The organism is Embleya sp. NBC_00888, assembly GCF_045207655.1.
Lineage (GTDB): Bacteria > Actinomycetota > Actinomycetes > Streptomycetales > Streptomycetaceae > Embleya.
Map to the genome: position 1 here is coordinate 173,014 of NZ_CP108784.1, position 57,671 is coordinate 230,684.

Annotated in this window: 44 protein-coding genes and 7 pseudogenes (2 of these 51 only partly in view); 19 read left to right on the forward strand and 32 right to left on the reverse strand. The window is 67.9% G+C overall.

Annotated features, from left to right (window positions below):
• Nucleotides 1–76, forward strand: the end of a protein-coding gene (locus OG948_RS00710) for a hypothetical protein (protein WP_406292892.1). The gene continues 131 nt to the left of window position 1, outside the view; the window shows 76 of its 207 coding nt (coding positions 132–207); its start codon lies beyond the left edge, outside the window; the stop codon is at nt 74–76.
• Between the two features lie 9 nt (nt 77–85).
• Here the strand turns inward: OG948_RS00710 and OG948_RS00715 are convergent, their stop codons facing one another.
• Both OG948_RS00715 and OG948_RS00720 read right to left on the reverse strand, forming a co-directional pair.
• Nucleotides 86–505, reverse strand: a complete 420-nt coding sequence (locus OG948_RS00715) for a VOC family protein (protein ID WP_406292894.1) — start codon at nt 503–505, stop codon at nt 86–88.
• Between the two features lie 259 nt (nt 506–764).
• Nucleotides 765–2,153 (reverse strand): transposase family protein, encoded by a 1,389-nt coding sequence (locus OG948_RS00720; RefSeq protein ID WP_406292896.1) that lies wholly within the window; start codon nt 2,151–2,153, stop codon nt 765–767.
• Nucleotides 2,154–2,168: 15 nt separating this feature from the next.
• Here OG948_RS00720 and OG948_RS00725 point away from each other — a divergent pair, with 15 nt between their 5' ends.
• Nucleotides 2,169–2,444, forward strand: a complete 276-nt coding sequence (locus tag OG948_RS00725) for a hypothetical protein (protein WP_406292898.1) — start codon at nt 2,169–2,171, stop codon at nt 2,442–2,444.
• Nucleotides 2,441–2,836 carry a hypothetical protein gene (locus OG948_RS00730; protein ID WP_406292899.1) on the forward strand — a complete coding sequence of 132 codons (396 nt, stop codon included), beginning with the start codon at nt 2,441–2,443 and terminating at the stop codon, nt 2,834–2,836. Before OG948_RS00725 ends, OG948_RS00730 begins: the two co-directional genes overlap by 4 nt.
• Nucleotides 2,837–3,362: 526 nt before the next feature.
• Here the strand turns inward: OG948_RS00730 and OG948_RS00735 are convergent.
• Nucleotides 3,363–3,857, reverse strand: coding sequence for a hypothetical protein (locus tag OG948_RS00735; protein ID WP_406292900.1), 495 nt, complete (start codon nt 3,855–3,857; stop codon nt 3,363–3,365).
• Between the two features lie 700 nt (nt 3,858–4,557).
• On the opposite strand from OG948_RS00735, the gene OG948_RS00740 reads away from it, so the two are divergent.
• Both OG948_RS00740 and OG948_RS00745 read left to right on the forward strand, forming a co-directional pair.
• Complete coding sequence (locus tag OG948_RS00740) at nt 4,558–5,046, forward strand: hypothetical protein (protein WP_406292902.1); 489 nt, start codon at nt 4,558–4,560, stop codon at nt 5,044–5,046.
• Between the two features lie 25 nt (nt 5,047–5,071).
• The gene (locus tag OG948_RS00745) at nt 5,072–8,392 is read left to right on the forward strand and encodes a CHAT domain-containing protein (RefSeq protein ID WP_406292903.1); all 3,321 of its coding nucleotides are present in this window, start codon (nt 5,072–5,074) and stop codon (nt 8,390–8,392) included.
• 21 nt (nt 8,393–8,413) lie between these two features.
• Here OG948_RS00745 and OG948_RS00750 read toward each other — a convergent pair whose 3' ends face one another.
• Nucleotides 8,414–10,051: a protein kinase domain-containing protein gene (locus tag OG948_RS00750; RefSeq protein WP_406292905.1), complete on the reverse strand. Its 1,638-nt coding sequence runs from the start codon at nt 10,049–10,051 to the stop codon at nt 8,414–8,416.
• A gap of 208 nt (nt 10,052–10,259) precedes the next feature.
• Here OG948_RS00750 and OG948_RS00755 point away from each other — a divergent pair, with 208 nt between their 5' ends.
• Together OG948_RS00755 and OG948_RS00760 are read left to right on the forward strand one after the other, a co-directional pair.
• Entirely contained in the window at nt 10,260–10,517 is a 258-nt protein-coding gene (locus OG948_RS00755) for a hypothetical protein (RefSeq protein ID WP_406292907.1), read from the forward strand.
• A complete protein-coding gene (locus OG948_RS00760; protein ID WP_406292908.1) occupies nt 10,514–10,759 on the forward strand; it encodes a hypothetical protein in 246 nt (81 codons plus the stop codon). Before OG948_RS00755 ends, OG948_RS00760 begins: the two co-directional genes overlap by 4 nt.
• A 67-nt stretch (nt 10,760–10,826) precedes the next feature.
• Here the strand turns inward: OG948_RS00760 and tpg are convergent, their stop codons facing one another.
• The 11 genes and pseudogenes from tpg to OG948_RS00815 form a co-directional block, all read right to left on the reverse strand.
• Nucleotides 10,827–11,393: a telomere-protecting terminal protein Tpg gene (tpg, locus tag OG948_RS00765; protein WP_406292910.1), complete on the reverse strand. Its 567-nt coding sequence runs from the start codon at nt 11,391–11,393 to the stop codon at nt 10,827–10,829.
• Between the two features lie 8 nt (nt 11,394–11,401).
• A pseudogene (locus tag OG948_RS00770) lies at nt 11,402–12,414 on the reverse strand (transcriptional regulator); the annotation flags it as partial.
• 222 nt (nt 12,415–12,636) lie between these two features.
• Entirely contained in the window at nt 12,637–13,425 is a 789-nt protein-coding gene (locus OG948_RS00775) for a class I SAM-dependent methyltransferase (protein WP_406292911.1), read from the reverse strand.
• A gap of 257 nt (nt 13,426–13,682) precedes the next feature.
• The gene (locus OG948_RS00780; RefSeq protein ID WP_406292912.1) at nt 13,683–15,365 is read right to left on the reverse strand and encodes an ISAzo13 family transposase; all 1,683 of its coding nucleotides are present in this window, start codon (nt 15,363–15,365) and stop codon (nt 13,683–13,685) included.
• Nucleotides 15,366–15,927: 562 nt separating this feature from the next.
• Nucleotides 15,928–17,487 carry an amino acid adenylation domain-containing protein gene (locus tag OG948_RS00785; RefSeq protein ID WP_406292914.1) on the reverse strand — a complete coding sequence of 520 codons (1,560 nt, stop codon included), beginning with the start codon at nt 17,485–17,487 and terminating at the stop codon, nt 15,928–15,930.
• A 56-nt stretch (nt 17,488–17,543) separates the two neighbouring features.
• Complete coding sequence (locus OG948_RS00790) at nt 17,544–17,876, reverse strand: hypothetical protein (protein WP_406292915.1); 333 nt, start codon at nt 17,874–17,876, stop codon at nt 17,544–17,546.
• A 348-nt stretch (nt 17,877–18,224) separates the two neighbouring features.
• Nucleotides 18,225–20,015, reverse strand: coding sequence for a 2-isopropylmalate synthase (locus tag OG948_RS00795; RefSeq protein ID WP_406300158.1), 1,791 nt, complete (start codon nt 20,013–20,015; stop codon nt 18,225–18,227).
• Between the two features lie 120 nt (nt 20,016–20,135).
• Nucleotides 20,136–20,456, reverse strand: a complete 321-nt coding sequence (locus OG948_RS00800; RefSeq protein WP_406292916.1) for a hypothetical protein — start codon at nt 20,454–20,456, stop codon at nt 20,136–20,138.
• Between the two features lie 303 nt (nt 20,457–20,759).
• A complete protein-coding gene (locus OG948_RS00805) occupies nt 20,760–21,473 on the reverse strand; it encodes a thioesterase II family protein (protein WP_406292917.1) in 714 nt (237 codons plus the stop codon).
• A gap of 17 nt (nt 21,474–21,490) precedes the next feature.
• Nucleotides 21,491–21,796: a phosphopantetheine-binding protein gene (locus tag OG948_RS00810; RefSeq protein WP_406292919.1), complete on the reverse strand. Its 306-nt coding sequence runs from the start codon at nt 21,794–21,796 to the stop codon at nt 21,491–21,493.
• Entirely contained in the window at nt 21,793–24,807 is a 3,015-nt protein-coding gene (locus OG948_RS00815; RefSeq protein WP_406292920.1) for an AMP-binding protein, read from the reverse strand. The genes OG948_RS00810 and OG948_RS00815 overlap by 4 nt, the downstream gene beginning before the upstream one ends.
• Nucleotides 24,808–25,128: 321 nt before the next feature.
• On the opposite strand from OG948_RS00815, the gene OG948_RS00820 reads away from it, so the two are divergent.
• The 4 genes and pseudogenes from OG948_RS00820 (at nt 25,129) to OG948_RS00835 (ending at nt 30,054) form a co-directional block, all read left to right on the forward strand.
• Nucleotides 25,129–26,322, forward strand: coding sequence for a hypothetical protein (locus OG948_RS00820; RefSeq protein WP_406292922.1), 1,194 nt, complete (start codon nt 25,129–25,131; stop codon nt 26,320–26,322).
• Nucleotides 26,323–26,349: 27 nt separating this feature from the next.
• Nucleotides 26,350–27,624, forward strand: coding sequence for a condensation domain-containing protein (locus OG948_RS00825; protein ID WP_406292924.1), 1,275 nt, complete (start codon nt 26,350–26,352; stop codon nt 27,622–27,624).
• 298 nt (nt 27,625–27,922) lie between these two features.
• A pseudogene (locus OG948_RS00830) lies at nt 27,923–28,081 on the forward strand (acyl carrier protein); the annotation flags it as partial.
• A gap of 35 nt (nt 28,082–28,116) precedes the next feature.
• On the forward strand, nt 28,117–30,054 hold the full coding sequence (locus OG948_RS00835) for a RiPP maturation radical SAM C-methyltransferase (RefSeq protein WP_406292925.1): 1,938 nt from the start codon (nt 28,117–28,119) through the stop codon (nt 30,052–30,054).
• Here the strand turns inward: OG948_RS00835 and OG948_RS00840 are convergent.
• Nucleotides 30,029–30,811 carry a condensation domain-containing protein gene (locus tag OG948_RS00840; protein ID WP_406292927.1) on the reverse strand — a complete coding sequence of 261 codons (783 nt, stop codon included), beginning with the start codon at nt 30,809–30,811 and terminating at the stop codon, nt 30,029–30,031. The two genes, OG948_RS00835 and OG948_RS00840, sit on opposite strands and share 26 nt — an antisense overlap.
• Nucleotides 30,812–30,823: 12 nt before the next feature.
• Between OG948_RS00840 and OG948_RS00845 the strand changes: the two are divergent.
• The 4 genes and pseudogenes from OG948_RS00845 to OG948_RS00860 all read left to right on the forward strand — a co-directional run.
• Nucleotides 30,824–31,907: pseudogene (locus OG948_RS00845) on the forward strand (IS256 family transposase); the annotation flags it as partial.
• Between the two features lie 286 nt (nt 31,908–32,193).
• Complete coding sequence (locus OG948_RS00850) at nt 32,194–32,460, forward strand: phosphopantetheine-binding protein (RefSeq protein WP_406292928.1); 267 nt, start codon at nt 32,194–32,196, stop codon at nt 32,458–32,460.
• Between the two features lie 1,143 nt (nt 32,461–33,603).
• Nucleotides 33,604–33,735, forward strand: a pseudogene (locus OG948_RS00855) (hypothetical protein); the annotation flags it as partial.
• A gap of 58 nt (nt 33,736–33,793) precedes the next feature.
• Nucleotides 33,794–34,356, forward strand: a pseudogene (locus OG948_RS00860) (transposase); the annotation flags it as partial.
• Between the two features lie 130 nt (nt 34,357–34,486).
• Here OG948_RS00860 and ltrA read toward each other — a convergent pair.
• The 6 genes from ltrA to OG948_RS00890 form a co-directional block, all read right to left on the reverse strand.
• Entirely contained in the window at nt 34,487–35,827 is a 1,341-nt protein-coding gene (ltrA, locus tag OG948_RS00865; protein WP_406292930.1) for a group II intron reverse transcriptase/maturase, read from the reverse strand.
• Nucleotides 35,828–35,907: 80 nt separating this feature from the next.
• The gene (locus OG948_RS00870; protein WP_331772768.1) at nt 35,908–37,659 is read right to left on the reverse strand and encodes a reverse transcriptase domain-containing protein; all 1,752 of its coding nucleotides are present in this window, start codon (nt 37,657–37,659) and stop codon (nt 35,908–35,910) included.
• 495 nt (nt 37,660–38,154) lie between these two features.
• Entirely contained in the window at nt 38,155–38,319 is a 165-nt protein-coding gene (locus OG948_RS00875) for a hypothetical protein (protein ID WP_331772767.1), read from the reverse strand.
• 1,227 nt (nt 38,320–39,546) lie between these two features.
• Nucleotides 39,547–40,383, reverse strand: coding sequence for a fumarylacetoacetate hydrolase family protein (locus tag OG948_RS00880; RefSeq protein ID WP_406292932.1), 837 nt, complete (start codon nt 40,381–40,383; stop codon nt 39,547–39,549).
• Between the two features lie 33 nt (nt 40,384–40,416).
• The gene (locus tag OG948_RS00885) at nt 40,417–40,956 is read right to left on the reverse strand and encodes a YbhB/YbcL family Raf kinase inhibitor-like protein (RefSeq protein ID WP_406292934.1); all 540 of its coding nucleotides are present in this window, start codon (nt 40,954–40,956) and stop codon (nt 40,417–40,419) included.
• A 68-nt stretch (nt 40,957–41,024) separates the two neighbouring features.
• On the reverse strand, nt 41,025–42,053 hold the full coding sequence (locus OG948_RS00890; RefSeq protein WP_406292935.1) for an NAD(P)-dependent alcohol dehydrogenase: 1,029 nt from the start codon (nt 42,051–42,053) through the stop codon (nt 41,025–41,027).
• A gap of 236 nt (nt 42,054–42,289) precedes the next feature.
• Between OG948_RS00890 and OG948_RS00895 the strand changes: the two are divergent.
• Nucleotides 42,290–43,000, forward strand: a pseudogene (locus tag OG948_RS00895) (IS110 family transposase).
• A 127-nt stretch (nt 43,001–43,127) separates the two neighbouring features.
• On the opposite strand, the gene OG948_RS00900 reads toward OG948_RS00895, so the two are convergent.
• The 5 genes from OG948_RS00900 to OG948_RS00920 all read right to left on the reverse strand — a co-directional run bounded on the left by OG948_RS00900 (nt 43,128) and on the right by OG948_RS00920 (nt 47,225).
• A complete protein-coding gene (locus tag OG948_RS00900) occupies nt 43,128–43,532 on the reverse strand; it encodes a RidA family protein (protein WP_406292936.1) in 405 nt (134 codons plus the stop codon).
• Nucleotides 43,533–43,999: 467 nt separating this feature from the next.
• Nucleotides 44,000–44,404, reverse strand: coding sequence for a cupin domain-containing protein (locus tag OG948_RS00905; protein ID WP_406292938.1), 405 nt, complete (start codon nt 44,402–44,404; stop codon nt 44,000–44,002).
• A gap of 255 nt (nt 44,405–44,659) precedes the next feature.
• Complete coding sequence (locus OG948_RS00910) at nt 44,660–45,574, reverse strand: alpha/beta fold hydrolase (RefSeq protein WP_406292940.1); 915 nt, start codon at nt 45,572–45,574, stop codon at nt 44,660–44,662.
• A gap of 80 nt (nt 45,575–45,654) precedes the next feature.
• A complete protein-coding gene (locus tag OG948_RS00915) occupies nt 45,655–45,969 on the reverse strand; it encodes a hypothetical protein (protein ID WP_406292942.1) in 315 nt (104 codons plus the stop codon).
• 173 nt (nt 45,970–46,142) lie between these two features.
• Complete coding sequence (locus OG948_RS00920; protein ID WP_406292943.1) at nt 46,143–47,225, reverse strand: ABC transporter permease; 1,083 nt, start codon at nt 47,223–47,225, stop codon at nt 46,143–46,145.
• A gap of 43 nt (nt 47,226–47,268) precedes the next feature.
• Here OG948_RS00920 and OG948_RS00925 point away from each other — a divergent pair, with 43 nt between their 5' ends.
• Nucleotides 47,269–47,934: a hypothetical protein gene (locus OG948_RS00925; protein WP_406300159.1), complete on the forward strand. Its 666-nt coding sequence runs from the start codon at nt 47,269–47,271 to the stop codon at nt 47,932–47,934.
• 121 nt (nt 47,935–48,055) lie between these two features.
• On the opposite strand, the gene OG948_RS00930 is transcribed toward OG948_RS00925, so the two are convergent.
• The 5 genes and pseudogenes from OG948_RS00930 to OG948_RS00950 all read right to left on the reverse strand — a co-directional run bounded on the left by OG948_RS00930 (nt 48,056) and on the right by OG948_RS00950 (nt 54,212).
• Nucleotides 48,056–49,066, reverse strand: a complete 1,011-nt coding sequence (locus tag OG948_RS00930; RefSeq protein ID WP_406292944.1) for an LLM class flavin-dependent oxidoreductase — start codon at nt 49,064–49,066, stop codon at nt 48,056–48,058.
• Between the two features lie 90 nt (nt 49,067–49,156).
• Nucleotides 49,157–50,626 carry an MFS transporter gene (locus OG948_RS00935; RefSeq protein ID WP_406292945.1) on the reverse strand — a complete coding sequence of 490 codons (1,470 nt, stop codon included), beginning with the start codon at nt 50,624–50,626 and terminating at the stop codon, nt 49,157–49,159.
• A gap of 1,151 nt (nt 50,627–51,777) precedes the next feature.
• Nucleotides 51,778–51,945: a hypothetical protein gene (locus tag OG948_RS00940; RefSeq protein WP_406292946.1), complete on the reverse strand. Its 168-nt coding sequence runs from the start codon at nt 51,943–51,945 to the stop codon at nt 51,778–51,780.
• Nucleotides 51,946–52,093: 148 nt separating this feature from the next.
• Nucleotides 52,094–52,705 carry a TetR/AcrR family transcriptional regulator gene (locus OG948_RS00945; protein ID WP_406292948.1) on the reverse strand — a complete coding sequence of 204 codons (612 nt, stop codon included), beginning with the start codon at nt 52,703–52,705 and terminating at the stop codon, nt 52,094–52,096.
• A gap of 425 nt (nt 52,706–53,130) precedes the next feature.
• Nucleotides 53,131–54,212: pseudogene (locus tag OG948_RS00950) on the reverse strand (integrase core domain-containing protein).
• Nucleotides 54,213–54,597: 385 nt separating this feature from the next.
• Between OG948_RS00950 and OG948_RS00955 the strand changes: the two are divergent.
• Both OG948_RS00955 and OG948_RS00960 read left to right on the forward strand, forming a co-directional pair.
• The gene (locus OG948_RS00955; RefSeq protein WP_406292949.1) at nt 54,598–56,952 is read left to right on the forward strand and encodes a hypothetical protein; all 2,355 of its coding nucleotides are present in this window, start codon (nt 54,598–54,600) and stop codon (nt 56,950–56,952) included.
• A protein-coding gene (locus tag OG948_RS00960) for a hypothetical protein (protein WP_406292951.1) crosses the window boundary here: on the forward strand, nt 56,952–57,671 show its beginning. The gene runs 1,053 nt beyond the window's last position; 720 of the gene's 1,773 nt are visible here — the first part of the coding sequence; its start codon is at nt 56,952–56,954; its stop codon lies off the right edge, out of view. The genes OG948_RS00955 and OG948_RS00960 overlap by 1 nt, the downstream gene beginning before the upstream one ends.

Here is a 57,671-nt window from a genome sequence, read left to right on the forward strand (position 1 = left end):
TCAATCGCCTGAAAAGGCACCAGACCGTGGCCACGAGGCGACGGTGCTGATCGCCGTCATCAACGAATGGCTTTGACCGTCGGCATCACATTGCCGGCTCGCGCACCTGCGCCACGATGATCACGTTTCCGTACAGGTCGGCCAGGTGCAGCGAGCGGCTGTCGCCGTCTTCCCGTTCGTTCCATACCCGCACCCCATGCCCGCGCAGGTGTTCGCGGACCGCATCCAGGTCGGCGGTGTAAAGCACGAGCAGGGGCTGACCGCCGCACTGCCCGCCGACCAGTTCACGTTCCCGGTCGCCGGTGGCCGTCATGAGCCAGAGACCGACCGCCTCCTGGCCGGGCACTCCGATATGCAAGTAGCGATATCCATCCGCCGTCTGGTCGTGCAGGACACGGAAGCCGAGAACTCCGCGGTAGAAGGCCAGGGCCGCATCAGGGTCGTCAACAAGGACGACCATACGGCCGAGCCCCGAGAACACGCTTTTCTCAGCACGAGGAGGCATGATCAACACCTTAGACCGTGCCGCCGACAACGAGCGAAGCGCTCGGGACGACTACAGCCGAAACAGGCCAAGGTCGATGTCCGCGTGGATGTTCGTGGCGTTCCGCTCGGTAGAGCGAGACGTTCGCCGTCCCCGACCCTCAGGATGTCGACCAGAATCTCGCCGCCCTCGTCGAAGCGCAGGGCGAAGACCGGATCGAGAGCCATCAGGACGTCGAAGGCCTCGCGATGATCGTCCGTCGGCGCGTTTCGTGCGGGACTTACCCTTCCTCTCTTCCCCACCGGAGGCAAACGCCTTGGCGCCTTGCACGTGCTCGAAAGTACGCTGACGGCCCATGGAACAGATCCCCGAGGGCGTTGACCGTGACATCCCGGAGCACCGGATCATCCCCGCGCTCAAGGCGATCCGAGAAGCGTCGGGCTGCACGCTTCACGAGGCACTCGACATCTTCGTTCGGCGGTACGAGGAACTTCGCCGTGACCGTCCGGACGACTTCCACCTCGTCCGGGAGAACTACGGTCAAGGTTTCCACTCCTGATCCCACGGCACCGCAGCGCAGGCCGACGCCCGGAAGGCGCGGCGACGTTCGCCGCGCCATCGCCCGCCGGCGTCCGGGATCCGGCACCGGTCGAAGTGCGATGTCGGTGTGCAGCGCGGGGCCTGTGGGTGTGCGGTCGGGTCGTCGGCGGGGGTGTTTGGGGGTGTGGCCGGGCAGGGCGGCGAACAGCATCCGCTCCACGCAGTGGTTGAGGTTCTCGATGCCGCCCTTCAGGTGTGGGCTGTAGGGCGGGAGCACGGTGATGTCCGCGTCCAGGGCCGTGAGCGCGATGGACACGGTGCGGGAGAGGAAGTTTCTGCCGCGGTCGAAGCGCACGTGTTCGGGCAGACCGCCGAAGGGCCCGTAGGGGGCGGTGCGCACGATCGCGGAGCGCAACGCGGCCAGGACCGAGGCCCGCGTCGGGTAGCCGGGGGTGACGGCTGCGCCGGTGATGGCCTTGGTCGCGCAGTCGATGAACCACGTGACGTACGGGTGAACGAGGTCGCCGCCGGCGGTCACACGCAGGGAAGCCTGGACGTGGTCGGCCTCCCAGGTGTGGTTGCGCCAGGTCCGGGGGCGCTTGGCGAACACGTCCAGCGCGCGGGCGGCTTCGGGGCCCTTGCGGTGGCCGACCCGCTCCCCCGCGGTCAGGTCCCGGCGGAGCGCGCGCAGGAACGTCGACAACGACGGCAGCGGATCCAGCAACGGCACGGCGGCCCGCGGCGCACCACCCGGGAACGGCGCGCCGCCCGGAAGTGGGTTGTCCGTTGGCGGTGTTGGTGTCGGTGCGGCGGCGTCGCCGGCGGTGACTACGGCGGCCGTGGCGGTGGTGGTGGCTCGGGCGACGAGTTCGCGGTGGACCGCGGAGGCGTTGCCGTGCCAGTACGCGAGCAGCACCCGGATGGGTGGGGTGATCTCGAAGCGGTCGCTGCGGCGGGCGCCTGGGTGTGTGGCGGTGTCGGGTGTGGTGGTGGCATCGGCCAGCCGGCGCCACACCGTGCGGTCGGAGACGTTCAGACACTGCGCCGTGGTGTGGACGTGGCCGGTGGTGAGCCTTGGCGCCCGCCCGCATCGGAGATGTCGGAAGTCGTGGAATCGCCTCTGTAGCATGTCTATAGTGGTGCTATGACGTCGACGACGATCCAGGTGCCGAGAGAGACCCGCGACCATCTCGCCGAACTCGCCAAGGAGCGTGGGCTGAGCATCGGCCAACTGGTCGAGGCGTTGGCCGCCGAGCAGCCCACCGCCGCGCAGCGGGCCGAGCGCCTGGCCGCGGACCGGGAGACGGTGCGTTCGGTGATCGGCGTCCCGATCACCGACGAGGAGTTCGACGACGCGCCCGACATCCTCGCCAACATCCACCGCATCGCCGCCGACAAGGCCCGGCAGACCCACGCGTGATCGTCCTGGACACCGGCGCCGTCAAGGCACTCGCCGCCGGCCACAAGACCCTGGGCCTCCTCGCGGGCAACATGGCCCGCACCCCCGGCGACCACCTGGTCGTCCCCGCGCTGTGCCTGGTGCAGGCCGAGGCCGACGCGCAGGGCGTCGCCCATCGAGTCCTGGCGCTGTCGAGCGTGAACGTCGACCCCCTCGAGACCGTGGCGTCCGTCGCGGTCGGCACGATGATCCGCGACGGCCTCGGCGGCCCGGACACCTGCCACGCGCTGTACTGCGCCCTTCCCCGGGCCGAGTTCACCGGCATGTCGATCCTGCTCACCACCCGCGAGGACGCCTACCCGCCCGGAATCGTCACCGTCGACATCGACTCCCCCGGCATGCTCGGGTTCTGACGGCGGGAGAACCACGACGGGAAACCGTCCCGGCACCTCGATCGAGGCGCCACGGCACCACCACACACACCGCACCCCTCGAGCACGAGGCGCGCCCCGGGACCGGTCACCCACCGGTGACCGGCCGCGCACCCGGGCACGAAGCCCGGCGACCGAGTCCCGCGTTCCCGATCCCCCCGCGCGTTCGCACCACGACGTGCCGGCTCCCGACGAACCGGATGTGGAGCAGTCGCCCCACGGCTTCGGCCTCGACATGCAGGCGGCGGGCACGCCGGGCGCGGGCGCGGTGGGGCGACTTGTTCGGAGGCGGCCTGCTCGGCCCGGGTGGTGGGGATGTCCGCCAGGGGCACGGGTGTGGTGGGTTCGGGGGCAGCGATGCGTCGGAGCGTCGCCGATCACGAACATGCCGCGGGGTTCGAGGGCGTCCAGGAGTGCGCGGTCGGCCGCGCGGGGCGGTTCGTCGAGTAAGCGGCCGGCGGGCCGAACGCGGTGAGCAGCGCAGCCCGCAACCGGGGCGGAGCCGGCTTCACCACGAGCGCGCGGTGTACCGGGACGCGGCGCGGGACAGACGCAGCGCCTGGTGAAGCGCGATCGTCTTGCCGTGGCCGGGGTCGCCGTACACGCACACGATCCGGCGGGCGGCGACCGTGCGGACGAGGGCTTCGGCCACCGCGCCGAGTTGGCGCGTCGACACCGGGTGCGCGCCGGGTGTGTACAGGCGCGCGCCGTGGGCGAACGGTGACGGCCGGGTCGCGGTGGGGTCGGTCCCGGCCGCGGCCGGGGTGTGCTCGCCGGTGGGCGGCAGGGTGATCCGGCCTGCCTCGCAGGCCGTGCCCGGGAGGGCGAGTTCGGCCAGGGCGCGGTCGTAGCGGTCGGGGTCGCGTCGGGCGTGCGTGGGTCGGGAGATCTCCAGGACACGGCCCGCGTGTTGCTCTTGCTGTACGGCGCGGTAGAGCGTCGTCAGGGACGGCAGGGTGTTCGTGGTCGGCGACGGGTGGGCCTGGTCCGGGTGTTCCCGCATCCAGTGGTGCAGGGCTTCACGTTCGGGCCCAGGTCCGACAGGCGCGCCCACAACGCGTCCGTGAGGGTGAAGGAGTGCCGCCGCGTGGCCGGTTCCGCCCGTCCGGACTCGCGGGCGATCGCCGGCCACCTCCACACGGTGCGCGGCGCCACCCCGGCCGCGGTCGCGGCGATCCGCACGTGCACCGTCTCCACCGTCCCGGCCTCGTCCAGCGCGAGAAGACGGCCCACCACCAACCGGCGTGTCAAGGCCCGGTCTTGTGACACGGACGCGGGTGACGACGCTTGCGCGGCGGCAGCGGACGGTGGCGGGGTGCGGGACGTGCCCGGGACCGAAGACACCGGCGGTGGAGACGACTTCGCGCTCATACCCGCAAGCACACCCCGCCCTCGAGCCGGCCGACACAGGAATGTGCATCCCCACGACAGCCACACCACGCATGTGCCAGCGCCCTTGGGCAGGCCACGACAACAGATCGGTCACCCCGTGACAGCCAAGAATCCCGCGATCAGCCGGACAAAGCCCAGCTCAACGAGGGGAAACCGAAACCGGAAGCGCTGTCACCAACCCGCCGACACCACACCACACATTCACACAAGCGCCTATACGATCGTCCGCGTACCGAAGGCGCCGCCACTTCCCTGTCCTCAGCTCCTGCGTTCCTGCCCGAACATGCCTTGCGAGAGACAGAATTGCGGGCATGTCGAGTCAAGGTGATCTGGAGCAGTCCATCCGCGCGCTCTCCGACGACGAGGCCATCCGTGCGCTGACGGTGCTGGCGGAGGAGCGCGGGCTGCTCCCCGCCGCGCACCGGCTTTCTCCGGACGGCGGCGGGCTGAGAGCCGTGGTGGATGCCGTGGAGCTGGAGCGGTACCTGGGTTCGGGACAACCCGAGTCGTCCGACGGGGAGTTGGCGCGCCGTGTACTGGAGTACGCGGTGGCCCTGCGCGAGGACTTGGCGGATACGGTCGGCGAGGCCGTCGCGTACGCGCGGTCGCCCATGGACCGGTTCGACCCCGTCACGCTCTCGATCGCCGCGCTCGCCATCACGCTGCTGCAGACCGAGGTCGTCGTGAAGCGGGATCCGCGCGGGAGATGGAGCCTGACCATCCACAAGCGGGCTTTGCGGGACTCCACTCTCGGGCGGGTCCTGACGGCCCTGCTCTCGCAGATCACCAACGGCAAGTAGCCGGCGGATCGGGACGGGGAACGGGATGACGGTCTCGGCGAGGGTGCCGTACGCGTGGCGCTGCGAGAAATGTGTTCAGGAGCGCAGCGCTCCGGTATGGCGGGTCATCGACGCGCGTGAACGGACCGACGTCCTGACGGCCCCCGCCCCGGGCGTTTCCTGGGTGGACTGCCCCGTCTGCGGTACGAGGACCCACATCGAGGCGCCGCTGCTGGTCCTGCGCCCGGGTGGGCCGGCGCCCCTGCTGCTCGCGGTCCCGGTCGCGGAACTCCAGCACGATCCAGTGCGGTCCGCGGCACCCCTGCTGGAGGAGGCCGAGCAGGCCGGGGCCTTCCTCGACGGCGCCTTCGCCGTGCCGACGATCCCGCTGCCGCGCAGGTTGCTCCCGTTCGTCCTGGCCCGCGACCTCGAACGGGACCTGGAAGACCCCGAGGCGGCATGCCGGCAGTTACAGCCGGAGGGAGCGCCGACGGTCGCGAACTACAGGATCTTCCTCCAGTACCTCGCGGAGGAACAGGATGACACCCGGGTGAGGGAGCTCCTGGCCGCGACGCTGGGCAGTTTGCCGGACGACCTCGCGGAGCTCGTCCGCTCGCACCCGGAACTGGCGAACGACACCAGGGTGCGCGACGCGGGGCGCGAGGAGCTCCGCGCGGCCGAGGAGGGCACGCCGCTCGAAGCGGTGATGCGCATCCGTCAGCAACTCCTGGACGAACTATGCGACGGCCGAACGCCTGCGGCGGCAGCGATCCGCCGCTACTTCGAAGCCTGGGTCCACTTCGACGGCGGTCTGCGGTCACGGCTGCACGCGGTGTACCTCGCGGCCCGGAGCACCGACGGACCGGAGGCCATCCCGCTCGCCCGTGAGGCGCTGGCGCTCGCCGACCGCATGGGCGAGCAGGAGATGGAGACCGAGCTCGCCGAACTGCTCGGCGAACGCCTGGTGCGTGCCGTACAGGATGGGCTCGATGCCGATCCGTCCGAGGCCGTCCAAGTCCTCGAACGGGCACTGCGCCGGCTGCCCGAGGGCAGTCTGCAGTGGGCAGGGGTGGCGAACAACCTCGCCAGTGCGCACCACCTGCGTCATGACGGCGACCGGCTGGAGACGTGGGAGGCGGCGCGCGACCTGCTGGCGCGCGCGACCACACTGGACCGCCGTGAGCATCCCGAGTTCTGGGCAACGGTCCAGACCAACTACGGGCTGCTCCTCTCGGAACGGCCGGGCTGCGGCCCCGAGGACCTCACACTGGGCATCGAGCACATCAAAGCCGGACTGGAGGAACGCTCCCCCCGGCGGGACCGGCGCGACTGGGCCTACTCGATGGTCAACCTCGGCCTGCTGCTGTACCGCCGAGCCGGAGCGGAGGACCTGCGGCAGGCGGAGCGCTGCTATCGAAAGGCTCTGCGGTACCTCGGCGCCGCTGACGACGCGGCGCTGTGGTCCCGGATCCAGTGCAATCTGGCCGACCTGCTGCTGTCCCGGGATCCCGTCGACGCGCACGGCGCCAGAGAAGCGGCGACCGCGGCGCTCGGCCTGGCCGCCGCGCGCCCCGGCCTCCTCAACACCGGCCGCATCACCTGGCTGCTGGCCCGGGCCGGTGATCACCTCGACGGACCGGACGGCGCCGGAAGCGAGCGACTGCGCCACCAGGCCCTGGCAGCCACGCCACCTGCGGTGTCGCCGTCCCTGCACCTCGGCATCGCCCGGGAACTGCTCCACGTCCACGCCTCGGCGGAACGCTGGAGCGAAGCGGCCGATGTCGCGTCGGACATGATGACCGCCGTGAACGCGCTCTACGACGCCCAGGTCACCGGAACCGGACGCCGGAGCGTACTCGCCCAGGTGAACACGATCGCCCGCTGGGCCGCCTTCCTGCTGGCCCGGGCGGGACGCCCGGAGCGTGCGATCGAGGCCATCGAAAGTGGAATGGCCTGCGAGCTCTCGGTGGCGGCCGGGCGGGCAGCGGCGGACATGGAGGCCCTTGAACAGATCGATCCGGCCACGGCCCGCCGCTACCGGCTGGCGCGGGCCCGATACCGCTCCACGGTCGATGCAGCGACCCAGGCGGCGACCGGCGGCCCCACTTCCACGGCGCGTGAAGAGGCCGAGGCCGAACGCGGTATACGCACGGCGATTGAGGAGATCCGCGCGATCCCGAGCTTCGAACGCTTCCTGCGCACCAGCGAACTGGAGGACATCGTCCGGGCGGCAGGGGGTAGCCCACTTGCCTACCTGGTGAACGCCCCCTGGGGCAGCAGCGTCCTCGCGCTACCCCGTACACCGGGCGCGCAGCCCGCGGTACGGGCCGTTTACGTTCCCGAGGTGAGCAGCGAGTCCGTCATGCGCCTCCTGATCGGGGATCCGGCCGACAGCACCCCGGGGCTGCTCCTGGCACAGGAGGGCGGAGCGCTCCGGCGCAGGCGTCAGCTCCCGCAAGCCTTGGACCGGCTCGCCGCCCTCGCACCGCTCCTTCGGCCGGTCGCGCGGCTCCTCGCGGACGACCCGGGGCACGAGGCCGTCGTCGTTCCGACCGGTCTGCTGGGCATGGTGCCCCTGCACGCCGTACCGCTCGGGGGCGACGGCGCAGTCGACGACGTCGGGACCCTGGTCTTCGCCCCGTCCGTCGCGGTGTACGCGGCGTGCCGCTCCGCAGCTGCACGGCCGCCGCAGAGGGTTCCCCGCCTAGTGGCCGTGACCGACCCCGATGGTTCGCTCCCCGGCAGCCACGCCGAACTCGCCGAAATCCGCGCACTGTTCGAAGAGGTCCGTTGCGCGGTGGGGCCCGAAGCCACCGTTGGCTGGGTGCTCAACCATCTCGCCGAGGCCTCGTTCCTGCACCTCAGCTGCCACGGCAGCGGTGGATTCGACAGTGTGGGCGGCTCACTGGCCCTGGCCGACGGCCGCTTGGACATGGACGCCCTGATCCGCCATCGGCTCCCCGCCTGCAGACTGGCGGTGGCCGGCGCATGCCAGTCGGGCCACTACGCGATGGTCGAGGCTCCGAACGAGTTCCGCGGGCTTGCGGCTGGTTTCCTCCAGGCCGGGGCGGCCTGCGCGGTGGCCGGGCTATGGCAGGTGAACGACATGGTGACGGCGTTGCTGATGACACGCTTCTACGAGTTGATCTTCCCCGCAAACGGTTCCGGCGGCGTTCCCCCGGTGCCGGCACTGCGCCGGGCACGCGGGTGGTTGCGCCGTCTCACCTGGGAGGAACTCGCGCGGTACACCGCCTCCCGTCCGCATCTGGCAGCCCTGACCGAGCGGTACACCGCTCGGCCGACGACCGACGAGTACCCTTTCGCCTCGCCGGTCCACTGGGCCGCGTTCACCGCTTGGGGAGTCTGAGCGCTCCGCGCCGGGCCCCTGTCAGTTCCTCCGCGTCGGCCCGTTCGAGTCGAGCGTGAACTGGGCAACGGGGCCGTAGGGTGATTGCGGGGTGTTGACCTGCATCAACGTGTATCGCCCGCCTACGAGGCCCGTGAGGATCACAGTGGTCGGGTAGTGGACCTCTCCGCCACTCGCGCAGCTGGGCCGGCAGATGATCGCCCACTCCTGCCCGCTGGCCCGGGCGGTTGACTGCCCCCAGCCTGACCAGGTCAGGCCCTTGAGCGTGTCCTTGCCGTCTCCGCAGGCGAGCAGAAGTGATTCGGGCTGGGCCAGGGACTCCCCGGAGCAGCTCACGATCGCGGCGGGCCGCGTGCTCTGCCGTGTGGCGGCCGTCGGCGGCGGCGCGGAGGGTTCTGTGACGCGGGAGGGCTCGGCGGACGGGGTCGGTTCGGCGGTTGTCCGCCGGGGTGCCTCGGTGGTGGGGTCGACGGTCGGAGGGGCGGTCGGGCGGGCGGGCACCGAGACGGTCGGCTCTTCGACCGACTGCGGGGGCGCCGTGACGGTGGCCCTGGGGTCGGCGATGGTGTCGGTTCCGCTGCCGTGGCCGGACGCGAGGGCGATGACGGTGGCGGCGATCACGATGCCGATGGCGATGCCCGTGCCGACGGCGCGCCCGCGCCGGACCGGTGCGGGCGGGGACTCCGGGTTCGTCGGACGGCCCGCGTGCGGCGGGGGCTTGTCGACGACCCCCGCGGCGGACTCCGGGATGGCCGTACGTTTGCGCAACTCGTCCCGGAGCCGCTCGATTTCCGCCTGCTGCTCGGCGATCAGTTCGTGGATCTCCAGCGGCCAGGGGCGCACCGCGGGCGTGAGCCGTCCGATGGCTTCCAGCAGTTGGGCCGCGCTCGGCCGGGCAGCGGGGTCCTTGGCCAGGCAGCCGGCCGCGATCGGGCGGATCTTGTCCGGGAGCCCGCTGAGGTCGGGCTCGGTGTGTACGACGTTGTACAGGGTCTGCGGCAGGGATGGTCCGACGAACGGGCACGCGCCGGTGCACGCCATGACCAGCACCGTCCCGAGGGAGAAGATGTCGCTGGCCGGTTCCAGCGACTCGCCCCGGGCCTGCTCCGGGGACATAAACCCAGGTGAGCCGACCAGCCAGCCCGCGGTCGTCAGCTCGCTGCCGTCTTCGCTGTCGGCCGCCCGGGCGATGCCGAAATCGATCACTCGGGGCCCGTCGTCGGCGAGAAGTACGTTGGACGGTTTCAAATCCCGGTGCACCAGGCCGGCCCGGTGGATCTCGGTCAGGGCCGAGGCCAGTCCCATGGTCATCCGCAGAACGGATTCCTCGGGCAGTGCGCCGACAGCCGCCACGGCCTGCTGTAGCGAAGGTCCGGGGACAAACACAGACGTCAGCCACGGTTCAGGCGCGTCCGCATCCGCGTCGATGATCGCGGACGTGTACGCTCCCGAGACCTTGCGGGAGGCTTCCACCTCTCGGCGGAACCGTGCCCGGAATCCGTCGTCCTCGACGAACTGCGCCCGTACCTGCTTCAGCGCGACCAACTGCCCGTCCGGGGCACTGCTCAGCAGGACACGGCCCATGCCGCCCCGGCCGAGCTCCGCGATCGTCCGATACCTTCCGACCGTCACCGGGTCGGTGTCCACCAATCGTTTCACTCTGTCCCCGCCTCAGAAGAAACGTCAGGACCGAGTCTCGGCGCCCTACACGGCCCTCCACAAATCACGCTACCGAGGGCAACGACCTCGCCACCGGCGAACACCGATTCCCGCCACCGGACACCGGGTCGAGGTGTGTGTTCCGGGCTCTGCTGGTTCGTCGGTGTGTTCCTGGTCCACACTGGGGCCGAGGGATGGAGGGTGTGCGATGCGGACGCTCATAGACGGCACGTGGGTCACGCTCCCCGGCACGATCGGGGAGATCCGGAAGGGGTTGTCGGAGGACGAACGGGCGGTGTTCGACGCGGAGATCGAGACGGCCGCGTTCGAGAACCTGCCCCGTGTCGCGGCCCGGTGGGCCCTGCCAGCGCGGGCGCGGGCGGGAGACGAGGAACTGTTCCGGCGCCTGGAGGCCGGGGACTACACCGGCGTCGTGTACGCCGACGGTACACCCGTCGAGCCGTGAGCCGGTACACCGTGGCGTACGGCCCCGAGGCCGCCACTCGCGACGCCATGCCCGCCGACCTGCGCCGCCGCTTCGAGATCGGCATGGCCAAACTCGCGGGCGATCCCTACGCGAACGGTTCCACCCCCATCGGTGGCGAACGCGACCGCCGCGACGCTACCGTCGCCGCCTGTCTGGTCGTCTACTACGTCGCGGCCGAGTGCCTACGCATCACCACCGTGCGCATCCGCCCCCCTTACTGAGCCACGGTGGTCGGGTGGCCGTAGTCCGTTGCTCGACTACGGCCACCCGACCACCGTGTGTTCGACTTCAGCCGCGGATGTCGAACTCGCAATAGTCCACGTCGGTGAGCTCGACTGCCTCCAGGTCGTCGGCGCGGGTGCCGCCCTCCTGGAAGTACGCCTCTTGTAGACCTGCGGCGACGATGCGCTCCAGGTCGCGTTCGGAAGCCCCGGAGTGGTGCGCGTCGAACAACTCCTGGGCGTGGGTGGGCGACAGCGGCTGTGTGATGCGGCGCATCGGCGGGTCGTCGGTCGAGCCGGCCGCCGAGGAGAACCCGAACCGGGCCCTGGTCTCGACGATGACGCCGCCGGTGGCGGCCGCGCGTTGTTCGGCGCGGCGGCGGACCTGGGGTTGCCACAGTCGGCGGACCTCGGCGTCGATCTTGGCATTGACGGTGCGGGGCGGGGTTTTGCGGTCGCCTTTGAGGTAGCGCTCGACGGAGCGTTGGCTGACGCCGAGGCGTTCGGCGACCTTGCGGGTGCTGCCGCGGTTCTTGCTGAGCAGGAACCTGATGCGGGCCTTCGTGGACTGGGGTGGTTTGCGGGTGAGGACGTGTTGGGCGGCATGGTCCAGGCCGTCGCCGATCTTGCCCACGGGGGTTCCTATTCGCCTTCGGCGACGGCGTCGACGCCGTCCTTGATGTGGCGGGCCGGGTTCTGTTCCTGGAGGAGCAGGCCCAGGGCCCATTCGAGGGGGCGGGTGCCTTCGTGCTTGACCATGCCGGGGCTGACTCCGAGGCGGAACGCGCCGGGGATCGGTGTGTCGTCGGCGGTGCGCGGCAGGGCGTCCAGTGGGGAGGGTCCGGCGCTGGGGTAGACGACGCAGTCGGAGAGGACGGCGAGCGGGTAGAGGTCGGCGGCGGTGGCGAGTTTGCGCATCTTGCGGTGCATGCCCACCCGGGCGTTGGCGATGACCGCGGCGCGGATGTCGGGGCGCCAGGTGGGGCGTTCGAGTGCGGGCCGGCGGTCGCCGGTCTTGTAGCGGGCGCCTTGGGGGCGTTCGCGGAGTTTGCCGATGCCGCCCTTGACGGTGGCCTTGATGGCGGACAGGACGATCGCGCGGGCGGGGTCGATCTGCTTGTGGCGGCTCATCGCGTCCAGGAACGCGGTGTCGTCCAGGTCGGGGGTGACGCCGAGGTCGGCCATGGTGGCGAGGTAGGCGTCGCGGAGCCGGGTGTACCAGGGGTCGAGGTAGGGCCGTGGTCGGGGCGGATCCATGCCTCGAACGGGTCGATGGTGGCGCCGAGTTCGAGGGCGTAGGCGACTGTGGGGGTGGCGTACCAGCCGGGGCCGGTGGGCGTGGTGCCGTTCGGGGTGAACGGGTTCGGCAGTCGCGGGTCGACCTCGACGGTGGACAGGTCGACGTACCAGCAGCCGGGCAGCTTCTTGTCGAACGTCGGGGCCTGCACGTGGACCGGTGGGCCGAGGCCGACCGGCAGTCGGGACGCGGCGGCGAGGAAGGCGGCGTTGACGTCGATGCCGACGGCGTGTTCGAGGTTGCTCTCGTCGTCGCCGACCAGGTGGATCGGGCGGTGCCAGTCGTAGGCCTCCTCGACCAGGACGTTGGCGCCGTCGCGGGTCTGTGCGACGGGGTGCTCGTCGGTCTTGTCGGCTGGGACGGCTGGGCGGTGCCCGCCCTTCTTGTCCTTGGCTTCGGCGGCCCGGAGCCCGTCGTAGGTCAGCTCTTGTCGGAAGTCGCGTTGGACTTCCTCGGCCGCTACGCCTTCACCCGCACGCCGGCGGCCGGGCTGCGCCCGCTGCGTGACCCGAGCACCGACGAGAAAGCGGCCGACGACGAGAACAGCTGACCGCTTCCAGCGGTCAGGTCGTTCTGGTTGCTACTCGGCCTGCAGGACGAAGAACAGGAAGCACAGGAAGCGCGGCTCGGCCGCGATGGCCTCGGGGAACATCTCGCGGGCGGCGGGATCAGGATCCGGCTCGCTGATGACCGCTATCCGGAAACCGGCCCCGATGAAAGCCTCGATCATCGCGTGCAGCGGCCTGCTCCATCTGCTCACCAGGGCGGTCTGGCCGCCCACGGTCCACTCTACGGTCCATTTGGTGGTGTCGAAGTAGTTGCACTCGGCCTCGCGACCGGCCTCGCGGTGTATGAGGTTGATGGCAAAGGGATGGTCGACAGACGCGATCAGCCGACCGCCGGGCCTGAGTACGCGTCGCAGCTCGGCCAGCGCCGGCCCCCAGTCCTCCAGGTAGTGCAGCACCAGGGACGCCGCTACATCGTCGAACGTGTCATCAGCGTAAGGAAGCGGGCTGCCCAGGTCCGCCACCTGCAGGTCCGCACCGTCGCCGAGCCGCTGCCGAGCCAGCTCCAGCATCCCGGCACTCGTGTCGAAGCCACTCACAATGGCGCCACGGTCGCGCAGCGCGGCAAACAGGGCCCCCGAGCCGCAGCCGGCGTCGAGGATCCGCCGGCCGGCCACGTCTCCAGCGAGGGCCAGCATCGCGGGCCGCTCGTAGTAGGCATTGACCAGGTTGGTTTCGTTTGCGGCCGTGTACGCCTCGGCGAAGCTGTTGTAGTCGTTGGTCTTCGACGGATCCACACTCACTGCGGACGGCGAGACCAGCCTGGTGGAAATCGCGTGCTCTTGGCGCTCGCTTGAGATCATGGCGCGGGAGACGTGCGCTGCAGCAGTTCGGTTCCTGGCTGCGGCCAACTGCTGCGCTGCGTCGTCGCACGGGTCGATCTCGTCTACCCCGGAGTCCTCTCCCTGTCGGGCCACGCCGGTGCGGCGGGCCCTCCCGGAATACAGCAAGCGCCCCCGGCGCTGGTGCCGGAGAGCCGAAGCGCGAGCGCAAGGCTCCCCGGGCCGGGTTTGTTTCATAGGCGACCGCTCAATGCCGCGAAGTTAGGGCTTGCAGAGAATTAACTCGCTGTCTTGATCTCGGGCGGGAGCGGGACGTCTGTTGTGCTCGCGTAGTCGTAGAGGCTGTCGAGAGTGGCGAGTTGGCTGTCGCAGGGTCGGATGGTGTGTCCGGCTGTGTTGAGGAGTTGGCGGATGTCGCGGATGCGCCGGTTGACGGTTTCGGGTGTGACCGTGAAGAGGCGGGCGATGGCGACCTGCGGGAGTCCGAGCCGATAGTGGAGAAGAGCGGCCGGGAGCCGGTCGGCGAGGGTGAGGACGGGGCGTCGGCCGGTACCGGAGGCGACCAGGCGAGGACGGTGGCCGCGCCGTTTGTCCAGGTGTGTTTCACGCTGGGCCTCGTGGAGTGCGGTCAGCGTGGTGACGAGGGTGTCCCACTCCTGGGGCGGTAGTCCGGTCAGGGCGGGGTGGCAGAGCCAGGCGAGGTCGGGACTGGGCCGGTCGAACGGGTCTGGTGCATCGTTGATCCGGGTGTATGCCTCGGGCTGGAGTGTGTAGTTCCAGTCACCGTGCCAATCGTGGCGTGTTACGGGGAGGGCGTCCATCTGCCGGTCGCCGATCCGGACCCCGGTCTCGTAGGTGTTGGTATCGAGTGCGGCATGGACTTTCAGCCCGGTGCGGGTGGTGGTCGCGGCGATGGACTGGACGATGACTTCGTGGCTGGTCAGTGGCCTGCCGCGCCAGTTCATGGTGATGTGGGAGAACAGCCGGTGCTCGATCCGATTCCATTTCGAAGTGCCCGGAGGAAAGTGACAGACAGTGATGTGCAGGCCTGTTTCCAGGGCCAGGGCGGCGAGTTCGGCTTTCCAGGCGCGGGTGCGGTAGCCGTTGGAGCCGCCGGCGTCGGCGGTGATGAGCAGCCGCCTGGCCTGCGGGTAGTCCCCGGTGCCGCGGGCGTTCCACCAGCGGCGGATGGATTCGACGGCGAAGGCGGCGGTGTCGTGGTCGGTGCCGACGCTGACCCAGCCGGTGTTCGCGGCCAGGTCGTAGATGCCGTAGGGCACGGCCTTCCCGAGTTCCCTGTCCGGGAAGTCGTGGGTGCTGACCTGCACGGGGTCGCCTGCGGGCCGCCATTCCCGGCCGCCGTTCTTCAAGGGTCCTACGACTTCCTTCTTTTTCGTGTCGACGCTGATCACCGGGTCACCGGCCGTCTGGTGAGCCTTGGCCTGCTGGTTGATATAGCGGAACTGGCCGTCCCGGTCCGGGTGTTGCCGTCCTTCGACGACCTTGGCGTTGCCCTGGAGACTGAAGCCTTCCTCGCGCAGCACGTCGGCGACGGTGTCGGCGGATATCCGGTGGCCTTGGCGGGTGAGCTCGGCGGCCAGGTGGCGGGTGGACTTCGTCGTCCACCGCAGCGGCGACATCGGGTCCCCGCGCATGTCCGGCTCGACCAGGGCCAGCAGTGCCGGACGCAGTCCCGGGTCCAGGTCCACCACCCGCTTGCGGCCGCCGCCGACCCGACGCACCCGCCCCAACGGGGCCTCACCCGACTCCAGTTCGCTGACGCCCAGCGACACCGTTCCCTCACGCACCCCCGCCGCCCGGGCGACCAGCCTGATCCCGCCATGACCAAACGCTCCGGCCTCGGCCGCCAGCAGCAGACGGCGCTGGCGTTCATCCAGATGCGGGAACAACACCGTGAACTTCGCTGCCAACGCCGCCGCTATGTCTTCCGTCGCTTCCATACCACACCAACGACCATCAAAACGGGAAGCTACGGGATAATCCTCTGCAAGCCCTAACGCAACGGCGTTGCACGACAAGGGACACGACCCGTCATGGTGCGCGTGGTCGGCGACTTGCCCTCACGGCGGCGGCTGCCGCAGCTGTGCTGGTGCCCCTGTTCGGAACCGATGCGACGGCGTCAGCCCAGGCTGCGGCCGACGCCGTCAGCAACAGCCCGGTCGTCGCAGTAGCAGCCGCCTCTGGCGGGTACTGGCAGGCAGCCGCCGATGGTGGGGTGTTTGCGTTCGGTGACGCGGCCTCGTACGGGTCGATGGGGGGCAAGCCGCTGAACAAGCCGGTAGTCGGGATGGCCGGCACGCCCTCGGGCAAGGGCTACTGGCTCACCGCCGAGGACGGCGGCCTGTTCTCCTTCGGCGACGCCACCTTCCACGGTCACGCCATCTACAAGCGCTGCTGGTCGATGCTCATGCGGATGCTGTTCCTTTGTTCAATGGGCTGTACGGGCCCAATGGGCAGGGCGGGAAAGCGCTGTTTCCGGGGTCGCCCGCTGGGGGCGCAAGGTCAGCCGCGCGGCAGGGCGGCCAAGGCCCGGCGGTCGGTCTTGCCGTTCGGGTTCAGCGGGAAGGCGTCGAGGACGGTGAACTCCTGCGGGACCATGTTCCGGGGCAGGGTTTTCAGCAGGTCGCGGTACAGGGCCCGGGTGTCGAGCGCACCAGCGGCGGGCAGCACAAAACCCACCAGGCCCGGTTCGCCCGAGGCGTCCGGAAGGGCCAGGACCACCGCGTCGTCGACGAGCGGGTGGGAGCGGACGCCGTGTTCGACGTCCCCGAGGTCCATCCGCATACCGCGGATCTTGACCTGGGCGTCGGTCCTGCCGACCACGACCAGTTCCCCGTCGGAGGTGACGTAGCCGCGGTCGCCCGTCCGGTAGATCCGTACCGGGCCGTCAGGGGTGAGCAGTTCGGTGAACCGCCGGGTGTCGGCGGGCGAGGCGTTGAGGTAGCCGGCGCTCACGCTGAGGCCCAGGACGCAGATCTCGCCGGTCTCGCCGTCCGCCACCTCGTTCAGCCCGTCGTCGAGCAGGCGGATCTCGGTGTTGTACACGGGGTGCCCCACCGGCGTCGCGGCGGCCCGGTAGCGGGCGTAGTCCGCGAGCACGTGGGAGGTCGCCACGTCCGTGCACTCGGCCACCCCGTACTGGTGCAGCAAGACACAGGAGTTGCCCTCCTGGGAAGCCCACTCCTCGACGCGGGCGACCTTGAGCGGCTCCCCGCCGATGAAGACGTGGCCGACGCGGGTGAGCGCGTCGGTCCGCAGCGCCCGCTCGTGCTCGATCAGCAGATACAGGGTGCTCGGTGCGCAGTGCAACTGCCGAACGCCGTGGGTCTCGATCAGGCGATAGGCCATGCTCGCGTCGAAGTAGCGGCTGGGCAGCAGATGGAGGGCGGCGCCGCAGAACAGCGGCGCCATCAGGCCGCGCTGGCTGATGTCGAACCCGAAGGAGCTGACCGTGAGCCCGCTCGCGGCGGCGTCCAGCCCGTACTCGACGCGCAGCCATTCGAGCAGGTTGTACCAGCCCTCGTGGCGTACGGCGGTGGCCTTGGGCGTGCCCGTCGAGCCGGAGGTGAACACGACGTAGCACAGGTCGTCATTGGAGAGGTCGACTGCGGGATCAGTGGCGGGCTGGGCGGCGAGCTCCCCGGCCAGCCGATCGAGGAGGAGGAGCTCGCCCGGCGCCCCGCCCATCAGGGCGCTGGTTTCTGCCGAGGCCACATTGAGCTTGATCTCCTCTAGCTGCGAGACCATGAGCCGAAGCCGCTCGGCGGGGTAGGTCGGGTCCAACGGCACATACGCGGCACCGGATTTGAGGATTCCGAGAATCGCGACCAGGAGGTCGGGCGTACGGTCCAGGCATACGCCGATGACGGAGCCGCGGCCCGCGCCGAGGGCGATGAGGTGGTGGGCGAAACGGTTGGCTCGCGCGTTGAGTTCGGCGAAGTCGACCTCTTCGGCGCCACAGGTCAGGGCGGTCCGGTCGGGGTGCCGCCGGGCGTGGGCCTCGAAGACCCGGTGGACGAGCAGGCTTTCCGGCAACGCCAGGCGCTTGCCTATGAGGGGCATGAGGTACGTTCCTCTCCAGTGTCGGGGGCTTCCGGGACGCGGGGACCCGTGAGCGATCAGGCGACGGCGGTGGCGGAGTTGCCGACCAGGACGCTCTCGTCGTACTCGAGCAGGTAGCAGTAGAAGGGGTGGCCAGCTCGGAAGCCGCGGGCGACGAGCCGACTGACGTTCAGCCGGTACGTGAGCGGCCCATCCGGTGTGCCCGAGCCTTCGACCGGCAGGAAGCCGAGCTCCGCCAGCCGGTCCGTTGCCCGCCGGTCGGCGAGTTCCACGACGACATCGCTCACGTCGTGCGACACCGCCCACTGCAGCGAGCCCTTGAACAGTCCGCCGAGGGCGCCGAACGGCAGCTCCGCCAGGGGCGCCTCCGCGAACTCGGGGCGCACCACGGGCCGACGGCACTGCACCAGCCGGCGGCTGGCCGCAGGACGCTCTGGAGCTCGGGCCACTCGGTCAGGGGCAGCCCCAGCGGCGAGTAGGCGACGAGTTCCGCGCAAGCGACCAGTTCGCCCTCGACCATGACCAGCATGTGCGCGGCGAAGGCGTCCTGGGCCGGCGCTGCGCTGCTCAGGCCGAACCGGTCCCGGGGCCTTCGCCCACGCAAGCTCTCGATGCTCAGCATGTCGAGGTCGCTGTGCGCCGTGTACACGAAGCAGTCACGACCGGGATCCCTCTTGCTGTCGACGAAGGTGAAGTCCATCTCGCGGCTCACAGGGGTGCGGGGCGGGCGGGAGAGGTCAGGCGTGGGCGCGGTTGACGGCGGAGGTGACGGCACCCAACCGGGCGCTCTCCTCGTCGCTGGCGATCCCGGCGCCGTACCAGGTCGTGCCGTCGACGGCGATCTGCGCGTAGGCGGCGTACCGGGTACCGAGGCCGTCGTCGACGGTGTGCCCCGTGACCTCGGTGATCTCCACCGTGCGGCCGGTGGCGGCGAGGGCGTCGGCGTACGCGGCGGCAGGGTCGGCGCCGAGGCCGGTCAACCGTTTCTCCCGGCCGTCGCCGTGGACGATCAGGGCGTTGACGGCGACGGTGTCCCGCTCACGGGTCAGCTGGAATTCCTTGAGCTGCACCGCGGGCCGCTCGAATTCGAGGTAGATCTCCGCGAAAATGGCCCGCAGCTCTCGGGACGTGAGCTCGATCCCGTCGCCGTCGGCCACCCGCTGCACCCGCCGGCCCAGTTCCACCCGCATCCCACGGGGCAGGTCCAGCCCGTAGGCGCTCTTGAGCACGTGGGCCACGCCGCCCTTGCCGGACTGGCTGTTGACACGGACGACCGACTCGTAGGAACGGCCCACGTCCTTGGGGTCGATGGGCAGGTACGGGACGTTCCACGCCACCGTGGAGGGGGAAGCGCCCGCATCGACGGCCTGGCGCTCGATCGCGGCCAGGCCCTTGGCTATGGCGTCCTGGTGCGTGCCGGAGAAAGCGGTGTACACGAGTTCGCCGACGTACGGGTGACGCGCCGGCACCGGCAGCTGGTTGGCGAACTCGACGGTACGTCGGATCTCGTCGATGTCGGAGAAGTCCAGTTGCGGGTCGACGCCCTGGCTGAAGAGGTTGAGCGCCAGCGTGGCCAGGCAGACGTTGCCGGTGCGCTCGCCGTTGCCGAACAACGTGCCCTCGATACGGTCGGCGCCTGCCATGACGGCCAGTTCGGCGGAGGCCACCGCAGTGCCCCGGTCGTTGTGCGGGTGCACGGAGAGAATGACCGCGTCGCGTCGGTCGAGATTGCGGTGCATCCACTCGATCTGGTCGGCGAAGACGTTCGGCGAGTCGGTCTCCACCGTCGTCGGCAGATTCAGCGTCACCGGGCGGTCCGGGCTCGCGTCCCAGAGTGAGGTGATGGCGTCCGACACCTGGAGCACGAACTCGGGCTCCGTCACGTTGAACGTCTCGGGCGAGTACTCGAAACGCAGCTGCGTGCCTTTGACGGTCTCCGCACGGCGGACAATGTGTTCCGCCGAACGGAGTGCCATCTGTCGCACTTCTTCCGGGCTCATTCCGAAGACGACCTCACGCCACAGACAGGCGGTCGCATTGCAGAGGTGCACCATGGCCCGGTCCGCGCCCCCGATACCCTCGAAGGTCCGGTCGATCAGTTCCGGCTTGGCCGGCGTGAACACGGATATGGTCACGTCATCGGGAATCCGGTCCTGCTCGATGAGGGTTCGGAGGAAAGAGAAATCCGCGTCGCTGGCCGACGGATATCCGACCTCGATCTCCTTGAAACCCATGCGCACCAACAGGTCGAACATCCGGCTCTTTCGCTCGATGTCCATCGGGCTGCTGAGCGCCTGGTTGCCGTCACGCAGGTCCACCGATGCCCACAGCGGCGCCCTCACCAGTGACTTCGAGGGCCAGGTGCGGTCCGTCAATTGATGCGGGAGACGTGACTCCAGCCGCTCGTAACGCTGGAATTTCATGGCCGACCCGCGCTGCGCATTCCACCATTTCTGGTCTTCACGACGTGGGCCGACGGGGGTGTTGAGCCGCGACATGGCGAGGGGTGACGTTGGAGCCTCGATCATTTCATGCCTCCCTTGAAAAAACTGCAGAGCGATGCAGTCAGGGGCGAGTCCGAATGTCTCGGCCGGTGATGTCCGCAAATCTAGGAGGAGGCGTCTCCCCGGCCGGTCCTAATGCCCGCCTCACCCCGTCTTCATGGTGCTTTCCGGCAGAGTGGTCCGCGGCCGGCTCGTCCGGACGCGGAACCGGCGCACGCCGCCCGCGGCCGATCCTGGGGCCGGGTTTGCCCCGAGATCGAGGATCGACCGGATCTCCTGACTCGTCATCGGATTCACCGATTCGAGGGGACGATCCGGCCGCTCGGCGAGCTGTCTGGCGACGTGGCCGACGTGCGCGGCGAACTGTTCCACGATCACCGGATCCAGGTCGCCCCGACTGAACCGCACCACCGCCGGCAGTGATGGTGCGAGCCGCGCCCCCGCGTCGACCTCGTCGATCACCACGGGCGGTTGGGTAACCTCGCAGCTGGCCAGGAACTCGCCGACGGTGGCCGATTCATCGACCGGTTCCCCCGCTCCGTATCGGGCCAACACCAGATTGACCGCTCCCACCAGCAACGCGTCATCTGGCGCGGTCAGGCGGGAGAGGTCGATCGGAACCGAGCCGACTTCGCCGGCTCGGGCTGGATCGCCCAGCCCCCACTCGAGCGGGTGTTTCACCTGGTCTCTCGACATACTGCCTTCCTGGCCGGACTCGCGGACACATGCGGGACGACGATCGTCGTGGCTGGCGGGGCCGGGTCCGGGTCAGAAGACCGGTTCGGCCAGGGCCGCCGTCGCGGTGGCCATCACCTGCTCAGGCGACTCGACCAGGTACATGTGACCGCCGGGTGACTCCCGGAGACGGAACTCGCCCGCCGTGGCCTTCCTCCACCCGGCGGCCTGGGACGCACTGACCAGGTGGTCGTCCTTCCCCCGCAGCGCGGTGATCGGGATGCGCAAAGGTTCGACCGAGTCCGGCCGATAGTTCGCGTGCATCTCGACATCGGCGCGCAGCGCCGGCAGAAGCAGGTCGAGCAGGTCGGGATTGGCCAGCGCCTCATGCTGGTAGCCAGTGAGTTCCTGCACACTGGCGACGAACTCATCGTCCGCGAGGCCACTGGCCAGCTGGCTCCGGTCGCTCCACGGTCCCGGTGAGCCGCTCACGATCAAGTGGCACAGGTCGACGGTGGGGACGTCCTGCAGGCGGCAAGCGACCTCGTAGGCGAGCATCGCGCCCAGGCAGTGCCCGAAGAGCACCACCGGACGCCCACCGGTCCGCTCGGTCACCTGCGGCGCCAGTGCGTCGGCTGCCTTGGACAGGTCGCGGAACGGCTCCTCGAGGAACAGTTCCTCTCGGCCGGGGAGCTGGAGTGGCAGGATCGCCAGGCTGTCTGGCTGCTTGCGATACTGCTTCCGCCAGGCCCGGTAGAAACTGGCGCCGCCTCCGGCGAACGGGTGACAGACCAGGTAGGGCTTCATGTTCGACCCCCTTCTCGTCAGGCCTGGGAGCTCTCGATGTATGCCGACAGGCTCTGGGGCGAGGCGTGCGTGAAGACCTCGCGCGGCCGGATGTCCGCACCGAGGACGTCGTAGACCCGGCCGACAATCTTGAGGACGTGCAGAGAGGTGGCCCCGTTCTCGAAGAGATCCGACGTCTCGTCGAGGTCCTCCTCCTCAAGCACTTCGCACCAGATCTCGGTGAGCGCGGCGGTGCGGTCCGAGACGTTCCGGTATTCGGTCTTCATGGTCAGCGGCTCCTCTTGTTCGTCGTTGTCCAGTTCGCCGTTCACAGCGAGGCTCATGTCGTCCCGGTGAAGCGCTCCACCAGTTGCCGCCGCTCACCTCCGCGACCGCTGTCGCGGTCGTCCGTGAGCCGGGCGACCAGACCCACGCTGACCTTTCGGGCCGTGCTCTCGGTCACCAAAGCGGTCTCGTAGCTGACCCGCACCGTCGACGCGATGCCATCGTCCGCGAGCAGTTCGACCAGCAGCGGAACGTGGAGGCGAGGGCACGGCAGCTCGATCGGGCGCACCGTGCAGCCGTCGAGTTGGAGCTCAGCGCTCGGCGAGTCCTGCACCGCGCCGATGACCTGATAGAGCTGCCGGCCCGCCGACCCGGCGAACCGGGCCACCTCGGCGATGGACAGGTCGTTGTTGCGTAGCGCGGCGAGAACCGTGCTCTCGTGAGCGACGCGGGTCCGCAGCCGGACGCACATCGTGTCGATCAGGCAGGTGATGGTGTCCTGCAGAGCCGGGGTGGAGCGCTGGGACACCGGAATGCCGATGGTGAGATCCTCGGCGCCGGTGACGTCGACCAGCGTTTCGCCCAGCGCGGCGATGAGTGGCGGAAGGAGGCCGCCTCCGATGGAGCGCCGGCCCAAGAAATCCGCCTGTTCCGGCATCAGGGGAACATCGATCGTCGCCACGCCGGCCTCCGTGCCCGCCGTGGGCGTGACCCACGGCGCCGGGCCCACCGGGAGCCCAGCCAGTTCCTTCGCCCAGTACTCCCGTTGCACCGGGAGATCCGCCAGGCTCCGGATCCGCTGCATCTCCGCGTAGATCTCCGACGGCGCGGCGACCGAACGTGCGAACCGGGCATCACGTCCCTCACACCGCGCGCGGTACGCCTCGGCCAGATCCTCCACGAAGATCCGCTTGGACCATCCGTCGAACGCGATGTGGTGAACGGACACGCCGAGGACCCATCGCCCGGGTTCTTCGAGCCGGCAGAGCACCGCGCGCCAGACCTCCCCGTCGAACAGGGAAAAGGCCCGGTCGAGGGCGGCCTGCACCTGCCGCTGGGCGGTTGCCTCGTCCAGGGCCTCGATGTGCTCGACCGTGACCGGGCGGTCGGTGGGATTCCAGGTGGCCCGGTCCTCGAAGACGTAACGGCCCTGGAGGAACCGATGACGGCGGTGGACATCGTGCAGCGCCTCAACGAGAGGTTCGGTGTTGAGAGCGCCGGCGATGTGCCAGGCGAAAAGGAGGTGGTTCTGCGTGTCGTCGCCGTCGAGGTGCTGCAGGAGGAATCCGGACTGCATCCCGCTCAGCGGGGCCGGCGCGGCCGCGTCCGCCCTGCTCCCGACGGCGTTCATTGCCGCGGACCGCCTGGTGATCCAAGCCCGCATCGCGTTGGGCGACGGGTGGCCGCGCACGACCGATGCGGGAATGCTGAGACCGGTCATCTGGCTCAGGGCCGTGCACAGACGAATCGCGCTCAGCGACGTGCCGCCCAGGTCGAACAACGAGGCGTCGGGATCCACCGGTTCGCCGCCGAGGATCCGACTGAACGCCGCCTCGATCGGATCACTGGGATCGTCCTGCGCCCGGGCTGCGGTCAACTCCACGACGGCGGAGTGCAGCGCGACCGTGTCGAGCTTCCCGTTGCTGGTCAGCGGCAGCGCATCAAGCCGGACGATCACCTTCGGAGCCCAGTTCGGCGGCAGGTCGGCCACCAACGCGCTCCTCAGGCTCTTCTCGTCCAAGTGATCACCAGCCGGGACCACGGCGAGGGCCAGGGACTCCGGCCAGCCGGAGAGGCCGAGCAACGGGAGCGCGGCGCACTGCGCGACGCCTTCGAAAGTGCACGCCGTCCGCTCGATCTGGCCCGCGTCGATCCGGTGTCCACGGATCTTCAGCTCGCGGTCGCGACGCCCCGTGAACGTGAACACGCCGCTGGTGTTCCTACTGCCGTAGTCCCCGGTGCGGTACACCCGCAGACGGCGGCCACCTACCAACACCGAAGTGAACTTGGCCGCGGTCAACGCCTCGTCGCCGAGGTATCCGGGAGACACCCCGTCGCCGGAGATACACAGCTCCCCGATCTCGTCGGGGTCACACTCCCGCTCGCCGTCCAGCACGTGCACGCCGGTGCGGGGTATCGGTCGGCCCAGCGGGATGGCGTCGCGGGTATCGCCGGGTGCCACGCGGTGCATCAGGGCGAAGACCGTCGACTCGGCTGGGCCGTAGCCGTTGAAGAAGGCGATGTCCGGATGGGCGGCCAGGAAGCGCGCGACGTGCCGGGGAGAAAGCACTTCGCCGCCGGAGATGACGAGGCGCATGCCTTCGAAGGCGGACACGTCCGCGTCGACCAGAACGTTGAACAGCGAGGCGGTGAAGAAGGCGGTGTTCATGCCGTGGTCCGAGATCTCACGACGTAGCTCGTCGGGCGCGATCGCCCGCTGCTGCCGGAGCACGCATACGCCGCCACGCAGGAGCGGGCCCCATACCTCGAGCGGAAACGTGTCCCAGGCCGAGGAGCCCAGGTGTGGCATCACCGTCGCGTCGTCCATGAACGGGATGCCCTCCCCGGTAAACAGTCGCAGGGTCGCGTCGTGCGTCGAGAGCACGGCTTTCGGCTCGCCGGTGCTGCCCGACGTGAAGAAGAGCGTCGCGGCGTCGGAGCCGGCGGCGCGGACCGGTTCCCCGGTGTGGCCGACGAATGGGTCCAAGCCGGGCAGCTCGATCTCCCGCCGGAAACAGCCACAGGACCGGCCCGGGGCGGCGACCGCGAGGGCGCCGCCGAGAATCTCGTCGATCCGTCGAAGGCGCCGCGCGTTCCACTCCAGGTCCATGACCGCGTACGCGGCGCCGAGCTTCAGCACACCGATGGCCGCGGCGATCAGTGCCGGTGACGTCTCCAACTGAAGGGGGACGATGCTGCCGGCTCGAACCCCCTCCGCGGCCAGCCACCGGGCGACCGCGTCGGACCAGGCATCGAGCTGCCCCCGACTGATGATCTCATCGCCGTGGATCAGCGCGGGATGCGTAGGATCCGCCTGAGCGAGGTCATGCAGAACCATATGGATGGACACGGTCGGCTTCCTTCGTCAAAGTCGGAACAGTTTTCGTTCGCTCGCTTTTCGTCGTCATTCGTCGTCCGATATCAGCCGAGGCGCGTCGGGCAGCTCATGGCGTATTGCGTCGATCCGCGTGGCAATACAGTGGGACGAGCACCACTCAGTGCTTGACCGACCTCCCGAGTCTAAGTTGGCCGCTCCTCGCATCGTTCCTGATAGATAGCAGATAGCCGGTCGGCTCCGCTCCTGCGATCTGTAAGGACTGCGGTTCCCCCTACTTCACTATGGTGAACCGGACTACTTGATGCGGGTCCGGTCGCGGCAGAAAGGGTGGATATGGCGGGCAGGATACCGTTACTCAGCACACAACTGGGCTTCCTGCTCATGGCGGAACGCACCGGTCGGCGAGTCGCCACGGACCGGCTCTTTCGTCTGCCGCCCGCCGTATTGTCGGCGGACGATCTGAATCTGATCCTGCGCTCGATCATGCTCCGAAATCCCACCCTGTCCTATCGCCTGGGGATTTCGCGAGGCGAGGCGTACCAGGAACGATGTTCGGCCGCCTACGACTTCGCTGAAGTGCGGGCGGAGGACGAAGCGGCCGTCACCCGGCTTCGCCTAACGGTCATCGATGAATTAGAGAACGCCCTGGACGGCGCCGCGCTGGCGGCACGTCTCGTTCGCACCCACGAGGCCGACTATCTGCTGATGGTTTTCGACCACGCTCTGGTCGACGGTGAGTCGCAGGCCACGATGGTCCAGCAGTTGGCTGCCCCGGAGCCGGCCGCGGACGGGCTCGGGGAGCGCTTCGAAGCCGCTGTCCGGGACCGGGCCGAGTTCGAGAAGGCCGCGACCGGCGACGGGCGCGGAATTGCCTTCTGGACAGACCGTTTGAAGAACTTCCACGACGAGCTTCCGCCGGGGACTGCCCCGACGACCCCGGATCTCGTCTCCGTCGTCGGCCTCCCGGGCGTCGCCCGCCCGAGCGCCTTCCGTGGCTCCTACTTCCCGTATGTCCTCTTCTCGATCCACCGCGCCCTGCGCGATGTCACGGGGGCCGAGGCCACCGTCATCGCCTACGCCTGGGGACACCGGAGCGCGGCATTTTCCGACGTCACCGGGTGTTTCCTGAACACGGTCATCTCACTCGACCGGACCGGACCGCGCGGGGCGATGGCTGACTTCCTCGGCGACTGGTATCTGGAGATCGATCACGCGGATATGCCCTTCGTCTCGGTTGCCGACCTCGGATCCGCCTTTTCCGGCTCGGTCTTGGGGATGCTCGTCTACGCAGCCGCGACCGAGGGCAGCGTGAACGTCGCCGGGATCGAGGCGATCGAGATCTCGCCACGGGACGGCCGCAACCAGCCGATGCAGGCGTTCACCGCCGCCGCGACGGTCCGAAAGCACGAGATCGGCCTCGAACTGATGGTGAACAAGGAGGCCCGCTATGAGGTCCAGGACCTGGGTGCCCGTTGGCACCGCCGGCTGAGCGAAGTGTTGTCGAGTTCTCCCGAACGGCGATCCTGACAACCTGATTCATGGAGGGCGAAGAAAATGACCGTGGGCCGGGCTGAGATCACGCGGGGTCCGACATCGCTCGCCGAGATGGCTCGATTGACAGGCGAGTTCGCGGGGTGGCACAACATTTCCTATAGCGTGGTGTGGCTCACTGGCAAGCTGGACATCGCCGCCGTTCGTGAGGCGTGGCGGGGAGTCTGCCTGCGTAACGACATTCTACGCCGGGCCTACCTCTCGTCGGACGAAGCCTGCACATACGACGACATGTTGGGTGAATCGGAGTTCTACACCGCCGACTCGGACACGGAGGCGCTCAACACGATACGCCGGTTCGTCGAGCCCCCCTTCGACCTCACGGGCCTCGGGTTGTCGCGGATCGCGATCGTCGAGCGCGATGAACACCGGCACCTCTTCGCGATAGTACTGGACCACATCATCGTCGATTTCATGACGTGGGACCGGATGATGAGGGATTTCGCCGAGCTCTACGAGCGCGCCGCCCAAGGGTCGAGCCTTGACCGGAAGGCCGAGCAGAACGCGTATCACGACTTCGCGGTGCTCGAGCGCCGCGAACTGTCCGGCGCCTGGGGTGAGAAACGTCGGGCCTTCTGGCACGCCCAGACCGAGCGGTTCGGAATGTTTCCTCCGTCCTTTCCGATCGACTACGAACTGAAAGGCGAACCCAGGAGCACCTTGGTGCAGCACGAATTGCCGGCAGACGCGAAGGTGAGAGTCCTCGACCTCGCCAGACGGGGCCGGGCGACCCTGTTCGCGACCGTGGCCGCCGCGGTGCTGGCGAGTATGCAGGAGGCGACCGGCGCCTCGACCGTGGGGGTCAGCACCAATTATCACGGGCGTGTGCTGCCCGGCACGTCCGACATCGCCGGCCTGTTCGTCCAGAAGCTCCCCCTGCACCTGACCACACGGTCGCGTCATCCGGAGGAGACGGTTCGCGAAGTATTCGGTCATATGCTCGATGTGTTCGAGCATAGCCTTCCGCTCTGGTCCGTCGGACAGCTCTGGAACGAGAACCTGGCGCACATCAACCGGGAAGCCGGGGTGCAGGTGAGCTTCGGCAACCAGCGAACGACTTCTTTCGGGGAGTCGCTGCTGACCGGAATCAAGGCGGAGACCGTTTTCATGTATGTGCCAGGCCAGATGACTTGGCCTAAGACCATCCAGATCGAATGGCAACTCGATGGGCCAACCCCACAGATCATCGCCTGCTACAACCAGAGCTATTTTCCGGGCGAGCTGGTCCAAACGATGCTTCAGACCGCTGAGAACTTCGTGCTCTCGACGAACCGATAACGATCGAGGAGCCAGACCAGCATGAACTGCCCCGGAGCAGGGATGCCCGGACACAGGTGCTGGCTCTGGTGTCTGAAGGACGGCCACCTGCTGCGAACGGCGTTTGACGGCACCGCCGTTCTAGGAGACGAGAAGTCGAAGAATGTACGTCCGCCCCCTACCGCGTGTCATCGCAGGAAAGTGTGGTTCAGTCCATGGTGTCATCATCCGAAAAAGCGGCCGATATCGTGGCGCACGCCTGGAGCGATCTGCTTGGATCCGCCCCGGAGCATCGCGAGGATGACTTCTTTCGGCGGGTGGAGACTCCCTGAGGGCCGTGCGGCTGGTTGCCGCCATTCGCGACCGTACGGGGGTGGCATTGCCCTTCTGTGTCGTATTCGACAACTCCACCTACGCAGATCTCACGGAGATCGTGGCGAAGAACTGGCCCGATCCTGTCGGCGGCAGCGCCGACTGAGGCCCCCATCTGCAGCTGGACCATAAGGAGCTTCGATGCTGCGCTTAGCGCTGGTGAACATGCCCTTCGCCGCCTGGAACCGCCCTTCTTTCGCACTGGGCCAGCTCGCGACCGTCATACGACGTGAACTGGGTTCCGATGTCTCGGTTGATGTGAACAACTTGAACCTGGACTTCGCAGAATATCTTGGTAGATCGGCCTATGAATCGATCACGGAGAAGCTGCAGCACTTGCACACTGGCGTTGGTGACTGGCTGTTCAGGGAGATCGCCTTCCCGGATACCGCCGACAATTCGGACAAGTACTTCCGCCGGTTCTATCGGGGCGACGAGTGGGTCGAGTTCCGCGATCTCATTCGCGAACGGCGGGCGGGACTGCGCGAAATGTGTCTCGACCTGATCGACCGTCACCGGCTAGCCGAAGCCGACGTGGTGGGGTTCACCTCGATGTTCGCTCAGAACGGGGCGAACATCGCGATGGCGCAGCTGATCAAGGAACGCAATCCCGACATCGTCACCATCATGGGTGGTGCGAACTGTGAGGTGCCGATGGGCGCGGTCCTCGCGGAGAGGGTGCCTGCGCTCGACTACATCTTCTCCGGTCCGTCGCTCGACACGCTCGTGGCCTTCATGAAATACCGGGTGGACGACCGGCTGGCCGAAGCCGATGAGATTCCGGGAATCCTGTCCCAGCGTAATTGCAGGGATCCGCGCTTCCGTAAGTCCATCGGCGCCGATCACGACATCGATGACGTTCTGTTGCCGGACTACGACAGTTTCTTCGCCGCGCTGGCGGAGCACCCGAGGCTCACGGAGACGAACCCGGCCGGACCGATCCTTTTCTTCGAGACATCCCGCGGTTGCTGGTGGGGAGAGCGTTCGCACTGCACGTTCTGCGGACTCAACGGGCAGAGTATGAACTACCGCTCCATGGATCCGGAGAAGGCCGTGGAACAGTTTAACTGGCTGTTCGGCTTCGCGTCCCAGTGCTCCTCATTCTACTGCACGGACAACATCCTGCCGCGCAGTTACCCCCGGGAAGTCCTTTCCCGGCTCAACACGCCTCCTGACGTTTCCATCTACTATGAGGTCAAGCTGCCGCTGAGTCGTAGCGACATGGCGACCATGGCCACGGCCGGCGTCGACATTGTCCAGCCGGGCATCGAAGCCCTGGCCACCTCGACGCTGAAGCTGATGGGCAAGGGCACCACCGTCTTCCAGAACCTGCAATTCCTCAAGAATTGCGTGGAGTACGGCATCGAGCCGGATTGGAACCTGCTGATCGGTTTCCCGGGCGAGCCTGCTTCGGTGTATAAGAAGTACCTGCAGGACCTGCCGCTACTCAGCCACCTGCCACCACCGCACGGCGTGTACATGGTGCGCTTCGACCGGTTCAGCCCCTATTTCAACCGCCGTGAGGAATACGGCCTGGACCTGTATCCGATGGATTACTACGGGCTCATCTACCCGTTTAATGGCGAAGACCTCGCGGACCTGGCCTACTTCTTCGCCGACCACAGCTTGGCCCCATACCAGATCCACTCGGCAGAGCACCACGACGCCCTGCGGGACCTGGTGGCGCAATGGCGGGAGGCATGGCAGGAGCACGGCGGTCGGACGGCCGCCCGTGAACTGCGGCTGGTCGAGGACGGGCCGGATGGCTGGACGGTCCGCGACTCCCGGTTCGACACGCTGTTCACGCACCGGGTCGACGCCGCGACGCGCGACCTGTTGCGTCGGTTGACGTCGCCGGTCCGCCGGGACCAACTGCTCAAGGGATGGTCCGGCGGGCCGGACGATCTCGACCGTCGGCTGGCCTGGCTGCGCGAGCAGGGGATGCTGTTCACTGAGGGCGACCGGATGTTCGGGCTCGTCCTAGGTGAGTTCGAGCCGGGCGAGGAGTCCGGTCCGGAACCGGCGGCCGAGCTTCGGCAGTTGCCATTGACGGTTATTCAACGGCCGAACCAGCCGTAGCCGCGCGGACGACCCCGGCGAGCGCCTCCGCGATCCATTCGGCCATCTCCTGGAAACCGGGCCGGTTCGCGTGCAGGAGCGCCATCGTCGCACCGCCGTCAGATTCGAGCCGTGCCTCCGCCACCATCTCCCGGCTGGTGGGTTGGAACACCTGCACTGGCAGACCTCCTGTGCTCAGCACGGGCGCTGGCCTGTTCTGCAGGACGAAGAGCAGATCGTGCGGGGGACGGCCACGACCGTCCCCCGCACCAAGCAGGCGAGTCACCTCGGGCAGCGGCAGATCCTGGTTGCTCAGGGCGTCCGTCATCTCCGTGCGGCACTCCGTGACCGTCGCGTCGAGCCCTTGTCCGCAACCACGTAGCCGCAGGCTCACGGCGTCCAACGAACAGGTGACTGCGTCGGCCAGGGTCGGATGACCGCGATTGGCCACCAGGACGCCGATCACCATGTCGGTGGCGCCGGTGACCGAGCTCACCGCCTCGGCCAGCGCCGCGACCAGAGCGTGCGAGATGGTGGCACCACGGCGACGGGCCGCGCTCGCCAGCCCTTGCATCGCCTCGGCGGAGAGGGTCACGGTGACGGGGTCTGTGAGATGGTGTCCCGCTGGTTGGTGCAGCCGATCTTGGTCAGGGCGTACGCCCGGGGGCGCATGCGCCCGTAGGCTCCGCTCCCTGCTCGTGAGGCGGGCCACCGTGCAATTCTCCCTGGTAAACGGCGTGTTCAGCCCGGGAGGTGCACGATGGCCCTGACCCAGCATGGCTGACTCCGCCTGCTTGAGTCACTACGTTCAGCGGACGGCCCCGAACTGGTCCGCTCGGTGGCCGAGCGGATGCTGCAGGAGCTGATCGAGGCCGAGGCGAGTGCGAAGATCGGCGCGGGGAACGAGCACGCCGATACCCGCACCGCCTACCGCAGCGGCCACCGGGAGCGGACGCTGACCAGCCAGGCCGGCGACCTGGACCTGGCTGCGCTCGGGCAGCTTCTTCCCGAGCCTGCTGGAGCGGCGGCGCCGGATCGACCAGGCTCTGTACGCGGTCATCATGGAGGCGTATGTCCACGGAGTGTCCACCCGGTCGGTCGACGACCTGGTCAAGGCCCTCGGCGCGGACACCGGGATCTCCAAGAGCGAGGTCTCCCGGATCTGCGGCGACCTGGACGTCCAGCTGACCGAGTTCCGCAACCGGCCCCGGGACCACGTGCGCTTCCCGTACATGTACCTGGACGCGACCTACTGCAAGGCCAGGGTCGAGCACCAGATCGTGCCCCGGGCCGTGGTGATCGCCACCGGGATCACCGAGGACGGCGGCCGCCAGGTGCCGGGGGTGATGGTCGGCGACAGCGAGACCGAGGTGTTCTGGACCCAGTTCCTGCGCCACCTGCGCGAACACGGCCTGGGCGGGGTCCGCCTGGTGATCGGCGACCATCATTCGGGACTGGTCAAGGCCATCCGGAAGGTCATGCTCGGGGCCGCCTACCAGCGTTGTCGTGTTCACTTCCTGCGCAATGTCTTCGGCGTGCTCAGCAAGGAGTCGGCCGAGATGGTCGCCGCGACGATCCGCACGATCTTCGCCCAGCCCACCGGCGAGACGGTCCGTGCCCAGCTCGACACCGTCGCCGACATGCTCGGCGGCCAGTTCCCCTAGGTCAAGGCAATGCTCCTGGAAGCGAAGGAGGACCTGACCGCGTTCGCGGTCTTCCCCGAACGTCACTGGAAGAAGATTCAGTCCACCAACCCACTGGAGTGGGTCAACCGCGAGGTCAAGCGGCGTGTCGACGTCGCCCAGGTCTTCCCCAACGACGACGCACTCCTGCGGCTGGTCACCGTCGTCCTGTTCGAACTGCACGACGAATGGATCGCTTTACCCAGCTGAGCTCCCCGACAGCGCCCCCGCGCTACCGAACACCACCAACACGCCCTAACCAAGATCGGCTGCACCAACCAGCGGGACACCATCTCGACCTGTACGTTCCGGTCCATTGATCGGCTGCACCACGTGGCGGGACACCATCGGGAGTCCGGCACTCTGAGTCGATCCTGCCCGGTGTCAGTACGTGCGTCCCCAGTCGGTGACCTAACCTCAGCCCTCAAGCATGAGCGTTGTTTCCGACCGCTCCGACACACATCACCCGGGAGGTCTCATGTCCGCTCTCAGCACGCCCCGGCCCGACGGTGGAGAATCTTCTGACTCGCACTGGCTCCAGGCATTTCGCGAGGTCCTCAAGTCCACTGACGTCGACGATGACACCGATTTCTTTGAGGGGGGCGGTCATTCGCTGATGATTCCCAAGCTGTTGCTGTGTTACGAGTCGCTTTCGGGTTGGCGGGCGCCGGTAAGCCTGGTGTTCGAGTTCCCGTCACCGCGCGAGCTGGAGGCGGAGTCGGCCGTGCTGCAGGGAAGTCGGTAGCGCGATTCGGGTGCCTCTGCGGTCAGAGCCACGCCGGGGATCGCGGCCCGGAAATCATCGGTTCGGGCGGAGCGGTCCACGCGAGATACTGGACGAGGGCAGTAGCCATAGTCGACTTCGAGATCAGTCCAAACCCGAACCCGCTGTCGGATGAGGAGCGCCGAACGGTTGCCGCCGCCGCCAAGTTCGGTCAGGTGTTCACCGATCACATGATCACGCTGCGCTGAGATGAGGAGCGTGGGTGGCACAGCGGACGGGTCGAGGCGTTCCGGCCCATCAGCCTGCCGCCGTCGGCGACGGTTTTCCACGACGGGCAGGAGATTTTCGAAGGGATGAAGGCGTACCGCCAGGCCGCAGGGGGCATCGCCCTCTTCCGGCCGGAGCGGAACGCCGCCCGGTTCAACGCGCCGCTCGTCGGCTCGCGATGCCGGAGATCCCGGTGGAGACGTTCCGATGGTGTCCCGCTGGTTGGTGCAGCCGATCTTGGTCAGGGCGTACGCCCGGGGGCGCATGCGCGCGTAGGCTCCGCTCCCTGCTCGTGAAGCGGGCCACCGTGCAATTCTCCCTGGTAAACGGCGTGTTCACCCCGGGAGGTGCACGATGGCCCTGACCCAGCATGGCTGACTCCGCCTGCTTGAGTCACTACTGCTGCGTTCCTCAAAGGGTGTACACGAACTGGCGCCGTAAAGTGCGGGTCGGTGGGGCGGGTCTGCTGGTCGGACCGCACCCGGTCCAGGGGCGATGCTCCTACTGCCGTTGAGCAGTTCGCGCGTCGACGGGAGCAACGGGCCCAGGTGCTGCACCCGCTCGCCCGGTTCGTCGCGCCAGCAGCCCGTTCCTCGGCCAGCTCCCGGCGGGCCGGGCCCGCACCTGGGCGGCGCCGGGGAGGAAGCCCGGCAGCGTTCCGGTGGGCCCAAGGAGCAGCGCACGGCGGCGAACCACGCCGGGGGGGCGGTCGCAGGGCCGGGTGCCGGTCGGTCCTCGACGGACGCGAAGGACGCCTTCCGTGCCGTCGCCCGACACCCGCAACAGTCGTCGCCGTTTCGCGGTGCGGGCGCGCTGGCCGGCGGATTCGGACCGTGGACCGAGACCGGTGCGGGACAATGTCCCCGAGGATGTTGCCGCCGGACGACGAGGGGTGCGATGAGCCGCAAGACGTTGCGTCCTCACCAAGCAGAGGCCGTCGAAGGCGTCGTTGCCTCGCTCGGCGGTGCCGTGGCCGTTTCGCAGCGGGCCGAGGAGGCGTCGCACGGAGCGCGCACCACCGTGGTGTCGGCGTGCGGCACCGGCAAGACCATCGTCGCGTCGCGTGCGGCGGCCCGGCTCGCGGCAGCGCGTGGACGAGGAGGTTCCGGCCGCCCTGGAGGAAGCCGCCGGCCGGACAAAGGGGGATCGCGAGAAACGCAAACCGGGCAAGCCGACCAGGAGGACGACGATCCCGACCGCATCGAACGGCGCCGGATCCGACGCCGACGCCACGCACGACCGAAGGCGGCGGAACTCGGGCGCTCGCGCGGCGGGTTGTCCTCCAAGGTCCACCTCGCGTGCGATCGGCGCTGCCGTCCCCCGGCCTTCACGCTCACCGAGGGACAGGCTGCCGACAGCCCGCAATTCGTCCCCGTCCTGCGCAGGATCAAGGTGCGCGGTCCGGTCGGCCGACCGCGCACCCGGCCCGAAGCGGTGGCCGCCGACAAGGCCTATTCCTCCCGGGCCAACCGCGCCCACCTGCGCGGACGTGACATCAAGGTGGTCATCCCGGAGAAGGCGGACCAGGCCGCCAGCCGGAAACGCAAGGGCAGCCGGGGCGGACGGCCCCTCTCCCACGACGCCGACCTCTACCGCGATCGCAACACCGTCGAACGGCTGATCAACAAACTCAAGGCCTGGCGCGGACTGGGTGAGGTCGACTCAGGGCGCCCTGCTGGTGTTTCCACCAGAGGGTTTCCCCGAGCCGCCTCCCGAACCCGGCGTGCCCGTCTCCGGGCACCGGGCTCTCCACAAATCCCGTTTCGGGGTGTTCAGTTCCTCATGCCGTAGTGGACCACGGGGCCGGAATGAGTGTTCCCCGGTATCGGTATCTGGTCGTGCTTACCTTTGCCGGGTTAAACAGTTCCGCTTCCTCCGTGGCAGGCCACCAGCCACCGCCGTAATAGCGTCGGCGGAGCTGCTTCCAAGTGATCCCGGGATGCTTGCGTCGGATCCATCGTGTCACCCTCATCCACGTATAGTGACTGAGGTAACAGAAAGCGACGTTCGACACTCCGGGGCGGAAGTACGCGCACCATCCTCGCAACACCGAATTCAGCCGGTGGAGTAAGGACTCCAGCGACAAGCCGACGTTCTGCCGTCCGGTCAATTCTTTCACCTTGCCCGTCGCGGAACGCACTGATCTCCGTGCGGGATAGGTGTAGATGTACTGCCGGTCAGTGCCCAGCTTACGGTGACGCTGGATGCGCCATCCGAGAAAATCCAGGCCCTCGTCAATGTGCGTGATCCTTGTCTTTTCCACCGACAGGCGAAGGCCCATTGGCTTCAACGCCTCCGCGACCTCATCGCGTAATTCCTCGGCATGCTCACGGCGCCCGAAGACGAGCATGAGGAAGTCATCCGCATACCGGACCAGCCGGTAGTTGGACAATCCCCGACGCCGTCTCCTGCGCCGATCCTCGGAGGTGCTGTCAGGTCCTCCGGGGGCCTGGGCGATGTGCTCGTCCAGGACCGAGAGCGCGATGTTGGCCAGCAGCGGCGACAGGATCCCGCCCTGCGGGGTTCCAGTGCGTGTGTCCGTGAAGGCTCCGTCCCGGGACAAGATCCCAGACTTCAAGAACGCCTTCACCAAAGACAGCACCCGCTTGTCCCCGATTCGATTCCCCACCCGTTCCATGAGAGCCGGGTGCGAGATCTCGTCGAAGCACGCCGTGATGTCGCCCTCCACCACCCACTCATATCCGTGGCTGGCGAGATAGCGAGTCTCGGCGATCGCGTCATGAGCCCGGCGGTTCGGGCGGAACCCATAGGAACACGGGAGGAAATCCGCTTCGAACACCGGCTCCAGCACCAGTTTCAAGGACGCCTGGACCACCCGGTCCGCCACGGTCGGAATCCCAAGACGACGAAGCTTGCCGTTCGCCTTGGGAATCATCCGCTCACGGACGGGAACCGGTCGGAAGCTGCGATCTCTCATCTGAGTGCGCAGCCTGCCGAGAAACATCTCGACTCCCTGCCCGGCCTCGATGGAGCGTGCGGTCTTCCCGTCCACTCCGGCCGTGCGGGCACCCTTGTTTCCCCGGACTCGGTCCCACGCCACCAACAGGAAGGCGGGGTCGGCCAACACCGGTAGGCCGCCGGCGAGGTGCCGTGTCACCACGGTCCTGCTCCGGCGGCCCCCGGTCCGAACCACGCGGGCACCTTTCGGTGCACGTAGCTCTCCAGCGACTACTCCGTGAATTACGCGGTTGGTTGCCCCTCATGGATGGCCTCATGACAGCGGGTGCAGACCACGAGGGTCTTTCTTCGCTTCTTGGCCATGTGTTGCGCCCACGGGTGCTGTGGTCGTCCGGGCTCGGTGAGGTCGGTGAGTTTTCGGACCTGGTGCACTTCCACCTGATCTTTCCGCTCACATAGTTCACACTTGCCGATGCGGAGCCGTGTGATCAGCTCTTTGCGGGCAACGGGCCGGACTACCGGGCGGTCTTGTAGCACCGCCTTCTTCTGCCGCTTCAGCGGGGTTTCGCCGAACCTTCCGACCAGTGGTTTCCTGCCTGCCCGTTGGACGCTGGCCTCGTAGCATGTCCGTGGTCCATCCGGTGTCGAGATCTTGGCCTTGTATTTGCGAGCCATCGCCGACACCGTCGAACGATGCTTGGCGGCAAGTGTCTTGAGCATCGAGGTCTGTGCGACCCATTTGAACCGGCTCAGTCTCCAGACGTCACCGGCCAGCAGGTAGTACTGGACGAGCCCCCTGTATTCCGCCCCGTATGTGCTGACGATCGTGAGGTCGTCACGATTGAACAACTCGGAGCGGCGCTCGGGTTTTCCGTGCTTCAGGTAGGGGACGCACTTGGCCTTGATCACTTGCCGTGGGACACGCAGTGCGACGCTGCCGTTGACAGACGGGCGGGTCGCGCTGTGCTGGACAGTGATCTCGTAGCCGAGGAAAGACGCTGCTCGGGTTCGGGCTTGCGTGACCAGCGTCTTGTCCGGGTTCAGTTCCAACTTGAGGTCGTCTCGAAGGAACTGCGCCAGACGCTGTTTGATCTCTTCGGCTTCGGCCTTCGGTCCGGCGAATCCGAGGAGGGTGTCGTCGGCGTACCGGCAGTAGCGGAGTCGCCTGTAGCCCGGATCCTGAGGATCCCTGCTGGGCGTTCCCCGCAACTGCTCACGCAACTCGCGTGCCGCGGTCGTATGGCCGCGTCTTCGAGCGCGCACCGCCGCCATTCGCACCCTTGCATAGGCAGGATTGAGTGCCCTGCTCGCTCCTCGGGTGTACTGCGGAATCAAAACTGTTTCGACGAACTTGTCCAACCGATCCAAGTAAATATTGGAGAGGATCGGCGAAACGACACCGCCCTGTGGAGCCCCGCTGAGCGTTGCGTTCCATACCCAATCCTCCAGATATCCGGCTTGCAGCATCTGTTTGATCAGCCGGAGGAGCCGGTTGTCGTGGATTCTCTCCGCCAGCGTCGAGAGCATGACCTCGTGGTCAAGGCTCCCGAAACAGTCTGAGATATCACCCTCGATGAACCATGCCGTGCCGGTCCAAAGGTCTGCCACTTCGCTGAGCGCAGTGTGACAACCCCTGCCGGGACGGAAACCGTGTGAGTGGTCGGAAAACCGTGGCTCATAATATGCCTCCAGTAAGAGGCGGATTACTTCACCGACGAGCTTATCCGACCACGGAGGAAGGCCGAGCGGCCTCTGCTTCCCATTCTTTTTCGGGATGTAGATGCGTTTTGCCGGCTTGAACCGGAAGCGCTCGTGACGCAGAGCATCGATGATGCCTTCGATCTTCGCCAGCGACATGCCATCTGCGGTTTCTCCATCGACCCCGGGCGTCATGGCTCCATGGTTGGAGTACAGGCGCCCGTAGGCCATCAAATACATCTGCGGGTTGAACAGTTGACGGAACATTTCATTGCACGGCAGGCCACGCCTACCGCGATCACGGAGGATACCCAGTACTGTTTCGGCGCTCTGCATTTCGCATGCCTCCCAGTCTTCGAATATCCGATCACCTGGCCCCCTTGGCCCTGCGGACGGCCTTCCCGTCCCCCTTGGTAGGGCGTTACTCCTACGACTACTACGGGGCCTCTGTCACCTTAGGACTCGCGTCCCTTAGGCGATCCCACGTTCGTCCCTGTCATACGTAATAGTGCGACTTAGGATCCTCATTCATCTCCTTGAATGCCCTCGTTGGGCATCGCTCCACATCCCGGAGGATGCATCGGCCACCTCGTAATGCCGATGCAGGTTGTGGCGCCGGTATCAGGCGCGATTTCCGGCGGGCGTGTTCTTGCACCATCTGGAGATTGAGGTCTAGGCAATCAAGCTTTATCCATATCGCGCGGGTCCCGCAACGCCTCGTTTCATGCGCCTGAACACGAGCGTTACTTTTCTGGCATGCTATTGTTCCCTGCACCTTTCGGATTCAGGTTAGCCATCGGACCCAGGAACCTTCCTCCGAGTTCCTCCCGGCTAAACCGGGGATATGACAGGGCGCTTTCGTGGCGCAGCGAGGTTGAACAGGTCGTCGAACCTGCGATGAGAATCATCAGCAGCCCAACGGTGCAGCTTGGTCTGGATCTCCAGTACCCGGCGTTCGGCCTTCATCAAGGCCCATTCCAGCTCGTCGGTATTCACCGGCGACAACCTCCTGGCATTCCAGTGTCCTTACTGCTGACTTGCTGGCTCCCTTCCCCATGTGGCCGGCTCTCCCGGCCTCGGAGTACTACGGAACCTCCGTCCTGCCCGACGGCCATGAGCCGGCGATGAGCCTGCCCCCGATCGGACTGGATGCCCGACGCAAGGGCGACCGCGGACAGTTCCCACGTTCACCACGAAATCGATCGACGGGTGAGATGCCCAGCTCTACCCCGGCAGCATCGCCACGCTTACGCCGCAGGCTTTCGGCGTGGCCTCCCCACCGATAAGTCGAGTCGGCTTCGGAGTCGACCACCGACGAGCGCTGGTGGTCGTGCACTGCGTCCGGCCCAGATCCGCCAGGTTCGAGCCGGTGTCGTAATTACGGGGCGTCAAGCACTGATTTCTCGCGTGCACCTTCCCGTCTCGCTAGCCTGACCCGGGCTGTCTGGCAGTGCCAGCCCGTCCCGACGTTGTCGGGGCTGCTTACCGCTCGGCTCAGCATCCCCTGGGCCGAACTGCCCCCAGCTTCAGCCGGATTGCTGCGACAACCCGGCGGTGAAGGTCTCTCACCTCACTCGATTCCATGGCGCCTCGTGGCGCACCAACCCGCTACGACAAAACCCCCGAAAGCTACCTCGCGGGACTCCACCTCCGAGGCACGATCATCTGGATCCGCAGCCTTCACCCCGCCGAATAACTGCAACTCCGTACAGGCCCTAGGAATGTGCATTCCCACGACAACCGGATCACGGCTGTGCTAGCCCCATCTCGCAGACCATGACAGCCATTTCGTCATCCCATGACAGCCGAGAACCCCCGGCCGGCCGGACAAAAGCCCAGCTCAACAAAGGGAAACCCAAAAACCGGAAGCGCTGTCACCAAACCCGCTGACACCACACCGCACACTCACAGGACGGTTTGTTGGATCAGCAGGAAGCGCGTGCGAGGGACGGGGGACGGCTGCCGTTGATCTGCGGCGCGAGCGTGAATTGTCGGGACGTCGAGCGGTTCACCGTGGCGCACGCGGCCTGAGCCGAACAGTCGTGAGCCGCTTCCGTCACCGCAAGGCCACTCCGCTCCGGGGCGAATTCAGGGGGCCGTCCATCCCCCCGCTGTCCCCGCCGCCCGCTCGACACACGGATTCGCGTCGAACCCGATGTACGGCGCGACGTCGACATGTGGGGCGTTGCACACCACGTCGAATCATGCCCACGGTGGCATCGATCACCTGAGGACATGGGCCATCTCACCGATACCGTCAATGCTGGTGCGAACCTCATCGCCGGGAGCGAGGTAACGGGCGGGGGTCCGTCCCATGCCGACCCCGGCCGGAGTACCGGTGAAGACCAAATCTCCCGGGTAGAGGGTGCACACCGAGGAAATCCGCTCGATGAGGACCGGCACGGGCATGATCATCTGATCTGTGCTGCCGTCCTGGACGAGTTCGTCGTTGACCCAGCATCGCAGCCGGAGCGGGATGTCCGGGGCGATCTCGTCAAGGGACACCAGCGCCGGTCCGGTCGGGCCGAAACCTGGGTAGCTCTTGCCCAGGGAGAACTGCGGAGGGGATCCGCTCATCTGTACATCGCGGTCACTGAAGTCCTGACCGACCATCACGCCCGCTACGTGCTCCCAGGCATCGGCCGCGGCGACGTCGTGTGCCTCCTTGCCGATCGCCACGACGAGTTCGACTTCCCAATCGACCGATGGCCCGGTGAGCTGGACCGTACCGGCGGGGCCAGTCAGGGAGCTGGTGAATTTGGTGAACACCGACGGCATCCCCGGGCCGGCCCGCAGACCGGTCTCCGCCGCGTGGTCGGCGTAGTTGAGCCCGATGGCGAAGACTTGGCCCGGACGGGGAACTGGCGCGCCCAAGTCCTCGCGTCCATAGGGCGCGGATGGGTGGACACCGTCGGTGTGGGCCCAGGTACGGAAAGCGTCCCAGTGGGCAAAGAGATCCATCGGATCGGGACCGAATCGCCCGCCGCTGGCCCGTGCGATGTCGATCGCGCCCGGGCCGCTCAGCAGGTGGGCACGGCCATTGACATTGGCGATGCGCATGAACCCTCTTTCTGGGTGCGAGAGCGCGGATGTTCAGGCGGCGGTCTCGGCAGTTGCTGTCAGCACCGCGCGACCCAGGATGTGGCCGGCGATATGGAAACCCAGCAAAGCGGGCGTGGTATTTTCCTCCACCCCGATGTCCTCCACGTCGAGCGCCTGCACCACGATGAAGTAGCGGTGCGGGCCATGACCGGCAGGTGGCGCGGCGCCGATGAACCGGGCCGCTCCCGCGTCGCCGGGAAGTTGCACGGCACCCGGCGGGAGGAGGTCGCCCGAGCCGTTGCCCGCGTCACTCGCCAGCTCGGTCACCGAAGCGGGGATGTTCGCCACGGCCCAGTGCCAGAAGCCGGAACCGGTGGGGGCGTCCGGGTCGTACATCGTCACCGCGTAGCCCTTCGTGCCCTCCGGCGCGCCGGACCAGGACAACTGCGGGGACACATCCCCTCCACCGGGGACACCGAAGATGCCCGACCACTGGGCGAGGGGCAGGGGCCGGCCATCGCTGACGTCCTTGCTGCTGAGTGTGAAGCTCGGGACCTCGGGCAACCGCACGAAGGGATCGTTGAAGTACATGGGGACTCGCTCTCACATCGTGGCACCGGGCGGCGGGCCGTCCCGCCCCGGCGTGTCGTGGGGTGGGTTCAGGGGACCAGGATCGCGCGGCCTCGGACCCGGTCATGGGCGAGGTCGTCCAGCGCTTCCGCCGCCACGTCCAGGGGGTATTTCTTCGTGTGCAAGGTGACCCTGCCGGACTCCACGAGGGCCATCAGCTCCACGAGGTCGTTGTAGGTGCCGACGGTGTTGCCGACCACCTGTTTCCCGCCGGCCACCAAGTCGAGGGTAGGAATCCGCAGTTCACCGCCATAGCCGATGACGTACTGGGATCCGGCCGGGGCGGTCATCGCCCAGGCGTCGTTCTCCGCGCCCTGCTCGGCGACGAAGTCGAAGACCACATTGCCGCCCAGGCCCCCGGTGAGTTCCTTGACGGCCTCGACCTGATCGCCGTCGGCCAGCACGGTCGCGTCCGCCCCGACCTTCTCGGCCAGCTTCAACGCCTCCGGGTTGCGGTCCACCACGACGATCTTCGCGGCGGTGAGCGCGGCCACGACCTGGATGCCGACGTGGCCGAGCCCGCCAGCGCCCTGTACGACGGCGACCGCTCCCGGGGGGAGCAGCGGTACGGCCTGCCGCACCGCGTGATAGGCGGTGATCCCCGCATCGGCCAGCGCCGCCACGTCGGCCGGGTTGGTGCCCGGGCTCAGCTTGACGCAGGCGCGCGCCGTGGTGCGCAGGTACTCGGCCATGCCGCCGTCGTGGTTCGACACCCCGGGGAAGACGGCGTCGGAGCACTGCATATCCCGACCGGCCCGGCAGGCCAGGCACAACCCGCAGGAAGGCTGCGGGTGCAGGATCACCGTGTCGCCGACCTTGACGTTGGTGACCGCCTCGCCGACCTCCTGTACCCAGCCGGCGTTCTCGTGGCCGAGCGTGTAGGGGAGTTGCGGCCCCATCGCGTCGGCCCACTGCCCGTTGATGATGTGCAGATCGGTGCGGCAGACGCCGGCGCCACCGATCTTCACGATCACATCCAACTGGCTGGAGAGCGTCGGCTCCGGTACGTCCTCCACCGTCGGTGGCTTCTGGTAGTCGTGCAGCCGCACAGCACGCATGAGTTCCATACCTTTCTTCGTAGGGGTGTTCGGGGTCATTCGTAGGATCGGAGCGCCCAGGGGCTGGGTGGGTGTGGCTGTCATGAGCGAGCCGTTGAGATGGCTCAAGGAGATTGGCCGCCCAGGACCCGCGACGACTCGACCGCCAATTGGGATGCGAAAACCGATCGCTCGTATGGACACGTCGGCGAGGTCGTCTGCCGGAAGCGAGGACAGGCGCGGGGACGGAGGAGGTCTTGGTGTCCGAACTGTGGGCGGGGACGGATGCGGGCAAGGCCGAGCACCACTGCGCGGCGATCGACACAGACGGGAAGAAGGTGCTCTCCCGCCGGGTCCCGAACGATGGGACAGAGCTGCTGGAACTGCTCGGCGATGTCCTGGACCTGGCTGACGGCGCGCCCCGTCACCTGGGCGGTGGACCTCAACGCGGGCGGAGCCGCCTCGTGGATCGCACTCCTGGTCAGCCACGGGTAGAAGCTGATCTACATCCCCGGCCGTACTGTGCACCACGCCTCGGCCGCCCACTGGGGCAGTGGGAAGACGGACGCGAAGGACGCCTTCGTCATCGCCGACAACCGCCCGCATGCGCCGCGACCTGCAACCACTTCGCGCTGGGCCTGCCGACCGGCCACCAGACGCCGGCCGCGTTGGGGAGCATCGGCAAGGCCAGGCCGGCGACCTGGCTCGAGAACCACGGTGTCCGCACCGCCAACACGGCGAAGAGCACAGCGGAAGCGGCGGTCACCGCGGCCGAGGCCCGGTCCACTGTTCCCGGGAAGAAGGCCTGCGCGAAGGCGTTCTACCGGCGCAAGCGCGACGAGGGCAAGTCCCACAAGCAGGCGATCCTTGCCCTCGCCAGGTGTCGGCTGAACGTCCTCTGGGCCCTCATACGCAACGGCCGGACCTTCGACGCCCGCCTGCCTGGACCAGCTGCCGCCGCGGCGTGAGGAAGCTCCTACGAGCCCCTCACCACGGCTTGACAGCGTCATTGGGAATCTCCTTGTCGTTACGCGGGAGTCAGTTGACCGGCGAGAGCGATTCCGCGGGCCTGATCGACGACGTGATGGCTCGTTCTCACTGACGACAGGCTGTGGCGTCGAGTTCGACCAGCAGATCCGGGCGGACCAGTCCCTTGACGATCAGCAATGTGTTCGGCGGGTACTCACCGTCCGGGTAATGCTTGCCGAAGAATTCCTCGCGCGCCGCGTAGAACTCGGCGATGTGGTCCGAGGCCGTCAGGTAGGTCACGAAGCGAACCACCGAACGCAGCGACGCACCCTGGGACTCCAGTGCGGTGCGCACGTTGGCATAGGCGCGAAGCGTCTGGCTGCGCACATCCGGACCGACCACGGCGTTGTCGTCGACAAACCCGCACTGTCCGGCGACGAAGATCAGATCCCCGGCGCGGGCCACATGCGCATAGGCACTCAAAGGGCTCCCGAGACCCTTGGGGTTCTCATACTGCGGCAAGGGAGACATAGTTCCGCCTTTCTGAAGTGGCAGGCGCGGGAGCGGTACATGGCCCCGGTCGCGGCCGGGACGAACGGCATCCGCGCGGTGGCCGGCTGGGTGGACTGCCAAGCGACATGGCCGCCCGGCCGGATGCCGATCGGGTCACGCCAGGCTTGGGATCCTCACGGCGGTGGCGGATGGCCCCCGCCCACCATGCCCATGCGCCTGGTCCGCATCCGCGAAGCCGGTGTTGGAACGCGCGACCGAACGGCGCTCGGACTCGTAGGTGTCGAGCAGCGCGTCACCGCTCTGGATTCAGTCGACGTACGAGATAACTGATGAATCAGGCGACATCGCGCAGCTTCCCGCCCTGGAAACGCACACGTTCTCGTAATGCCTGAGGTCTGGCTGAGCAAATCCTCTCCGTAGCGCACCGGACGGCTCGCCGACGATGTGCGGATTGGCAAAGGAGGGCTGCAAAACCTGGCCCGTCATCAGTCGGCCCAGTCGATGCGGGAATCGCAGCGACCGTCATCGAGCTCCGGGGTGATGACGACGCGCTCCTGCTCCAGGGGGTCCGTGCGCGCGACGACGAAGGTCGCGCCCTCAGCGTGGCTGCGGCTGAACGTCTTGTGCGGGGTGAACGGCGGGATGTACACGAAGTCGCCGGCCTCGACCTCGAGCATGAACTCGAGCTCGTCCCCCCAGAACATCACGGCCTTCCCCTCGGTGCAGTACAGGGCCGTCTCGTGGTCGAGGTGATAGTGGGTGATGGTGGCGCCCTCGATACCAGGTCCGCACACCGTCACGAGCATACAGATGTGACGCGTGGCAACAGTGTTTTCGTTGACACCCTGATAAGCGTCGATGTTCTGCTTGATACGGTCCGCATCCTTCACACGGACGGCCGTGACAACTCGCTCCCACTCCCCCGCTTCTGCGAGAGGAATCCATGATGCGGTAGTGCCGCACATTTCGGTCACCTTTCTGTATTTTGTTTCCAAGGGGTGCAGTGACCGCTACTGAGCGGCCTCACCGAGTAGGGATCGCTGTTCGGTTCGGCGATGACTCGGTCCCCATGCGCGATGCCCGCACGCAGATCGCCATGGCTCGGGATCGCGGTGGCAGGCGGCCGGATGTGGCGCCGGTGGTCATCAGTACTGGACTTGTTCCTGATCAGCGCCCCTGAAGAACTTGAGGAGCTCGTCCGCAAGTCGAAGCGGAACTTCCTGCGCCACGAAATGACCGGATTCCGGAATCGAGACGGCACGAACATCCCGAGCAACACTCTTCATGGTTTCCACGGTCAGATCGTCATGACCTCGATTACCCTGCGTACCCACGGCCAGGACCGGCATTTCGAGTGGGTTCTTGCCGAGCTCCCGCATCTCGCGTTCTTCACGAAGCATGGAGGCGTAAAGACCGGACGCACCCCGGAAACCGTTAGGGCGGGAAAACGTTCGGATGAACTCGTCGACATCCGACTCCCCGATGGCATCCTTTACCGAGGTGAAGCCGTCGTAGGCGTACGAGGTCAAGAACTCACGTTCATGTCCCCGCAGGACCATGTCGGCGATCCCAGGGGCCGCGAAGAAGCCGAAATGCCATGCCCCGCCCCGAGTAACGTCCATAATTTTCTCAAGGCCGAACCCGGTCAAGCTCGTTTCGATCGCCGAGAAACTGCGGACGTATTCGCGTCCCTTGGCCGCGAGCCGATACGTCAACGGGCCGCTGAGGTCTTGCCCCGTCAGGTGTACGGGCCCGAGATCCAAGAGGTCGATGAGGCTACGAAGATCCTCAGCGGAGGTCGCACTGTCGTATTCCCCCTCGCCGTTGACTGAGTCTCCGAAGCCCCGCAGGTCCACGGCTATGACCTTATGGTGTGGCGCAAGCAGCGGAATGATCTTGTGGAAAGCCCACCACGTTTCTGGAAAGCCATGAACCAGCAGCACCGGCGAACCCGTATTTCCCGCCTCCACGAAGTGGAGGTCGGTGCCGTTCACGGCCGCACGATGGTGCGTCACCTCTGGGATCGTCGCGGTCCGGACGGTCTTGCGGATCGTTCCCATCTCATGCTCCCTTTGGCAAGATTCCACGATCAACGGAGTTCTGTAACAGTCCTTACGTACCGTTCACTACAGAAGCATGCCTACTCTGTCCGCAAGCGGTCCGCCCGCCGACCTGCGGGGACCGGCAACGCAGCGAAGACGATGGCGTATCCGTTCCGGATCCAGCTGAGATCCGACAGGTCGCGCGTGCCGATCCCGCGCCCGATCGGGTCGAGGGCTACGTCGACGATCAGCAGGTCGAGCGAGGCCGGAAAGGTCGCCATCGCCGGCAGCGCCAGGACCAGCCCCGGCCGACGAACGCTCGCCCCCGACAGGCCGGAGGCCGCCGCAGTGGGCGTGTCTTGTCCTGGTGGCGGCTTGACAAGGATCCGCTCGGACGGAAAGCCGTCGGGCATGACTTCTCCGTTCATACGGTCTGGTGGTGGGGCTTGGCGGCCGTGTTCTCGATACATCGATTAAGTATACGGATGCGTTTACAAAGAAGACGGTAGCACGCCCGCGCGCCGAAGTAAACCCGCACGTTTACCAAGTGGATGGGGCGGGAGTCACGGGTCACCGCCATGGCAGATCAGCGCGTGAGCACATGCCCACGGCGGCGACGAGACTGTTCGAGCTGCTCGCCGCCCGGGTCACCGCGGCGAGCGTCTCCGACAACGTCGGTGGCTGCTCGGATGGGTTCAGGCGCGGCACCGGTACGGATTCGGCGCGCGTGAAGCCGCAGTAGGAGATGGGTGGCAAGCAGCCACGGCACCGCCACGACGGTCTCGTGGAGAGCCGCGGTGTCCACGGGGCTGGTCACACCGGCGCGGAGGGCGTCGAGGCCGGCACTCAGGGGTAGTGCCTGGCCGATCAGGTGGAGGGCGTTTCCGGAGCCGACGGGGACGACTGCGCCACTGCACAGCAGGATCAGATAGGCGATGGAGTTGACGACCATGCCTTCGTCCAGGCCGAGGAACCCGAGAGCGCAGCAGAACAGGCCCACGCACAGGCAGCTCACGGTGGTGAGGAGCGCGATGGGGAACGCGGCGGCGACGCGCAGCATGTCCGCGTGGCCGAGCGCGACCGGGCCCGGGAGGAACAGTGCGAGACCGGAGGCGACCAGCCCTTCGACGAGGTAGGCCCAGGAGCGCAGCACCATGATGGCGAGGAGTGGGACGTTGCCCGGGCGAAGTCTGTACATGGTGCCCTGCGGGATCTCGGCGGTGATCACGGCGGGGACCTGGGTGACGACGGCCGGTACCGAGGCGAAGGCGACGGCGCCGATGAAGGCGTAGGTCTTCCCGGAGTCGCCGTGGGCGAGTCGGCCGACGAGGGTGGGCCTGCCGCCGTAGGCGGCGTCGTGGACCATGCCTGTCACGTGGTGCAGGGTAATGACCTGGGCGGGCCGGCGCAGACCGACAGGAAGCATGTCCAGCGGGATGACGAGTCCCCCGAGAACGAAGACCGGGTAGCCGAGAGCCTCGATGATGCGCAGGCCGGCGCGGGAGAGGAAGACCACGCAGCACAGGAGGAGTCCCATGGCCGCGGCGGAGACCAGAGCCGTCACGGCGATGACCGCAGAGGCGGCGGGATCGGGGATGTCGGCACGCAGGCCGAGAAGGGGAACGGCGATGGCCACGGCGACCAGTGCGCGCGCCGCAGTACGGCTCACGCGCTTTCAGCCGACGACCTCACCGCGCCCAACCGGCTGCGCGATGCCGACAGCCCGCACAGCATCCTGCGCCGGAACAACCTCGCAGTCCGCACCGAACGCACTGTCTGGCCGCACGCCGCCGGGACCGAATCACCGGCCTCTGCCGACTCCTTGTCGTGCACCGGACCCATTTCACGCCGCAATCGCGGGACCGGCTGCTGTACGACCCTCCGACGCGGAGGCGTTCGCCCGCGCTGCGGCCCGGCACATGCGTGCCGCTGCCGCCCGCTACCGCGACGATCCCGAGGTAACCACGCCGGTAGATGACCTCCTCGCCGGCAGCGCGGAGTTCGCCCGGTTGCGGGCCGCTTCACGACGTACGCACCGACCCACCCGCAAAAAACCGTCAACCAATGGCCAATTGGCACCATATCCCCCAACTGCGACATCCTTGAGATCACCGACCGAGACCAAACAAGTCATGATCTACACGGCAGGGCCCATCTCTCCCGCGGAGGAGGCACTACGGCTGATTCGGGTGATCGGTTTGCGGCGCGTGGAAGCCGGGGCGCTTACGCGACCGCCTTCTCGGCCTTCGGCACTTCGACCCCGGGCGGCCCGGGGACGCGGGTCCGGGCTCGGTCGCGGCCGAGCCCGGTCGATGGCCGCGGTGGTCGGGTACGCGCTCCCGGTGGGATCCGGGAACATCGCTCGTCTCGCCGGCTGAGGACGCATCGGTCTGTCCGACGCGGTGGCCGATGACATAGGTGCCCGAAAGGACGGCGGCGTCGCTATCCGTACGTGCAGCGGGTGGCGACGCGGTGACGTCGACGGTGTGCGTTCCACGGCTACCGCAGGTGCGGAGCAACGTGATCGACAATCGTCTGGAGGAGGCGCGCGTTGTAGTCGACGCCGAGCTGGTTCGGGACGGTGAGCAGGAGGGTGTCCGCGGCGGCGACGGCTGCGTCGGCGGCAAGATCATCCGCGATGACGTTCGGCTCTCCGGTGTAGCTGCGGCCGAACCGGGAGATTGCTCCGTTGAGGATTCCGACCCGGTCGCGGTTGTCTGGTCCATTCCCGTCCCCGAAGTACAGGCGGTCCTCCTCGCTGGTGATCGGCAGGACACTGCGGGTGACCGACACGCGCGGAGTGCGTTCGTGCCCCGCCGAGCGCCACGTCTCGCGGTAGGTGTCGATCTGCTCGCGCTGCTGTTCGTGGAAGGGTGTCCCGGTGTCCTCGGACAGCAGGGTGCTGCTCATGAGGTTCATGCCCTGCTCGGCGGTCCAGACGGCGCTTGCTCGCGTCGAGGAGCCCCACCAGATTCGTTGGGTGAGGCCCGGCGAGCGGGGCTCGACCGGAAGTCCTATGGAAGGGCCTGCGGCCGGATCGGTTGATGCGATGGGATGTCCGGCGATGGCGCGCCGGAATTCCGCGGTGTGGTGGCCGGCCATCTCGGCGTCGCTCGTTCCTTCTGCGGGGACGTGCCCGAATGCCTCGTATCCGCGGAGCGCCACCTCCTGTGATCCGCGGCTGAGTCCCAGTTGCAGTCGTCCGGCGCTGATGAGGTCCGCCGCGGCGGCTTGCTCGGCCATGGCGTAGGGGTTCTCGTAGCGCATGTCGATGACGGCCGTGGCGATCTCGATCCGGTGCGTGCGTGCGGCAATGGCGGCGAGCAGGGGGAAGGGTGTGGACGCCTGGCGGGCGAAATGGTGGACGCGCACGGCTGCCATGCCGATACCGATCTCCTCTGCGGCGATCGCGAGTTCGATGGTCTGGGTGAGCGCGTCGCGAGCGGTGCGGGTGTGTGAGCCCGGCACGGACTGGTAGTGGCCGAAGGAGAGGAAGCCGAGAGTCTTCATCGTGGTGTCCCTGGTGTTCTTTGGTGGGTTGTCCGAGGTCCGGCGCCCTCGCCGCGTATCTGGTGGGCGGCGGCGAGTGCGCCGGGACGCTCAGGGGCCGGCCGGGCGGGCGTGCCGGCGGGCGTTGAGGCCGAGTGCGGCGATTGCGCTGGCGAGGGCGAGCGCGGTGGCGGTCCACCAGGAGATGGCGTAGCCGTGGTGTGGGTCGGAGTCGGGCAGAGCGAGGAAGATGACGAGCAGGCTCACGCCGAGGACGGAGCCGATCTGGCTGCCCATGTTGACCACGGCGCTGCCGGTGGCTGCTTGGTGTGGGGGGAGGTCGCGTGTCGCGGAGGAGAACATGGTGGGCAGCGCCAGACCCATTCCGAAGCCCCCGATGAGCCAGCCGGGGAGGATGGTGGAGGCGTAGTGGATGGTGTGCCCGCCGGTGGAGACGGTGATCAGGGCGATGCCGGCACCCGAGAGCAGGGCGCCGACTGCCGCGATGTGGCCGACGGGCAGTCGGTGGGCGAGTCGCGCGGCCAGCAGGGAGGCGACGAACACCATGCCCGGTCCCGGTGCCACCGCGAACCCCGTCTTGACCACGGACCAGTCGCCCTGCTGTTCCAGCCACTGGATGACGCCCAGCAGTTGGAGTGTGAACGAGGCGTAGAACAGGACGACCGCCGCATTCGCCGAGGAGAACACCACGTTCCGGAAGATGCCGAGTTCCACGATCGGCACGTGCGCGCGGGACGAGCGGACGACGAAGGCGATGAGCGACACCGCGGCCAGGATCAGACTGCCGAGCGTGGACGCCGCACCCCAACCCCAGTCCGGGGCCTTGACCAGCCCGACGGCGAGGGCTCCGACGGCGATGGTGATCAGCAACCCGCCGAGGAGGTCGGGAATGCGGGTGGCAAGGTCGTGGCGGACGTTGGGGATCAGTGGAATCGTCATGGCGATGGCGGCCAGGCAGAGGGGGATGTTGATGAGGAAGATCCACTGCCACGCCGTGTTCGCCAGCAGACCCCCGGCCGCGGGGCCGGCCGCGGCTGCGAGCGACCCGCTGGCCGCCCAGATCTGAACGTACTTGTGCACCTTCGCAGGCGGGGCCGTCGCGAGGACCAAGCCAAGGCTGGCGGGGGTGAGCACCGCCGCCCCGGCGGCCTGGACGACGCGGAACACAACCAGGAGCCATAGATTCCCCGACAGCGCCGCGCCCAGGCTGGCCGCGGCGAACAATCCGAGGCCGAGGATGAAGGCGCCCTTGCGCCCGTAGCGGTCCGCCAGCCGACCTGCGGGGACCAGCAACGCAGCGAAGACGATGGCGTATCCGTTCAGGATCCAGCTGAGATCCGACAGGTCGCGCGTGCCGATCCCGCGCCCGATCGGGTCGAGGGCTACGTTGACGATCAGCAGGTCGAGCGAGGCCAGAAAGGTCGCCATCGCCAACAGCGCCAGGACCAGCCCCGGCCGACGAACGCTCGCCTCCGAGGCGTCGGATGCCGCTGCGGCGGCCGTGTCTTGTCCTGGCGGCGGCTTGACAAGGGTCTGCTCGGGCGGAAGGCCGTCGGGCATGACTTCTCCATTCAATGCGGTCCGTGTTGGGTGTTCGGCAGCCGTGACCTCGACACACCAACCGAGGTATACGGAATCGTTTACAACGGGACGGTAGCACGCCATCGGCTTCGAAGTGAACGCAAGCGTGTACTTAAGAGCAGGAGCCGGGACCCGAATGTCCGCCACAGAAGAAGCCCGGCGCACGCGCGCAGCCGGATTCGGCCCGATGACGTGGAGCAGGTGGTGACGGCGGCACCGTGTCCAGGCCGACCTACCGCCCCATTTCTCGCGCAGAAACGCCGTGTTCGACCCTACGGGCGACGCGGAAGACTGTCGGGTGATGACATCGCGCCGTGCGCGATCGACTCAGCCGGCGTCCGAGTTGCAGGGACGCCGTTGACACGACCGAATCCGACCGACTGCGGCAAGTCGGGTCCGAAGATCCACCCGATCACGGATCGGAGCGGGCTTCCCCCGCCGCTGGATATCTCGGCTGCCGACATGTACGACAGCAAGGGCCTTGAGCCGTTCGTGCGTGGTCTCCGGTTCATCCGGTCCCGCCGCGGACCGCGAAGGCGGCGTCCGGCGAACCTGCACGTCAACAGGGCTGACTTCGACCGTCTGCGCCGCCGCCGGCTCGGTCGGCGTGGCATCGGCCACCGCGTCGCCCGCATGGCCGTGGAGTCCTCACAGCGGCTCGGCCGCCACGCTGGGTCTCCGGCGAACAGCGTCCTTGCTCGCCGACTGCTGCCGTCGGTTCCACCGTCGTCACGAACGCAAGCGGAGCACTTGCTCGCCTTCGTCGGCACAGCCGCGCTGTTCATCTGCCTTCGCCGACCGACCTTGCCGCATTGAGGGACGCGGCAGTCAGCGAACGCTCGGACGGCCGGCCGCGTGGCGGAAAGCCAGTCGGCGTGCCGGTCGCGAAGCCGGTCCCGTTCCGTGGGTCTGGCGAGGAGAACGTCGGCTCCGCCGTCGTAAGGACCGTGAATGCGTTCCATCCGGGCGTCGGTAACGAGGACGTCCACCACCTCGTCATCGGCTACCTCACGCAGTAGGCCGTCGATGCACCCACGCTGCCAGGGACGGTTGTCGGCGAAGAGCCGGCAGTAGGTGCGGAACCCTGGAACGGGTTCGTTTCCACCAGCAGGGTCCGCCGACGGCCCACGTCAGGCGCATAAGCGGGAACTTCGGGTGCCGTCGTCCCCAGCGGACGAATTCACATACACGTCCACACCCGCGAAGGGCTCGTCCGGCACGGTGTCATGGCGCTCCGGGACGACCAGGTACTCGCTCTCGTCCTCGGAGCAGCGCTCCAAGCCCGGCAGGCTGTGCAAGCGCACTACTTCCCCGTGTGCGCCACGGAGTAGGTGCTCGGCCGGATCGCCGTCGGGCCGGTGCCGATGCCGCAGCTCCGCCAACGCAACTTGCGCGCTCGGCCGGACACCCGTAGCCCCCGGCCCCTCATGATCGTCAACAGACCGTTCACCGACCCTTTTCTCGTCCGCTGGTGTTCGGCAGAGCATGTTCGAGGAGAACCTGTGCCGCTGCCCGTGCATGCCGGCCATAGTCCGCCTCGCCCAGCACCATGGCGCGACTGGCCGCCCCGTCCGCGAGAGTGGCCAACTGCTCGGCGAGCGCGTCGGGTTCACGGCAGCCCAGCTCCGTCACCAAGGCGGCGATCAGCCGCACCATCCGCAGTTTCTGGTCGCGGGCGTAGGAGTGGACCGCGCTCTCCGGGTCCGGGAACTCCACAGCGGCATCGATGAACGGACACCCACGAACCGGACCCGCGTCCGTCGGGAGCTGGTCAAAGAGCATCAGGACCCGCTCCCGAGGGGAAAGATCCTCGCGGCCCAGCACACTCTCCAAGGTGGCACCCGTCGACACGAGGCCCTGCAAGTGCGCGATGACCAGGTCGTTCTTGGTCCTGAAGTGCGCGTAGAGCGTCCGCTTCGACACCGGCGCCTTCTCCGCCACCTGTTCCATGCCGGTCGCGTTGATCCCCTGGGCCGCGAACAGTCGGGCGGCGGCGGCCAGGATGCGCTCCCTACCACCGCGTCCCCGCCGTTGAGGCGTCGTAGCCGTTGTACTCATACAGGAAGTGTACGTTCACGTTTACTCGGATGCCGGCGAACGGACACCCCGTGCGCGACTGCACTCCCGACGCCGCGAGGATTTCCAGGGAATCGGGACGGGAAGTTCCCGCAAATGTTCGACGACATACTCAAGGACGCAGGTATCGAGATCGTACTCGGCGGCGTCCGAATGCCCCGAATGAACTCGATCACGGAGCGGTGGGTGCCGACCTGCCGGCGAGAACCGCCTGACCGCACGCTGATCCGGGACCGGCGCGCCGGTATGGGCCCACCAAAGTAAGTACCGGGACCGGGTCCGGCGGCGCGCTCCTCTCACCGCGTCCCCCGGTTGCCGGGCCAGGCTCAGACCGGGCCCAGGTCGAAGATGAAGATGGTGCCGGCGTCGGTCCAGGGGTGTGGGGCTCGGAAAGTCATCGCCGCAGGTCAAGCGGCGTACCGGTACTCGTTGATGGCGCCACCGAGGATGCGGGTGCGCAGGAGTCTGTGGCTGTCGAGGTCGTGGATGGTGGCGGGCTGCCCGGAGGCGTGAGGGGGTCTCTGATCTCGGGCCTGGTGAGGTCGATGCGCGTTGTAGTGCTGTTCGAAGTCGGCGAGGACTTGCCGGGCGTGGGCCTCGTTCATGAGCAGGACGTGGTCGAGGGCCTCGCGGTGGATGGTGCCGATCACCCGCTCGCAGTGCGCGTTCATCCGTGGCGCTCGTGGCGCGCTGAGCAACACGTCCATGTCCTCGGCTTCGAAGACGGCGTCGAAGGACGGGTCGTACTTGGCGTCGTGGTCGCGCAGCACGAAGCGCAGGGACTTCATGCGCGTGTCGAGTTGGTCGGCGAGATTGCGGGCCTGTTGCGTCGCCCAGGCCCGAGTGGGGTGGGCGGTGACGCCGGTGATGTGCAGGCTGCGGATGCCGTGTTCCAGGAACGCCATGGCGTACAGGCGCTTTCCGAGCATGGTGTCCACGTGGAAGAAGTCGGCTGCGATGATCCCTTGGGCTTGGGCGGTCAGGAACTCGCGCCGGCTGGGGCCGGACCGGCGTGGAGCCGGGTCGATGCCCGCGGCGTTCAGGATCCCCCAGACCGTGGACGGTGCGATCGGATGCCCCAGCCGGGCAAGCTCGCCCTGGATCCTACGATGTCCCCACCGGGGATTTTCGCCGGCCAAGCGCAGCACCAACTTCCTGAGCGCGGCCGCAGTCGGGGGTCGGCCCTTGCGGCTGCGGCGGGCGGAGTAGTCCCATTTCTTGGCGATCAGCTTGCGGTGCCAGGTCAGCAGGGTGCCGGGTGTGACGGGGAAGACGTCGGCCCAGCGGCGGCGCGGTATCAGCGAGGACAGCGCGGAGAGCCAGAACCGGTCGGCCCACTCGTAGCGGACCGCTTGAGCTGACGGCGCAGGACTGAGTTCTCATGCCTCAGCACCAACAACTCGGCGTCCCTGACGGTGTCTCGGCGCAGCAGGACAGCCGGTAGGGGCAGCATCGCGCGAGCAGCGCGGTACAACAGCGACCCGACCATCGGGACAGCGTCTCAGCCACCACCGACAACCATGTACACCGCTGCTCACCTGCAGCGATGACTTTACGAGCCCCACAGGCCGGCAGGTGTCAAAAACCCGGGGCGCGGCACCGTTCGGCGTTCGAACTCCGCATCAAGCCGCGCGACAACCCGCCCGAGATCGGTCTTCGCGCCGACAGGAAGCCACAGCAAGGCGGTTGTCCACCGGGCCTCGTCTGTCGGCGACGCGGTCCGGGCGGAGTTCGGCGTCCGGTCCCGGTCGCTGCCCGGGAAGAGTCCGGTGTGCACACCCGTGACCGGTTCGCCGCGTACTTCGACCGGCTCGCACCGGGACGGACCCTCTCGAGGCCACACCGCACCGCGCCGCGCCGGTACCTTCGGTCTCGTGGCTTTCAGTTTGGCGGCCTTCAGGCGACAGCCCATCGACACGACCTCCGCCGCGCTGTTCTCCCTGCTGGAGGGCGCTGCCCCGGAGCACGTCGACGCGGCGCTGCGCCGCTGGTCGGACACTTTGCGCCGGGACCTGTCGATCGCGGCGCTCATCGGCCTGCCGGACACCGTCGCCGACTGGTTCGTGCGGTACGGATCGGCGACGGAGCGCATGGCCGTGGCGGCGCGAGACGACACCACGGGGCGGACCCTCGCCCTGCTCGGAGACGACCCCGATCCCCTGGTGCGCGAGGCGGTCTTCGCTCACGACGGCGTCCCGGCGTCGTTGCGCCGCCGGATCCTCGCCGCCGGCCCGTCCCCCGGGCTGCGCACTCGGCTCCTCAAAGGGGCCGCTCGACACGCCTGGCTCGGACCGATGCTCGACTGTCCCGATCCCGAACTGGCCGCATACGCCCGCGAATACCTGCGTGGCGCGGCGGTCCGACCGGACAACGCTCCGGAGTCACTGTTCGCCGCGTTGGCCGCAACGGACGGATTCCTGGAGTCGGAGCGCATCCCGAGCATGGTTCGGCTCGAGGACTGGACACCGGACCACTGGGCGGAACTGGCCCGCCTGCACCGCGCGCAACCGCTGGGCGACCACGCCTGCCGGGCCCTGGTCGGCGAGCCCGGGTGCCCACGCACCACCGCGCTCGCCTTGATCGCCTACGGCAGATCCAGGCTGCTCGACACCCGGACCGCGCGTACCGCCCTGGGCGCCGGGACCGTCCGCCTCGAAGATCTGGTGCAGTCCGCGCCGCGCGCCGCCGATGTCATCGTCCTCATCGGCGACCTGCGCGACGAGACCAACCCGGAAGGACCAGCGGTCCGGCCCGCTGCCCTCGCCGCCCTCGACGACCTGCTGACCGACCGGATCCGCGCGTACCTCGGCACAGTCCCCGAACTGTGGCGGGCGGCGGCCGACCTGCTGCTCGCCGGGCAACCCTTTGCCGGGAGCATCTGCGACCTGCTGGCGGCGGCCGTCCGGAACCCGACGGCACCACCGGTGCCGCTCGGTCCCACCCCGCTGCGGTCGCCGTTGGTCGGCCTGCTCGCGGCACTCGACCCGACGGCCGCCGACCCGGTCGTCGCAGCCCTCGGCCCGACCGCCCTGGTCGAACTGGCCCGGTGTGGGTTGAAGGTCCCGATCGCGCCCCCGATCGTGGATGCGATCATCCGCACCCTGGCCGCGACCTCCACCGAACTGCTCTGCGAGTTCACCCGCCACCACGTGCACCCGGAAGTCGGCCGCCGGCTCAGGGAACTTGACGATCCGCAGGTCAACGCGGCGATGCTGGGCAGGGGCGTGCTCGCCGGCCACGTGTACACCGCGCTGCTGTCCGGAGCCCCGCACGGCGAGGGACGCGGCACACCCGTCCCGCTCCTGCCCGGCGTGACCGACAGCCTGCGTACCCTGCTCGCCGGCGGGAAGACCACGCTGCCGTACGTCTTCCACAGCAGCACGGCCCGGTACGCGGTGAGCGTTCGGGACGCCGACCTGGTCGTCCGGGCGCTCACCGCGCCGGTGGAGCCGCTCGGCATCGCGTTCCGCATCGCGGGATGCCGCCGCCTGGCGCTCCTGGACCGACTCGACCTGCTGGCCGAACTCGCGGTCGGAGACGAGGTCCTCGGTGACGAGACGGCGAAGACGGTGCGCGCGGCCCTCGCTGCCCACCCGGCCTCCCCCGGCGGTGTCGTGCGGGACCTGGAAGCCTTCGGCTGCCGCCACCTCCTCGCGACAGCCTCCGTGCGAACCCTCGGCTCCACCCGGGCGCACGTCGAATCCGGCCTGCCCGTTCCCTGGGAGGCCATCCGGGAGCGGCTCATCCGTGGCGAACTCGACCTGCCGAACCTGGCCGTCCTGGCCGACCACCCCCGGATCCCCGAAACGGTCGCCCTCGCCATGATCGAGGCCAGGCCCAACGATTGTTTCCCGAAACTCGGCCACCGCTCGCGCACGCTCGGGCTGGCGGCGCTGCGAATCGACCGGCCGAACTACACCTGGGAGCGCCTCGGCATCGTCGACGGCGCCTCGTGGGACCACTGCCTGCGCGAGGGCGTGATCACTCCGGCCGAATTCCTGGACCAAGGTCGCAGCGCGCGGCGGATCCTGTCCACCGTCAACGCCGTACCGGGCCGCTTCGCCCCGGTACGTCTGCTGCTCCGTGGGCTGGTCGAGCGGTATCTGGCGGACGATGCCGACGCGTGGGCCGCCACGGCGTGGCTGCTGCCGGACTTCCCCGGCAGTGTTACCGAACTCCTCACGACGGCCCGGGCGGCCGCCGCGTCCGCGGCGGGTCACCCGCGCTGATGTACTGGTGGCTGAACCGGGACGACGGCGCGGGGGCGCTCCTGCGGCACCTGCCGCCCGACACGTACGCCTCGGTCCTGACCCGGCTGCCCGACACGACGCGCCGGCGGGCGCTCACTTCGGCGGGTTCGTCGCTGGCTGCGCTGATTGAACTCGAACTGCGCCGGGGCGACCGGGCCGGGCTCGCCGACCTCGCAGCGAACCAACGACTCACCTCGGCCGGCCGGCGACGACTTGCCGCTCTGCGCATCCCCGAGGTCGACGACGCGTTGCTGTTTCGCGACCTGGTCGACGCCGACGTCTGCCGCATCCTGCTCGCGCGCAGCCCGCATTCCCCGGATCGCATCGTCGACCGCTTCCGGGGCCGGGACACCGTACGCATGCGGCCGTTGCTCGGCGCCGAGGACCTCGACGTGGTGGCCGCGGCGCTGGCGCGGACCCCGCAGCCGGCTCCGCTGGACGACCCCCTGTTCGTGTCCGCCGCGCTGCGGTTGTGGCGTGTCCGGGGCGCCGACGCCGTGTACGCGGCGTTGCAGCGGACCGATCGGCGGGTGACGGCGAACCACCTGCGGCTGCTGCGACCGTACCTGGAGGCACCGGACGGCCGGGCATTGCTCGAACAGCGCGCCTTGGACCACTCCGGACCCGATGGTCAGGTCCGCCGGCTGCGACTGGGCAGCAAGCGCAACTGCCCGCAGGACGTACTGGGGGGTGAGACC

Bases quoted from the DNA above. Each gene is read 5' to 3' on its own strand.
- OG948_RS00715 (WP_406292894.1), bottom strand. From the start codon at position 505: ATGCCTCCTCGTGCTGAGAAAAGCGTGTTCTCGGGGCTCGGCCGTATG.
- OG948_RS00720 (WP_406292896.1), bottom strand. From the start codon at position 2,153: ATGCTACAGAGGCGATTCCACGACTTCCGACATCTCCGATGCGGGCGG.
- OG948_RS00725 (WP_406292898.1), top strand. From the start codon at position 2,169: ATGACGTCGACGACGATCCAGGTGCCGAGAGAGACCCGCGACCATCTC.
- OG948_RS00735 (WP_406292900.1), bottom strand. From the start codon at position 3,857: ATGCGGGAACACCCGGACCAGGCCCACCCGTCGCCGACCACGAACACC.
- OG948_RS00740 (WP_406292902.1), top strand. From the start codon at position 4,558: ATGTCGAGTCAAGGTGATCTGGAGCAGTCCATCCGCGCGCTCTCCGAC.
- OG948_RS00745 (WP_406292903.1), top strand. From the start codon at position 5,072: ATGACGGTCTCGGCGAGGGTGCCGTACGCGTGGCGCTGCGAGAAATGT.
- OG948_RS00755 (WP_406292907.1), top strand. From the start codon at position 10,260: ATGCGGACGCTCATAGACGGCACGTGGGTCACGCTCCCCGGCACGATC.
- OG948_RS00775 (WP_406292911.1), bottom strand. From the start codon at position 13,425: ATGATCTCAAGCGAGCGCCAAGAGCACGCGATTTCCACCAGGCTGGTC.
- OG948_RS00780 (WP_406292912.1), bottom strand. From the start codon at position 15,365: ATGGAAGCGACGGAAGACATAGCGGCGGCGTTGGCAGCGAAGTTCACG.
- OG948_RS00785 (WP_406292914.1), bottom strand. From the start codon at position 17,487: ATGCCCCTCATAGGCAAGCGCCTGGCGTTGCCGGAAAGCCTGCTCGTC.
- OG948_RS00795 (WP_406300158.1), bottom strand. From the start codon at position 20,015: ATGATCGAGGCTCCAACGTCACCCCTCGCCATGTCGCGGCTCAACACC.
- OG948_RS00805 (WP_406292917.1), bottom strand. From the start codon at position 21,473: ATGAAGCCCTACCTGGTCTGTCACCCGTTCGCCGGAGGCGGCGCCAGT.
- OG948_RS00810 (WP_406292919.1), bottom strand. From the start codon at position 21,796: ATGAGCCTCGCTGTGAACGGCGAACTGGACAACGACGAACAAGAGGAG.
- OG948_RS00820 (WP_406292922.1), top strand. From the start codon at position 25,129: ATGGCGGGCAGGATACCGTTACTCAGCACACAACTGGGCTTCCTGCTC.
- OG948_RS00825 (WP_406292924.1), top strand. From the start codon at position 26,350: ATGACCGTGGGCCGGGCTGAGATCACGCGGGGTCCGACATCGCTCGCC.
- OG948_RS00835 (WP_406292925.1), top strand. From the start codon at position 28,117: ATGCTGCGCTTAGCGCTGGTGAACATGCCCTTCGCCGCCTGGAACCGC.
- OG948_RS00840 (WP_406292927.1), bottom strand. From the start codon at position 30,811: ATGCTGGGTCAGGGCCATCGTGCACCTCCCGGGCTGAACACGCCGTTT.
- OG948_RS00850 (WP_406292928.1), top strand. From the start codon at position 32,194: ATGTCCGCTCTCAGCACGCCCCGGCCCGACGGTGGAGAATCTTCTGAC.
- OG948_RS00870 (WP_331772768.1), bottom strand. From the start codon at position 37,659: ATGCAGAGCGCCGAAACAGTACTGGGTATCCTCCGTGATCGCGGTAGG.
- OG948_RS00880 (WP_406292932.1), bottom strand. From the start codon at position 40,383: ATGCGCATCGCCAATGTCAATGGCCGTGCCCACCTGCTGAGCGGCCCG.
- OG948_RS00885 (WP_406292934.1), bottom strand. From the start codon at position 40,956: ATGTACTTCAACGATCCCTTCGTGCGGTTGCCCGAGGTCCCGAGCTTC.
- OG948_RS00890 (WP_406292935.1), bottom strand. From the start codon at position 42,053: ATGCGTGCTGTGCGGCTGCACGACTACCAGAAGCCACCGACGGTGGAG.
- OG948_RS00900 (WP_406292936.1), bottom strand. From the start codon at position 43,532: ATGTCTCCCTTGCCGCAGTATGAGAACCCCAAGGGTCTCGGGAGCCCT.
- OG948_RS00910 (WP_406292940.1), bottom strand. From the start codon at position 45,574: ATGGGAACGATCCGCAAGACCGTCCGGACCGCGACGATCCCAGAGGTG.
- OG948_RS00915 (WP_406292942.1), bottom strand. From the start codon at position 45,969: ATGCCCGACGGCTTTCCGTCCGAGCGGATCCTTGTCAAGCCGCCACCA.
- OG948_RS00925 (WP_406300159.1), top strand. From the start codon at position 47,269: ATGCCGACAGCCCGCACAGCATCCTGCGCCGGAACAACCTCGCAGTCC.
- OG948_RS00930 (WP_406292944.1), bottom strand. From the start codon at position 49,066: ATGAAGACTCTCGGCTTCCTCTCCTTCGGCCACTACCAGTCCGTGCCG.
- OG948_RS00935 (WP_406292945.1), bottom strand. From the start codon at position 50,626: ATGCCCGACGGCCTTCCGCCCGAGCAGACCCTTGTCAAGCCGCCGCCA.
- OG948_RS00945 (WP_406292948.1), bottom strand. From the start codon at position 52,705: ATGAGTACAACGGCTACGACGCCTCAACGGCGGGGACGCGGTGGTAGG.